The following is a 57671-nucleotide window of genomic DNA, read 5'->3' on the forward strand; positions in this document are numbered from 1 at the left end:
TACGGAGGAATGAAGCGGTTACTAGCTTAACAGGGGCCCGCCGGAAAACGAAATCGGTGTTTTCAGCCGTCCGAACGCAGCGCCCTGCGCTCCATTTCGAGCTGCATCAGCTCCCGGTTCAGTCGCTGGAACTCCTCCGGATTTGCTCCCGCATCCAGGCGCTGCAGCTGCCCCATCTTGTCTGCTTTAATCCGGGTGATCTGCAATTCGAACAGTCGGGCCAGGATGTCACGGCAGTATCGCTGCATGGCCTCGGGTGTGCTCGCCGGCAGGGGCGTTACCGCCAGCTCCGAGACCAAAGGCCGCAGCGGCTCAGGAACCTCCTGGCGGACTTGTTCCACCCAGGCCACAGGGTCACCGGAGTGGGCGAGGCCGGCAGCCCGCACGGCAGTATGGACGGCAGCATAAGCAGGCGTGGTGAAGCGCGAGGCCTCGAAACGTTCCCAGGCTCCCCCGCCCAGCACCCCTGGCTCTTGGAGGACAACTTCAAGCGCTTGGCGTTCCATACCGGCAACGGGATCCCTGGGATCGGGCCGCTGGAAGACCGGACCGCTCGACGGCGCTGCTGCCGCCGTCGAGGATTGCTCAGCCGAGCCGGCAGGACCGGGTGTGCTGCCGCCGGAAGCGGCCCGCTTGGCGGCCGCTCCAACGTAGCCGCTGACTTCTTCGATGGGCATGCCCAGCCAGCCGGCCAGGTTACGCGTGTAGCCGGGCCTCGTGGCGGAGTCCCTGATTTGTGCCACCACCGGGGCGGCCTCGCGCAGGGCAGCTACTCGACCCTCCACGGTGTCCAAGTTGTGCCGCCGCAGAGTGGCCCGGATAGCGAACTCAAAAAGCGGCTTGCGGGTGCTGATGAGTTCGCGCACCGCAGCGTCACCCTTGAGTTGGCGAAGATCACAGGGGTCAGCCCCGGAGGGCTCCACCGCGACGTACGTCTGGGCGGTGAAGCGCTGGTCTTCCTCGAAGGCCCGCAGGGCAGCCTTCTGGCCGGCGGCGTCGCCGTCGAACGTGAAGATCACCTCTCCACCGCTGCCGTCGTCCGAGAGCAGCCGCCGGGCAACCTTGATGTGTTCGGTACCGAAGGCTGTTCCGCAGGTGGCAACCGCCGTCGTGACTCCGGCAAGGTGGCAGGCCATCACGTCCGTGTACCCCTCAACCACCACCAGTTGCCGTTCCTTGGCAATGTTCCGCTTGGCGATGTCGATCCCGTAGAGGACCTGGGACTTCTTGTAGAGCGTGGTTTCCGGGGTGTTCAGGTATTTGGGGCCCTGATCGTCTTCAAAGAGTTTGCGGGCACCGAAACCGATGGTGTCGCCGGCGATGTCCCGGATGGGCCAGATCAGCCTGCCCCGGAAGCGATCGTAGATTCCCCGGTTTCCTTCGGAGAACATTCCTGTGAGCTTCAACTCGGCATCAGTGAACCCGCGGCCACGGAGATGCTTCAGCAGAGAGTCCCAGCCCTGCGGTGCGTACCCGACGCCGAAGTGTTCGGCGGCCGCCCGATCAAAGCCGCGGCCATCCAGGAAGTTGCGCCCTTCGGCTGCTCCGGGGGTGAGCAACTGGGCGCGGAAGAACTCATCGGCGATCTTGTGGGCGTCAAGCAGGCGCTGGCGCTTGCCCACTTCCTCTCTGCTGGGACCGGTGCCGCCGTCCTCGTAGCGCAGCTCGTAGCCGATCCTTGCAGCCAGTTTCTCAACGGCCTCGTGGAAGGAGCTGTGGTCCATTTTCTGGACGAAGGAGATGGCGTCACCATCTTCGCCGCAGCCAAAGCAGTGGTACCGGCCAACTTGGGGGCGAACGGTGAAGGAGGGAGAGCGCTCGTCGTGGAAGGGGCACAAGCCCTTGAAGCTGCCCAACCCGGCACCTTTGAGGGTGACATAACCGTCAACGACTTCCTTGATGTCCGTGCGCTGGCGTACTTCGTCGATATCTTCACGTTTGATCAGGCCAGCCACGTGACCATCCTAGTCGCTTGCCCAAAGAGTCCCCGCCGTTAACGGAACGCGGGAAGGGCTACCAGAGCGACGGAAGGCTGCCCACAAGCCGCTCGTACATGGCCAGCGCGGACACGTCCGTCAGCGACGCCACCTGGTCAATCACCACACGCAGCCGCGCACCGTCGTCGACGGCGTCACGCCAGTCAGCGGCGAACATCGGCTCCAGGTGACGGTCGCCGGTAGCATTCAAGACACCCACAAGCGCATGCAGCACTTCCCGCTGACGCTCATAGACCGGCTGGCGGTGGTCCGTGGAGATCACGAAGGTGGTGGCCAGGCCTTTGAGGATCGCAATTTCGGTGACGGTGTCCTCGGGGACCATCAGCTCAGCGTCGTAGCGGGTCAGATTGGCCGGTCCAAAATGGGCACGGGTTGTTTCCATGGCGCTCTGGCAGAACCGGCCGATCAACTGGCTGGTCATGTCCTTCAAGGCCGCCATGGATTTCCGGCTGCCATCAGCCTCGCGGACCCAGACCTTTGTGGCCTCCAGCCGCGCCAGGGCGGCATCAATTTCAGCGGGATCGTTGTGCGGCAAGTACCACTGCTTGGTGTAGCCCACCACCCGTGCACGATGATCCGGGTTTTCCATCCATTTGAGCTGGAAATGGCCGGCCACGATCGCATCTTCGACGTCGTGCACGGAGTACGAGATATCGTCGGCAAGGTCCATCACTTGGGCCTCGATGCACGAACGGTTGCCCGGAGCGCCTTCCCGGAGCCATTCGAACACCGGAAGATCGTCTTCGTACGCGCCGAACTTACTGGTGCGGTGGCCGTGGATGACCGGGGCGTCGACGGCGGACCACGGGTATTTGGATGCGGCGTCCAGGCTGGCGCGGGTCAGGTTGAGTCCTGCCGGCCTGCCGTCCTCGGAGAGCACTTTGGGTTCGAGCCTGGTCAGCAGCCGCAGGGTCTGGGCGTTACCTTCAAAGCCACCGATGGTGTGCGCTACTTCGTTCAGCGCGGACTCGCCGTTGTGGCCGAAGGGCGGGTGACCCAGATCGTGGCTCAGGCATGCAGTGTCCACCACGTCAGGATCGCAACCCAGTGAACGCCCCAGTTCGCGGCCCACTTGGGCTACTTCCAGGCTGTGCGTGAGCCGGGTGCGGACAAAGTCGTCCGTGTCCGGGGCAACTACCTGCGTTTTGGCACCGAGCCGTCGCAGCGCTGAGGAGTGCAGGACCCTGGCACGGTCCCGTTCAAAATCCGAGCGATAGTTGCTCTTGCGCGGCTCTTCGACCCACCGTGCGGAATCTGCCTCGGCGTAACCGGGGATGGCCAGCACAAAATCGTGAGCTGTCCCGTCGTGGCCAAGTATCGCTTCGGTTCCCATGGGTATCTGCCTCCTTCAAGCGCCGGGGTGTGGAGCTTCTTGAGTCAGTCTTACACGTGTGAGGCTAGCCGCCCGAAACGTCCAGCTCCGCAGCGGAGATATCCGCGCTCTGTTCAGCGTTCAGCTGACGGCTCACCAGCCAGTCTTTGGGCAAGGCAGGCTTCTTGGGCGAACCGGCGCGACCGCGGGGACCCTCGGAATCCACTCCCGGGTACGGCGAGTCCATGTCCAGTTCATCAAGGTATTCGCGCAGCACCTCGAGGGTGGGGACGGTGGCCAGCTTGGCGCGAAGCTCCCCGCCCACCACATAGCCTTTGAAGTACCAGGCCATGTGCTTGCGGATTTCGCGGAGCGCTTTGTATTCGTCGTTCCCGAAGGTTTCCACCATAAGCTCCGCGTGCCGGTACACGCCCTCAGCCACTTCGCGCAGTCCCGGGCGGTGCCGCTGGTCGCTGCCCTCGAAGGCAGCCTGCAGATCGCCGAACAACCAGGGCCGGCCCTGGCAACCACGGCCCACTACTACGCCGTCCACGCCGGTCTCCCGGACCATGCGGACTGCGTCCTCTGCAGACCAGATGTCACCGTTCCCCAACACCGGAATGTCCGGAAGCGCCTCACGGAGGCGTGCGATGGCGGACCAGTCGGCCTGGCCGGAATAGAACTGGGCAGCGGTCCGGCCGTGAAGGGCGACGGCGGCCACTCCGGCGTCGCGGGCGATGCGACCGGCGTCGAGGTACGTCAGGTGGTCCTCGTCGATGCCCTTGCGCATCTTGATGGTCAGGGGAATATCGCCCTTGGACGCTTCCTTGACGGCGGTCTGGACAATCGATGTGAAGAGATCAATCTTCCAGGGCAGGGCAGAGCCGCCACCGCGCCGGGTGACTTTGGGCACGGGGCAGCCGAAGTTCAGGTCGATGTGGTCCGCGCGGTCTTCGTCAACGAGCATCCGAACCGCCGCACCGACCGTCACGGGATCCACACCGTACAGCTGCACGGAACGGACTTTCTCATCCTCATCATGCGAGATGATGCGCAAGGATTCAGGCGTGCGTTCCACCAAGGCGCGCGACGTCACCATCTCGGCCACGTACATGCCGCCGCCGTATTCACGGCACAGCCGGCGGAAGGCCGAGTTGGTGATGCCCGCCATCGGGGCAAGGATTACCGGGGTGTCCACGGTGATTCCACCGAGCTTCAACGGCGGGAGCTCGAGCTTTGGTGCGGGGGGCGTTGCTACAACAGTCACCTATCCATTGTTGCAAATCCGGGCAAATCGGCGGACAACCGGGCTACCCCTACGGTGGCCTTGGCGAATATGGGTGTCCCACGGGGTTTTAAACGCAGGACCCCACGCGGCCCGCGGATGACGGGCGGCGTGGGATCCTGGCAGGTACAAACTGTGACTAGTCGCTGACGATCAGGGTGTCCGCACCCCGCACTTGGGCCTTCCCGGATTCCAGCAGCGGCTCCAGAACAGCGCGCAGCGCTGTCATGGACTCATCAACTTCCAGCAACACCGGATGCTGGTAGGCAATGAGCGCCAAGAGATCACGCACTGCAAAAGCTGCATCCTCGTCGGACAGTGCGGGATCATGCCCCAGGAAAACATCCGAGGGCTCGTCGGAGTTTCCTTGGGCGTAGCTGATGGCGAACGCCTGGATTTTGCCCTTACGGCTCGCCGGCACACCCTGGCCGAAAGCGCTGGCCTTGGGCGCACGTAAGACGATCGCGCCATGGGCGCCCGTCAAATCATGCAGGAACAGGCGCTGCACCGTGGCGATGCTGAGCTCCCCCGGGCTGTCCCAGTGATGCACGTGCGTGTAGTATTTACCCACCACATCGCTAAGCTCCACCGAACCCGTAGCCAGGTCCTCAACACGCTCGGAAGCGGCCTCCTCGGACCCGTCGCCGAACCGCGGCAATGGCAGAGGCTCAGGTTTGACCACGACTAACTGTGAACGCTGGATGGGCGCGAGTCCCGCTGCCGCAGCAAATGCCGCGCCGGCGGTATCCGGCTCCACTTTGCTGCGCAGCTTGGAAACGCCCGACGGCGAGTTCCCGGCTTCGCGGCGAAGCATGGTCAGCAAGGTGGCACCGACACCTTCACGGCGGTGGTCCTTGGCAACCTCGATGTACGCCCAGAGTCGTTCCGGGTGCAGGGATGCTTCATGGACCACACCGGCGGCAACGGGAATCCGCACGCCGTCCACCACGTCCTCGGCCACGATGCAGCGGCGCCAGGGCTGGTTGCTGGAAGGCGCCAGTGCTGCACGGAACTGCTCAGCGGGAAGGGTTTCCGGCCCACCCCAGATTTCCAGGAGGGCGAGGTCGTCGCCCTCTTTCCATTCGCGGTACTCCAAAGCCACGGCTAGGCGCCGATCAGGCGTGCTGCCAGGTAGGCCTCAACCTTGTCCAGGGACACACGTTCCTGGCTCATGGTGTCGCGCTCGCGAATGGTGACGGCCTGGTCTTCCAAGGTGTCGAAGTCCACGGTGATGCAGAATGGGGTGCCGATCTCGTCCTGGCGACGGTAGCGGCGGCCGATAGCGCCGGCGTCGTCGAAGTCGATATTCCAGTTCTTGCGCAGCTGGGCGCCCAGAGCCTTCGCCTTCGGGGACAGGTCCTCGTTGCGGCTCAAAGGCAGGACTGCGGCCTTGACCGGTGCCAGGCGAGGGTCCAGCTTCAGCACTGTGCGGACATCGACGCCGCCCTTGGCGTTGGGTGCCTCGTCCTCGGTGTAGGCGTCGATCAGGAAGGCCATGAAGGAGCGGGTCAAGCCAGCGGCGGGCTCGATCACGTACGGCGTGTAGCGCTCGTTGGTGGCCTGGTTGAAGTAGCTCAGGTCCGTTCCGGAGGCCTTGGCATGGGTGGAGAGGTCGAAGTCCGTGCGGTTGGCAATGCCCTCGAGCTCGCCCCACTCGGAGCCTTGGAAACCGAAGCGGTATTCGATGTCCGTGGTGCCCTTTGAGTAGTGGCTGAGCTTCTCCAGCGGGTGCTCAAAGAATCGGAGGTTGTCTTCACGAATACCCAGGTCCGTGTACCAGGACATGCGCTCCTTCATCCAGTACTGGTGCCACTCTTCATCCGTACCGGGCTCGACGAAGAATTCCATCTCCATCTGCTCGAATTCGCGGGTACGGAAGATGAAGTTACCCGGTGTGATTTCGTTACGGAACGACTTGCCGATCTGGCCGATACCGAAAGGCGGCTTCTTCCGCGATGTGGTGAGCACGTTGTTGAAGTTCACAAAAATGCCCTGGGCAGTCTCCGGGCGGAGGTAGTGCATGCCTTCCTCGCTGGCCACCGGACCGAGGAATGTCTTCAGAAGACCCGAGAATTCCTGGGGCTCAGTCCACTGGCCGCGGGTGCCACAATTTGCGCAGACAATGTCCGCCAAGCCGTTTTCTGCCGGGCGACCCTTCTTTTCCTCGTACTCTTCTTCGAGGTGGTCTGCACGGTAGCGCTTGTGGCAGGAAAGGCACTCCACCAAGGGGTCCGAAAAGACCTCCACGTGGCCGGAGGCTTCCCATACCTGGCGGGGAAGGATCACGGAGGAGTCCAGGCCCACAACGTCCTCGCGGCCGCGAACCATGCTCTGCCACCACTGGCGCTTGATGTTTTCCTTCAGCTCGGCACCGAGGGGACCGTAATCCCACGCCGAACGGGAGCCACCATAGATTTCACCGGCCTGGAAGACAAAGCCCCTCCGCTTGGAGAGGGAAATGACCTGGTCAAGGACGGATTTTGCTGCCATGGGTAACTCCATTTTGTTCTACAGGGCCGCTGGGTGCGGTCCGCGGTGGTTTGCCCCGGAATCCGGACGAGGTTGTCCGGCGGGGTGCTGGGGAAAGTTTGTTGATTCCTACCCTACCGGCCTTTGGAGGAGGCTCTTCGTGCGAAAGCGCCCTTGGGCCACGGCAAAGTGGCCACAATGATCGCAGCGAGCGTCAGAACCGTACCCAACACCGTGGGCAAGGCGACCACCGCGCCGGGACTGGGGATCACGACGTCGAGCACCAACGACCCCACCAACTGTCCGGCAATCATGCCTAAACCGGTGATCAGGACTCCAAGACTGCGGACCAGCAGCGCCGCCAAGCCGATGAAAAGGCAGCCCATGGGCCCGCCAAGGTAGTACCACCACTCGCCGGGCAGCGGATTTCCCGGCCCTGCCACAGTCAGCTTGATGATCCAGGCGATCCATAGAATTACCGACCCTGCAATGAAGTTGACCAGCGTGGCCGCGATGGGCGTCCCGTAGTGAACTGTGGCGGTTCCGTTCATGGCCTGCTGGAAGCTCATGAAGAAACCGGCGGCCAGCGGCAGGAGGACCGGCAGCACCAGCGAGGCGATGTCGGCGTCACCGCCGAACCGTGGTGAGACAGCCCAGGCGACTGCGGCAACGGTCAGGACACTGCCCAGGACCCTGACTCCCGTGATGGCGCGTTTTCCTCCCGGGCCGATGCCCATCCGGTCCACGAGCAAGCCGCTGAGCGTCTGGCCCGTCACTGCCGCAACTGTAAACAACGCGACACCGAGCAGGGCCACCGTGAATGACTGGGCAAAGACGAACAACGCGCCGATTGCACCGGCCATGACATAGAACCTGGGAAAGCTGCGGTTCCGCACAGCGGGAATAATGCGCTGCAGCCCGGCCCTGCCCCTGGGGGTGGCGAGGGAGATCGCGCTGATGAGCAACAGGCCTGTGGTAAAGCTCACCACGGCCGCGGCGATGCCGTCGTCCAGTTTGGCGCCGAGGGCCCCGTTGATCCTCCCTTGGAGCGGGATGACAAGGCCCGTCGCTACTGCAACGGGAAGGCCTATGACCAGCGGAAGGGCGGGACGGGGAGATGGCTGCGGCACCGTCACCACACTACTTCAGGCATCATTGCTGTATGAGCAACCCCGAAATTGAAGAGATCCCGATCCGCGACGACATGATCCGGCTTGGCCAGTTGCTGAAGCTCGCAAACTTGGTGGAGGACGGCGTTGAAGCCACGGAGCTCATCAAGAACGGCCTGGTCAAAGTCAACAATGAGATCGATGACCGCCGCGGCCGCCAGCTCCACGTGGGCGATACCGTGACGGTCAACGGCCAAACGGTCCGGATCACCGCCGCCTAGCGCCCGGAGTTTTCGTACAGCTAATGCCCTTTAGAGCAGCTCTAGAGGGCATTATCTGTACAAAAACTCAATCAGTCAGGACTTTGTGGGTGAGGAATTCGCCCACGTGGCCGATCTCCTGCTGGTTGATGCCGTGCCACATCCCCGTGTAAAGCACCTTGGTGAGGTCAACGTGCTTACGCACCCAGCCCATGGTGTATTCGATCTTGTCCTGGGTGATGACGGGGTCCTGCTGGTCACGGCCCCAGAACATCGGCAGGGAACCGTCCAGTTCCTCGTCGCGGAACGCTGCGTCAGCGCCGGCGTCGATCACAAAGCCTGAAAGCCCGACGACGGCAGCGAAGTCCGCGGGCCGGTAGCGGAGCATGGTGGTGGCCATCGCCATGCCCATGGAGAAGCCCAGCAACGTCACGGACGAGTGATTCACCTTCACAGTATCCAGCCATTCAAGCGCATACTCGGCAGCTTTCTTTACCGCTTCCAACGAATAGTCGATGGACGCTGTAAGCGGGAACCAGGTGAAGCCCGGGCCCATGGGCATCGGTGCGCGAAGGGCGGCTACTACAAAGCCGTCGGGCAACAGACCGGCCAGGCTGAAGAGGTCGTCCTCGTTGGAGCCGTAGCCGTGCAACAGGACCAGGAGCGGCTTGCCTGCACGCTCGGCTTCGTCATGGGACCACAGGACAACGGGAGCGGGAAAGATGGGTGCTTCAGTCATGGATCCATTCTTGCAGTTACCGACAAGTAACAACCTACGGTGGCGTAGGGTCCGCGTCACGGGGCAGGATATGAGCGTGAGTGAGAACAATCCTTTATTGAAGCCGGGCGAGCCCGTTCAAAAGCACCCGTGGACCCGTTACGTGGCACTGGGTGACTCCTTCACGGAGGGCATCGGCGACCCCGAGCCCCGCAACCCCGGCGGTCACCGTGGCTGGGCGGATCGTGTTGCCGAGGAGCTGGGCCGCAGCCAGGAAGACTTCGCGTACGCCAACCTCGCCATCCGCGGCAGGCTGCTGCAGCAGATCATCGATCAACAAGTGGGCCCCTGCCTGGAACTTCAGCCTGACCTCGTGTCCATTTCGGCGGGCGGCAACGACCTCATCCGCCCCGGCGGCGATCCCGATCTGCTGGCTGAAAAGCTTGATGCCGCCGTCGCGGAGCTGAGCTCCGGCGGCGCCACCGTGGTGCTCTTCAATGGTCCGGACACAGCAGCATCAGTGTTGGGGCGTATCCGCGGCAAGGTGGCCATCTACAACGAGAACCTCCGCACGGTAGCGGCACGCCACGACGCCATCATCGCGGACATGTGGTCCTTGCGTCAGCTGGCAGATCCTCAGATGTGGGATGCGGACCGTCTCCATTTCTCGCCGCTGGGTCACCACACCATCGCCATGATGGTCCTGGAGGCACTGAACGTCCATCACACGCTTGAGCCACTGATGCCGAAGTCCCTCCCTCCGCGCACCTGGCGCGAGGCCCGCTCCTCCGACCTCGTCTGGGCTCGTGAGTACTTTGTCCCCTGGGTGATCCGGCGACTTCGACACCAATCCTCCGGCGACGGCATCACGCCAAAGCGTCCGACGCCGGGTCCCGTCTTCGGTTCTACCGGCACCTTGTTGCCTCGCCGCTGACGTGACGGCGGAGACCATTCGGAGTATCCGACTGCGGCGGCAGCAGTTGCGGGCTCCCCACGCCGGGAGTCCCGGAGACGTGGTCCGCAACCTCCTGGCCGTGCAGTCGCAGGAGTTCCCCTATGCAAGGTGGTCGCTTGCGCAGAGAAGCTCCACCCAAGCTTCATCGATGGTCACGGCGTCAGAGGTTGAGGAGGCCGTAGCCGACGGAACCATCCTGAGGACCCATATCCTCCGGCCCACGTGGCACTTTGTCCACCGGGAAGACCTTGGCTGGTTGATGGGCTTGTCCGCAGACCGCCTCCACCAGGGCAACAAAGGCATGTACCGCCAGACAGGAATCGATGAGGACTCTGCTGCCAAGAGTGGCCAGGTCCTGGCTGGCGCGGTGGCAGATGGAGCCCACAAGACGCGTGAGGAACTGGCCGACGTCCTGGGACGGGCCGGCTTTCCCAGCAAGGGACTGGGCTTCATCTACCACCTCATGCATGCCGAAATCAGCGGCGTCCTGGTCAGTGGGTCCCCCGCCCGTTCCGCAGGCGGAGCCCTGAAACAGACGTACGCCCTGTTCGAGGAACGCGTTTCCGAGCCATTTCGCACGCCGCTGAACGCCGAAGATCGGGATCAGGCCCTTGGCCGGTTGACGCTCCGATACTTCACCAGCCGGGGACCCGCCACGGTCAAGGACTGTGCCGTGTGGTCCGGGCTGACCATGAAGGATGTGAAGCGGGGCATCCAGGTGGCGGGTGACATGTCTCCCGGAAGCCTGGGCACCGCGCAATGCGATGGACTCAACTTTTATCTGGCTACGGAGTCCGTAGAGGCCCTCACCAGCGGGTCCGCCCTTTCGCCGGCCAACGAATCCGGGCTCCCCCGCGTGGACTTCATCCAGTGCTACGACGAGTACGTGATGGGCTACTCACAGTCCAGGCACTTCCTTGGCGGCACGGCGCCGTACTTCTCCGAGGACAACGGACCCATGCACGTGGTCCTGTTGGACGGAATGATGGCCGGCTGGTGGCGGCACGGATTCTCCGGCGGAGCCTGCGAACTGGACGTCCGAATGAACCGACCCGCCACTGGGGAGGAGCAGGAGGCATTACAAGCCGAGGTAGATCGTTACGGTGCGTTCCTGGGCATGGAGACCAAGCTGGTGTGAAGAAGGAACCGGCGGCAGGACTGGTCCCAGCTGGCGGGACTGGTCTCAGCCGGCAGGACTGGTCCCAGCCGGCAGGACTAAGCTGGGATGAGACCTAGGAGGCCTGCACCGTGAACAATCTGATCTTCTGGATCATCGTCTGCTCGTGGCTGATTCCACTCGGGATCCGCATGTACAACCGCTCCCGGGCGCGTCGGATCCAGAACGGGAACTTCCGCGGCCCAGGGTATCGGGAACAGCCTTACCAGCAGCAGAATTATCCGGGTCCGAGCTACCCTGCACCGAATTACCCTGCACCGAATTACCCGGGTCCCGGCTACCCTGTACAGAATCACCCAGGCTACCCATTCGAGCCGGCCGCCATCAGCCCCTCGGACTCCACACCGCAGCCCGGGCCGTCGTCGGGCCCTTCATCATCCTCCCCGTTTCCCCCGGGGGGCACTTCAGGGCCTCAGGGTTACCGCGCGCGCAAGCTGGCCGAGCTGGACGCGAAGTTCAGCAACGGCGAGATCGCCATGGAGGATTACATGAGGCAGCGCGGCGACATCATGAACGGCTAAAGCTGCAAGGTTTAGGCGAAGAACGATTCGCGGAGTTGTGCCGAGAGTTGGCCGATTTCGGTGAGGAACCCATCGTGGCCGATCGGCGCCTCAATGAGGTGGACCGGGACATCTCCGGGCAGGGCCGCGGCAAGTTCCCGCGACTGTGCCGGGAAGTAGAGCCTGTCGCTGTCCACCGCAGCCACGAAGAACTCAGCCGTGGTGCTGGACAACGCCTGTTCCAACGAGCCGCGGCTCCTGGTGACGTCGTGGGACATCAGGGCTTCGGTGATGGCGATGTAGCTGTTGGCATCAAAACGGCGGACCAGCTTGTGCCCCTGGTGGTCCAAGTAGCTTTCCACCTGGTAGCGGCCGCGCTCCCCCAACACCGCAGCAGCCAGCGGCGTCTCCTGGTGCTGGGCTTCCCGGCCAAAGCGGAAGTCCAACTCCAACGCTGAGCGGTAGGTGATGTGGGCGATGCGTCGGGCCAGCGCCAAACCGTGTTCAGGGGCAGCCCCGCCATAGTAGTCGCCGTTATTGAAATTCGGGTCCTGCCGGATAGCGAGCGTCTGGGCCTGTGCGAAGGCAATCTGCTCGGCCGTGCTGTAGGCGCCCACGGAGATCACCGCGCAGCGCTTGACCCTGCCGGGAAACGTCACAGCCCATTCGAGTGCTCGGGCGCCGCCCATCGAACCGCCCAACACGGCGTGCCAGGCATCGATTCCCAAGGCATCGGCCAGGCGCGCCTCAGCCTCTGTACTGTCGCGCAGGGTGACCAACGGGAAGCGTGAGCCCCAAGGACGACCGTCCGGCGCTTCTGATGACGGGCCGGTGCTGCCGTAACAGCCGCCCACAATGTTGATGGAAATGACGAAGAACTTGTTGGTGTCGATGGTGGCACCCGGTCCAACGAGTTGCTCCCACCACCCTTCCTCGTCAGTGGCTCCACGGGTTACGTGGGTACTGCCCGTGAGCGCGTGCTGGATGAGCACCGCATTGGAGGCGTCGGCGTTCAGCTGCCCCCAGGTCTCGTACGCGAGGACAACGTCGGGGAGGAAGCCGCCGGCCTCAAGTTCCAGCGGCCCGATGCCGGCGTACTTGACGGTTCCGTCTTCTTCTCCGGATTTTGGAAGGGCTGTAGCAGTAATGGTCATTCCTTTGACACCTTAACCTCGCGCTTGCCCGTCGCCTTGCGTGCGAACAGGCCAGGTCCTCACCCGGGGCACCCCACCGCGGAGGAGGGTTGCCGGCCAGCAAGCCGGGGCTGTGTGCTGGCACTCATGACCTAATACGAAGAGTCTAGGAAATGCAGGGCGGTTCTGGCGAAGAATGTGACAACAGTGTGACGGTTTTGGGCCTCTGCGTTCACGAACGAGCACCCGGCACTGCCGCCCGGCGAATATTCGACGGCGCGGGCGGCAGTCGGGCTGTGGCGTTGAGCCCGCGGCGCTAGGCGCCCTTGGCGGCCCGGAATCCGGCTTCGAGGTCGGCGATGATGTCATCCACGTGCTCAATGCCTACGGACAACCGCACCAAACCAGGGTTCACCCCGGCAATGAGCTGCTGCTCCACCGTCAGCTGACTGTGCGTAGTCGAGGCCGGGTGGATGACCAGCGAGCGGACATCACCAATGTTGGCAACGTGCGAGTGCAGCTCCAATCCGTCCACGAAACGTTTGCCGGCTTCGACACCGCCCTTGATGGTAAAGGCCACAATGGCGCCTGTGCCCTTGGGACCGTACTTCCGGCCCCGGTCATACCACGGGCTGGACGGCAGGCCCGCGTAGGCGACCGATTCGACGTCGTCGTGGCCTTCCAACCACTCAGCCACCTTGGTGGCGTTGGCGACGTGGCGTTCCACGCGCAGGCTCAAGGTCTCCAGGCCCTGAGCAATGAGGAAGGCGTTGAACGGGGAAACGGCCGAGCCGAGGTCGCGCAGCAATTGGACGCGGGCCTTGAGGATGTAGGAGAGGTTGGCGCCCAACGCACCGTCCTTCCCAAGATCCCGTGCGTAGACCAATCCGTTGTAGCTGGGGTCCGGGGTGTTGAAGCCGGGGAAGCGCTCCGGGTCCTTGCCGAAGTCGAAGTTGCCGGAATCCACGATCACACCGGCGATTGCGGATCCGTGACCGCCCAGGTACTTGGTTGCGGAGTGGACCACGATGTCCGCGCCCCACTCGATGGGGCGGATCAGGTACGGCGTGGACAGGGTGTTGTCGACGATCAGGGGCACACCGGCCTCGTGTGCGGTTCGGGCAATGCCCTCGATGTCCAGCACGTCTTGGCGCGGGTTGGACACAACCTCACCGAAGAACAGCTTGGTGTTCGGTTGGACGGCGTCTCGCCACTGGTCCAGGTTGTCCGGGTCTTCGACGAAGGTGACTGAAATGCCGAACTTCTTCAGCGTGTGCGCCAGCAGGTTGTACGTGCCGCCGTAAAGGCTTGGGCTGGCTACGATGTGGTCGCCGACCTCGGCGATATTGAGGATGGCGAACGTCTCCGCAGCCTGTCCGGAGCTGAGCAGGAGTGCGCCCAGGCCGCCTTCAAGGCTTGCGACGCGCTGCTCCACAGCATCCTGGGTGGGGTTACCGATCCGGGTGTAGATGGGAGCGAGTTCGGCCAAGGCAAAGCGGTTGGCCGCACTCTCGGCGCTGGGGAAGACGAAGGACGTGGTCTGGTAGATCGGCAGCGACCTCGCTCCGGTCGCGGAGTCGGGCTCCTGCCCGGCGTGGATCTGGCGGGTTTCGAAAGACCATCCTTGGGACATGGAGTTCTCCTGTTCGTGACGCATGGTTTTCGCAGGCAAGGTGCTGCGGTGTGAGCTGGGGCCAGTCTAGGAACTGTCCGGGGCCTAAGACAGCTTTGTGACGCCGCTGGAATCTATCGGTCTTTTTGCGTCCCTCAATGAAGCACCTGATCAGGGCTTTAGGCACATCCCACCTTAGTTAGGCTTGACTTAGCTGAGAGCCCGATCACAAAGTGCCAAGATGAAGCCATGCGCATGGATCACGTCTCTTACGCTTGTGAACGAGATGGCCTTTTGGCCACTACCGAACGAATTTCCGCAGCATTGGGAGTGGACGCTGTCCGGGGCGGAGTGCACCCGCGCTTCGGCACCCGGAACATGATCATTCCCCTGGCGGATAACAAGTACCTGGAAGTTGTAGAGGTCCTGGACCACCCTGCTTCCGACAAAGCACCCTTTGGTCAAGCCGTCCGTGCCCGCTCTGCGGCCGGTGGTGGTTGGATGGGCTGGTGCGTCGCCGTTGACGACCTTGCCCCATTCGAAGACCGCCTTGGCCGCTCCGCTGTTCCGGGCAACCGCAAGTTCCCTGACGGCCGCGAATTGGTGTGGCAGCAGATCGGCATCCTCGGCCTGATTGCCGATCCTCAGGTGCCGTACCTACTCAAGTGGGAGGGCGACCCCTCACTGCACCCGTCCAAGATCTACGAGAGCGACGTCAAGATGTCCAGCCTCACCATTGCGGGCTCGGCTGAACGCGTCACGGAATGGTTGGGCGAGCCAGTGGAAAAGCCGCTCGAGGATGTTGCGGTCCAGTGGATGGCACCGCACGGTACTCCCGGCATCCTGGCTGTCACTTTCGAAACCGCCTCCGGAGCCGTCACGATCTGACAGTTCCATCCATCCGGGCTGGTCCCGGCCCCGGTCAAACCTGGCCGGGGTCAACCATGTCCGGGCTAAACTTCGGCCGCCATCAGCGGGTGCCAACGACGTCACCCACCGATGGCGGCCGAACACTTTTAACCTGCCGCTAACCCAGGCCGATTGCCTTGCCGAACAGGCTGAAGCCAACAAAGGCCACGGTGTTCAGCAACGCGTGGGCAATCACCAGGGGCATTACCCGCTTGGTCTTGGTGTAGATCCATGCGAACACCAATCCCATGACCACGTTTCCTATGAACGGGCCGAAGCCCTGGTAAAGGTGGTAGCTTCCCCGCAGGACGGCACTGACCACGATGGCCACGGGCACGCTCCACCCGAATTTACCGAAACGGTCCAAGAGATACCCCACCACGATCACTTCTTCCACGATCCCGTGGCGAGTGGCTGAGAGGATCAGCACCGGCACCGTCCACCAGTAAGGATCCAGCCCGCTCGGCACAATCGCAGTGGTGATTCCCAAGGCCCGGCCGGCAGCGTACAGGCCCAGCGAGGGAATCCCAATTGCAGCGGCCAGCCCAACGCCCTGGAGAAGGTCCTTGCCAGGCCGGGCAAAATTGAAGCCTAGCCGGGCGAACCCCGAGCCGCCCCCGCCATCCCTAACGCCGGGCGCGGGCGTGGACAGGAAGTAGAACACCAAGACAACGGGCACCAAGGCGAACGCGATGTCCAGAAGTTGGTACGTGAGGTCGAAGTATTCGCGCGTGTTTTGTGACGTGTTCAAGGTGGAGGTGGCGTCGGCCAAGGGTGCCCGGGTCATCTTGTCCAGCAACTGCACAACGGAGTAGACGGCTGACTGGCCCAGGGACAGGCCCAGCACAATAAGTACTTCGGCGCGCAGCCGCCGGCGTGAAGCAAGGATCATGTACCCACCCTATGCTTGGTGGGATGGGTGCCCCTGAAAGAATCTTCATGATCCGGCACGGACAGTCTGCCGCGAATGCCGACACGTCCATCTACAACCGTGTTCCGGACTACCGGATCCCGCTGACGGAGCGCGGTGTGGAGCAGGCACGGATAGCCGGGGAAGACCTTCGCCGGAAGCTCGACGGGCAACAGGTCTGTGTGTACGTCTCCCCCTACTTGCGCGCCTACCAGACCCTCGAAGCCCTGAACCTCGGTTCGCTGGTCGAGCGGGTGATCGAAGAACCCAGGCTTCGCGAACAGGACTGGGCAAACTTCCAGATTGCCGGGGAGATTGAGGACCAAAAAGAACTGCGCAACCTCTACGGCCACTTCTTCTATCGGTTCCGGGAGGGTGAGTCCGGCTCGGATGTCTACGACAGGGTCTCATCCTTTATGGAGACGCTCTACCGGCACTGGCAAAAGCCCACGTACGCACCGAACACGCTCATGGTCACGCACGGGCTGACCATGCGCCTGTTCTGCATGCGCTGGTTCCACTGGACGGTGGAGTACTTCGAATCGCTCAACAACCCGGAGAATGCCGAGCTTCGCACCCTGATCAAGAACGACGACGACCAGTACAGCCTGGATATACCGTTCAGCCAGTGGGTACCCAGGGAGGTGGACGACTCGGTTCTTCACGCACCACGGATGCGTTTCTAGCGTTTCCTGCTCAACCGGCCAAGGCTTAACCAGCGGGCGCGACGATGACTTCCGTTCCTTTGGCTTCGAACGCGGCCTTGTGTTCTGCGCTGATACCGGAGTCCGTAATGAGGTGCCTGAAGTCGTAGCCAGCCATGGCGGCGAAGGAGCGACGACCCACTTTTGAGGAGTCGGCCACCACGTAGGACTCGGTGGCACGGCGTGCCATCACTGTGTTCACCATGGCTTCGCCTTCGTCGGTGATGGTGGGGCCAAGGTCCGGGTCCACGCCGTTGACGCCGATGAACGCAATGTCCAGGGCAACTTTTTGCATAATGACGTCCGTGTAGGGGCCCACCAGCTCGTAGGAGCGGGGGTTGAGGATGCCACCGGTGACCATGATCTTGATGTTAGGCCGGACCGCAAGCTGCGAGGCGATGTTGATCGCGTTGGTCACCACGGTAAGGGTGGGCCGGTTTGAGGGAGCGTTAAGGTCCTCACGGGTGGACAGGAGCTGAGCCAACGCGGTGTTGGTGGTGCCGCCGCTAAGGCCAATCACCGCACCCGGGCGGATCAACGCTGAAGCGGCCAGCGCGATCTCCTGCTTTGCCTCAGCGTGGTCGTCACGGTTGTAACGGCCCGGCAGGTCGTAGGCAACGGACCCGGTAGTGGCACCACCGCGGGTGCGGCTCAGCAACCGCTGCTTGGCCAGGCTGTCAAGATCCCTGCGGGCTGTGGCAGGCGATACGCCCAAGCGTGTCACGATGTCCTCGACTTCCACATGGCCGGACTCGGCCAGGAGGTCGAGTATGGCAGTGAGCCGATCGGTGCGGGTCATGACAAGCCTTTCGCGGGTTCCGGCTATTTCGCTTTAGCGAACAGCGTCAGCATACGTGCGGACTCCAGCACAAGGGCATCACGACCGGCCTTGATGTATTTCCGGGAATCCACCACTGCAGGGTTGGCATCGAGGTACTCACGGACGGCGCGGGTAAAGAACCCGTTCAAATGTGTGGATATGTTGATCTTAGTCATACCCGCGCGGATAGCGGCTATGAGCATGTCATCCGTCACACCGGAGGAGCCATGGAGGACCAGTGGTTTTCCCACCGCAGTCTTCAGCCGGGTGATGAGATGGAGGTCCAGGGCGGCACTGCGCTCAGTCATGGCGTGCGAGGAGCCGACAGCAACGGCGAGCGCGTCCACGCCGGTTGCCTCAACGAATGCGTGGGCCTCGGCGGGATCCGTTCGGACACCGGGAGCGTGTGCGCCGTCCTTGCCACCCACTTTTCCAAGCTCTGCTTCAACGTATACGCCGCGCTGGTGAGCGTACTCGGCCACCCGTTGCGTGACCTCCACGTTCCACTCGTAGGGCAGATGCGCGCCGTCGTACATGACAGAGCCGAAACCAAGGTCCACGGCTGCAAGGGCGAGGTCTTCGGATTCTGCGTGGTCCAGGTGGAGGGCGACGGGCACTGCTGCGGATCGGGCGACTGCCAGGGCTGCCGAGGCAATGGGCTCAAGTCCGCCGTGGTACTTGGCGCAATTCTCGGAAATCTGCAGAATCAGCGGCACACCGGCAGCTTCCGCCCCTGCTACCAGGCCTTCGGCAGTTTCGATGTGGATGATGTTGAACGCGCCTTGGCCTATGCCCGTGGCGGCGGCCCTGTCCATGAGTTCCCGCGTGTTGACCAGGGTCACCGGGTCTCCTTCCATGTCACGATCAATTGGTCCTGAAGTTCCTGGTATCGCGGCGAGATTTCCCCGGCGGCAGGCATGAGCACGGCTGCAGCGGACCAGGCGGTGGCCCGGCGAAGAATCTCGCGGGGCTCGTTGATGCCTTCGGCAAGTGCGACGGCGGCAGCCGCCACACCGGCGTCGCCCGCCCCTGTGGGGTTGCCGCTGAGAGCTTTGGGCAGGCGGGCGCTCCAGTAGCCGCCCGGGGCGGCGTGGTCGAAAGCGAGCATCCCGTCCGCGCCTGCGCTGACGAGGACGGTGCGGGCTCCCATATCGATCAGCGCGAGGGCGGCTGCTTCAAGGCTGGGCTCCCCCGTCGCCTCGGCCAGCTCATGATGGTTGGGCTTGAGGATATCGGCGCCGGCTTTGGCTGCGGCGATGATACCGGGACCGGAGGTGTCGATGATGGCCGGGATGCCGGCGTCGTGGGCAAGGCGCACCAACTCCGGGTAGAAGTCAGCGGGAGCACCCGGCGGCAGGCTTCCCGAACCGACCAGTACCGACGCCGGCAGGTTTCGGTTTCCGCTCACGGCCTCAACTATCGCGATCCGGAGTGAGCGCCAATCGTCAGGCAGGAGTGCTTGGCCCTCTTCGTTGAAGATGGACGTTTCCCCTGCGACAGTGTCCACCAGGGCAATGCTGCGGCGCGTTTCAGCGGCTACTCCCACCAGGGTATGCGGCACACCGCTGGTCCACAGTTCGGCTGCGAGGGTCTGCCCTGCAGCCCCACCGGTGGGGGCAATGGCGAGGACCGGATAGCCGAGCTGGTGAGTGACGCGGGCTACGTTGATTCCCTTGCCGCCGGCACGACTCAGGGGTGTAGGAACGCGGTGGCTTGAACCTTCGGTGATCCCGTGGACGGTGTACGTCATGTCTATGGCCGGATTGGGAGTGACGGTAATAATACGATTCACATTGGCGCGCTTCATGGTGATTCCTCCAGGAGTGCCCGGGCGTTCAGCGCCGCCCCGAGCAAGCCGGCGTCCTGCCCCAGCTGGGCTCGGATGAGCTGTGGCCTGCGCTGGAAGTCGAGGATCCCGTCCACCCGTTTGCGGAGGGGTTCAAGCAGATCGTCGCCGGCTTCAGCAAGTCCTCCCCCAATCACCACGGCTTCCGTTCCGATGATGTTTACGCATTGGCAGACAGTGAAGGCAAGGGCATCAACGGCATCGGCCCAAACCCGGGCAGCAATCGCATCTCCTGCGCTTGCCCTGAGCAGTACGCCGCGTGCGCCGTTCACCCTGTTTCCCGAGGCACGATGGTAACGCTTGGCAATAGCCCCGGCAGAGCCCACTGCTTCGAGGATGGTAGAGCCTGGGCCTCCAGGGCCGGCGTCGGGGTCCGGAACCTGGGCGTGGCCGAGTTCACCGGCGAAGCCACCGGCGGTGACTGCTTTGCCGCCCGAGAAGACCGCGGCGGCGATGCCGGTACCCACCACCATCACCACAACGTCGTTGAACTCTTTGGACCCGCCAAAGCTGTGTTCCACGGCCGCAGCGGAACGGACATCGTGATCGAACGCAACGGGGATGCCAAGCCGCTTCTCAGCTTCTGCCGTGAACGGGAAGTTACGCCATCCGAGGTTGGCGGAGTAGATGCCCACTCCGGCTACGGAGTCCACTATTCCTGGGACGATAATTCCCGCCGCTTTGGCGGGGGCTTCCGGGAACTCCGAGGCCAGCTCGGCTTTAAGCTCAGCGAGTCTGTCCAGCACCGCTTCGCCGGGTCGGGCGGGGTCCAAAGGCGTTGGGACGCGGCGCATGCCCAGGACGATTCCCCGGGCGTCCACCAAACCGGCTTTGATGTCCGTCCCGCCGACGTCGAAGGAAAGGACCGGCGATCGTGCGGCTCCAAGAACCATGACCGGATGCCTAGGCGGAGGCGTCGAGAATAACGGAGCGCGTCAGGTTGCGGGGCAGGTCCGGATTCAGGCCTCGAACACGCGCGCGCTCCAGGGTTACCTTGTGGACGCGTGCCAGCTCAGCCAAGGGGTGCTTCTCAGTGTGGATGTAGAGGGCGCCGGTCACGGCCATGTCGTTCTCCAGGCCTTCGGGCTGGGTTCCGAACAACCAGGTGACCCGGCCAGGAGCTGCGATGGAGATGGGGCCGTGGCGGTACTCCATGGCCGGGTAGGACTCGGTCCAACCCTGCACGGCTTCGCGCATTTTCAAGCCGGCTTCGTGAGCCAGCCCCACCGTCCAGCCGGTGCCAAGGAAGGTGAATTGCTCGGCATCCAGGAGCTCCTGGGAAACGGGCGCAGTCACTGCATCACGGGCATCATCGATTGCCTGCTGCACATCAATACCGAGGCTGGTCAGCATGTACACCAGCGCCGTGGTGGCGAAACGGGTCTGCACCACCGAGCGCTCATCCGCGTATGGGAGGCCGATCACGGCGTCTGCCAGTTCGACGATCGGCGAGGAGGTGTCACCAATGATCGCGACCGTGGGGACGATCCCCTTCAACTCAGCCAGAATCTCCAGCACCTCAGTGGTGGTACCTGACCGCGTGATGGCCACAACGGCGTCGTACTGCCGATCGGCGCTGTTGCTGTTCAGGAAGGCCTCGGACGCGGCAAACGCATCGGTGACGCCCTTGCCGGCGGATTCGCGGGCAGCCGCATAACTCTGGGCCATGAACCATGACGTGCCACAGCCGATGACGGCGATACGCTTGCCGTCCGCCGGAAGCAGCTGTTCAGTGCGGGACTGCTCCACAGCACGTTGCCAAACCTCGGGTTGGGATACGAGCTCTTCTTCCATGAAGGCACCCAGTGTGTTCTCGCTCATCGTGTGTTCCGCTCCCGCTCAGCTAATGACGTTTTCTGATCTATAGAAACACTAAACGATCATTTTCGATCTCACAAGGATCATTCGGGTGATGAGACTCTTCACTATCTGCGCGCAATGGGCAGTGAGTCCGAGACCAAAAAAGAAGGGGCGGCGTTCCCACCGGAACACCGCCCCTCCCTTTGCCCTCAGACTGCCTGCACCCCGGCCCGCCACACCGAATGCGTCAACGGGATCCCGGGACGGTAAGCCAAGTGGGTGGCCGACGGAGCCCTCAACAGGTGCAGGTCCGCGCGATGTCCTACCGCGAGCGAACCCACCGCCCGTTCGCCGTCGACGTCGTTCCCGGACTCCCTGCCCAACGCCAAAGCGCCGCCGTACGTCGCCGCGCGGACGGCTTCGTGGACGCTCAAATGCATCTGAAGAACTGCGGTGGTCACGCAGAAAGCCATGGAACTCGTGTACGAGGTGCCCGGGTTGCAGTTGGCTGCCAGCGCAATCTGCACCCCGGCGTCGATCAGTTCACGGCCAGGAGCCAAGGGCTGACGGGTGGAAAGGTCACAAGCGGGAAGACACGTCGCCACGGTACCGCGCGTGCCCGTTCCGGCGGTTGCATTCCAGCCGGCCCACGTATCTGCGAGCGCCTGAACATCCTTGTCCGAGAGATAGTTCACGTGGTCCACGCTCGCGGCCCCGAACTCAACAGCCAGTGCCACCCCAGGTCCTTCCCCAAGCTGGTTACCGTGAACCCTCAGCCCCAAACCGGCATTGCGGGCAGCAGTGAGGACCCGGCGTGACTGATCCTCCGTGAACGCACCCCGCTCGCAGAACACATCAGCCCAGCGGACATGGGGCAGGACGGCGTCCAGCATGGGACCGCACACCAAGTCCGTGTACTCCTCGGGATCGGAGCCTTTCGGGACCAAGTGCGCGCCCAAGAAGGTGACCTCGTCCACTTCGGCTGCTGCGATGCGGGCGCTGCGGGCCTCGTTCTCCACGTCCAGCCCGTAGCCGGTCTTGCTCTCCAGATACGTAGTTCCTTGTGAGACCGCCTCGGCCACTCGATCCCGCACCAGTCGGGTAAGTTCGTCGTCGCTGACACTGCGCGTGGCGCCTGTGGTGATGGCGATTCCGCCGGCGCTGTAGCTTTCGCCGGCCATTCGGGCCTCGAACTCGGCGGTGCGGTCCCCTGCGAAAACGAGATGCGAGTGCGAATCCACCCAACCGGGCAGGACGGCGCGGCCGTCGGCGTCGATCCTTTCATCAGCTGACGGGGCGTCCTTGCTGGACCCCATCCACGCGATGCGCTCGCCTTCGAAGACGATCGCAGCGTCTTTGAGGACCCGATGTTCCAGGTCCTGGGTCATCAGTTCGCCGATGTTGGTAATCAGGGTGCTGGTCGGGTTGGTTACGCTCATGACCCTATTGTTCAGCGCCGGATGGACCAGCGCACGGCTGCCAACTGCTCTGCTGTCCGGGATTCCGGACTGTCGTCCCCCACCTCGCCGAGAATCAGTGAGGCCGCCAGTCCGGCAATGGCGGAAGACGTTTGGAAACCGTAGCCCCCTTGACCGGCGAGCCAGAAGAAGCCTGGCGCTTCGGCGTCGAAACCCACCACAGGGATTCCGTCCGCAGCTTCTGTCCGCAGGCCCGTCCAGGCTCGGTCCACGAAGCGGATTCCCAAGGTGGTCACAGTATTGAGCTTGCTGATCAGCTTCTCCACATCGCCGGGGTAGGGCTTGGCGTCCTCGGCTCCGCTGGGCACCGTTTCGGAAGGCGAAATCAACACTTGATGACCCTCGGCGCGGAAGTAGAACGTGTCGTCTGCGGCACAGACCATGGGGGTTTCGGGCGTCAACGGGTTCTCAACGTTCACGATCGCGGCGGTCCGTCGGTACGGTTGCAGTCCAAGCTTCTCCACGCCACTGATAACGGCCAGCTCGTCCGCCCAGGCACCTGCCGCGTTAACCACGACGCCGGACTGGAAGCTTTCGGTGCCCGCGCCCAGCAGCCAGCCACTCCCCAGCCGTTGGGCCGAGTGAACTTTGGCTCCGGTGACGATGTCCACGCCTGCAGCTTCCGCCGTCCGGCGGTGCTCCTTGAGCAACAGCGGGGCATTGCAGCCGAAGGAGCCGTTATCCAGTCCTGCAGCGGCGAACGCTTCCGGGTGAAGGGCCGGGCAGAGACGCATGGCTTCGTCATGGGAGATGGGGTGCATGTTGCCGCTTGCCTCGGCGCGCACGGTTTCTTCATCACCCACCAGCATGAAACCCCTTGGCGTGAGGATCGGAGTGGTTGCCTCCGCATCCCGGGCTGACAGCATTTCAAGGGTGCGGATGGTCAGCTCCTGGACCACGCCCGGACCGTAGCTGGGGATCAGCTGCCGGGCCGACCTTGAGGAAGTGTGGAAAGCAAGGGATTGCTCCGCCTCAACAAGGGCCACAGTGCACTTGCCTGCAAGCGCCGCAGCCAAGGAGAGCCCTCCAATGCCGCCGCCAACGATTACCACGTCATAATTCGAAGCCATGGGACCATCCTGACAGACCGGGCGCTCTCTCACATCCCGCGCCCTTGGGAGCGACGCTCGCTCACATCCCGCCTCGGAAACCCGCGGGACGTGAGAGAGCGTCCGGCGCAAACCCGCGGGACGTGAGAGAGCGTGGTTAGGCGACCGCGGCGCGACTCTTGACGAACGCCTGAACGCACGCTTCGACGTCGTCCGCGCTGTGTGCGGCGGAGAGCTGCACGCGGATCCGGGCTGCGCCCCTGGGCACCACAGGGAAGCTGAAGGCCGTGACGAAGACGCCGTTGTTGAGCATCTCGTCAGCCACCTTGGCAGCGACCACGGCGTCACCAAACATGACCGGGATGATGGCATGCTCGCCCTCGAGGAGTTCGAAGCCTTCTTCGCTCATGCGGCGGCGGAACAGTGCTGCGTTCTCAAAAAGACGTGTGCGGAGTTCGCCGGATTCCTGCACGAGTTCGATCGCCTTGATCGTGGCTGCAACGATGGCCGGGGCCAGGGAGTTGGAGAACAGGTAGGGCCTGGCCTTCTGGCGGAGCATCGCAACGATCTCGCCGCGGCCGGAAACGTAGCCACCCGAGGCGCCGCCAAGTGCCTTGCCGAACGTGCCGGTGTAGATGTCAACGCGCTCGGAAACGCCGGCGTGCTCAGGCGTACCGGCGCCGGTGGGGCCCATGAAGCCGACGGCATGGGAGTCATCCACCATGACCAGGGCATCGTGCTTCTCGGCGAGGTCGCAGATAGCTTCCAGCGGGGCCAGGTACCCGTCCATGGAAAACACGCCATCGGTGACGATGATCTTACGGCGGGACCCTTCGGCCTCTACCAGTTTGGCCTCGAGATCGGCCATGTCCTGGTTTGCGTAGCGGAAGCGCTTGGCCTTGCTGAGACGAATGCCATCGATGATGGAGGCGTGGTTCAAGGAGTCCGAAATGATGGCGTCTTCGGGACCGAACAGGGACTCGAAGACGCCGCCGTTGGCATCGAAGCAGCTGGAGAAGAGGATGGTGTCCTCGGTGCCCAGGAACGTGGAGACCCGGGTTTCAAGTTCCAAGTGCAGGTCCTGGGTACCGCAAATGAAGCGCACGGAGGCCATGCCGAAGCCGCGCTCGTCCATGGCGGACTTGGCGGCGGCAATGATCTCCGGGTGGTCTGCCAAACCCAGGTAGTTGTTGGCGCAGAAGTTCAGGACCTTGTTGGCAGGCTGCCCGAGTTGGCCCGCTGCGATGTGGCTGGCCTGCGGGGAGTCGATGTGCCGTTCGGTCTTGAAGAGTCCGGCGCTGCGGATCTCCTCCAATTCGCCCTGCAGTTGGTCTTTGATGGCTGAATACATGGGTGCTCCTAAAGTCGTGTGTGGGTCCGGGTGCCGCGTGGGTCTGGTTAGAGTTCAGTCCAGTCGAGGACAACTTTGCCGCCGGTCCCGTTGCGGGCGATCTCGAAGCCCTTCTCCCAGTCCTTTGCGGATAGCTTGTCGGTGACCACCGCGGAGATGCTGCGGTGTAGCACGGGGTTGGAGGACAGCATGGCACTCATGGCGTACCAGGTCTCGAACATTTCGCGGCCGTAGATGCCCTTGAGCGTGAGCATGTGCGTGACCACCTTGCCCCAGTCAATATCGATGGACTGGCTGGGAAGGCCGAGCATGGCAATGCGGCCGCCGTGGTTCATGTTGTCGATCATCTCAGGCAGTGCCGTGGGGTGTCCCGACATTTCCAGTCCGATGTCGAAGCCTTCGCGCATGCCCAGTTCCTGCTGCGCCTCACGAACACGCATCTTTGAGACGTCGACGGCGAGGTCAACACCCATCTGCCGGGCCAGTTCAAGGCGCGGAGCCGAGACGTCCGTGATCGCGATCTTGCGGGCACCGGCATGACGGGCGACGGCGATGGCCATCAGTCCGATGGGTCCGGCACCTGTAATGAGCACATCTTCGCCGACCAAGGGGAAGCTCAGTGCGGTGTGGACGGCGTTGCCGAAGGGATCGAAAATGGCGCCGAGTTCCGGGGTGACGGAGTCATCGTGGTGGACCCAGACGTTGGTTTCCGGGATCACGACGTATTCAGCAAAGGCACCGTCGCGCTGTACTCCCACAGAAACGGTGTGGATGCACATCTGGCGGCGTCCGGCGCGGCAGTTGCGGCAGATTCCGCATACCACGTGGCCTTCGCCGGAGACCCGGTCCCCTACCTTGACGTCGCGGACGTCCTCGCCGATTTCCACCACTTCGCCGTAGAACTCGTGCCCTGCGATGAGCGGCGCTTCGATGATCCCCTGGGCCCAGGCGTCCCAGCTTTGGATGTGGAGGTCGGTACCGCAAATGCCGGTGGTCATCACACGGATCTTGACGTCGTCAGGGCCCGATTCGGGCTCGGGACGGTCGACGAGTTCGAACCCTGCGTGGGGTCCGGATTTGTAGAGAGCCTTCATGGGATTCCTCACTGGCTGGGGCTGCTTCGCTGCTGCTGAGTCCATTAGAGCGCCGCCAACGATTTAGCACAACTAGATTCTTCTCAATCAACGATTTAGGATTTGCTAATGGAAATCCATCAGTTGCAGATGCTCCGTGAACTCGGCGACCTTGGCAGCGTCAAGGCGGTGGCCGAGACCTTGATGGTGACCCCCTCGGCCGTTTCCCAACAACTCGCCCTGCTGCAAAAGTCCGTGGATGTGCCGCTGACACGCAAGGAGGGCCGGGCTTTGGTATTGACCGACGCCGGCCGCGTGCTCGCCGAGGCAGGTGCCGCCGTCGTCAATGCCATGGCAGATGCCCGGGCCGCAATCGGCGCGTACCACGACGCGCCCGACGCGCCCGTGAGCGTCAGCGCCTTTCACAGCGCAGGCCAGGCCCTGTTCGCCCCGCTGGCTGCGTTGGCGGCACTCCTGGCGTCCGACGGCGGAAAGTCGCCTCGTCTGCGTCTCTCCGATGAGGATGTTGCCCAGGAGGATTTCCCGGGGTTGGCGGCCCGGTATGACCTGGTTCTGGCACACCGTATGGACAACAGCCCGCCCTGGCCGGAGGACAAGGTAGCGGTGATTCCTCTCGCCGACGAGCCTTTGGACATTGCGCTCCCGGGGGATCATCCGCTGGCAACCCGGCGCCAGCTGGAGCCCTACGACGTTGTGGATGAGCCTTGGGTGACCAGCCGGGACGGCTACTCCCCCGCAGACGTCCTTGCCGCCGTCGTAGCCGTGAGTGGGCGGCCGGCCGACGTCCTGCACCGCATCAACGACTACTCCACCGTTGCGGCGCTGGTTTCTGCCGGTGGTGCGATCGGGCTGCTGCCGCGCTTCACGGCGCGCCGGGTGCTGGACGCCGGGGTGGTCCTGCGTCCTCTGTCAGGTGTGAATTCGGTGCGCAAGATCGACATCCTCGCCCGACCCGAAACGCTCAAGCGGAAATCGGTCATGACGGTTTGCGAGTCACTTCAAACCGTCATGACCGAGCTTGTGGAGCTATCCGGGCCCCGCTGACCCGCACTTAGCCCGCATTTAGCCCGCATTTAGCCCTAATTTAGCCCGCAGTCCGGTCCGTCGCGGACCAGGGCGGGCTGGCCGGCGTCGAAGTACTCCACAAGCTCGACCGGGAGCTCTGGTACCTCGCGCGCCGAGCCGTCGCCCCGCAGGGATTCGGCGGCAAGAATCCCCGCCACCACAGCCTGTCGCGCTGCGATCGGGCTTGTCCGGGTCTGGCCGCCGTCGGACGCAAAGCGGAGGAATTCCTCGATCAAAACCGGGTCTGCACCCCCGTGGCCACCTTCGCCGTCCTTGATGGTGATGACATCATCCGGCGCGGCAAAGCCGGATGTCCGGCTGGTCCACAAGTTGATGGTTTCGCCCGGCCCGTCGCCGAGATTCTCGATCCGCCCTTTGGTCCCGATGACGGTGTAGTTGCGCCAGTAGTCCGGAGTGAAGTGGCACTGCTGGTAGGAAGCCAGGACGCCATTGTCCAGCACCATGTTCATCATGGAGATGTCCTCCACGTCGATCACCTCCGCCAGGTCCCTCTGCTCGGTGGGCGGCCAGTTGTCCAAGGAGAACCAGTCCCCCATGCGCTTGCCGGCGTTATTGCCGCGGTTGCCGACGTCGCCGTAGACCGCAAGATCGCCGACGGCGGCAACCCGCTTTGTGTAGCCGCCGGCAAGCCAGTGGATCACGTCGATGTCATGGGCACCTTTCTGAAGCAGCAGCGAGGTGACGTTTGCCCGCTGGGCATGCCAGTCCTTGAAGTAGTAATCGCCCCCGTGGCCCACGAAGTGCCGGCACCAGATCGCCTTGACCTCTCCAATCCTGCCGTCTTCGATGAGTTGGCGCATCTGTACTACAACCGGCATGTGCCGCATGTTGTGGCCCACGTACAGGCGGGTGCCGGTTTCGTAGGCCGTCGCCAGGATCCGGTCCGCGGCCTCCACTGTGATGTCCAGCGGCTTCTCACAGAAGGTGGGGATGCCTGCCCTAAGCGTTCGGACGGCGACGGCGGCGTGCTGGTTATCGGGGGTCAGGACCAGGACGGCGTCGATTCCGCTGGTCAGGAGCTCTTCAAGGTCCCCCGTGACACGGGCCGTGGGGATCCGTTCCGCGGCATCTGCCCGGCCACGTTCGCTGAGGTCACAGACGATGGTGACCTGTGAGCCCTGGCCAGGCTTGTGGGCATGCTTCCACAGCCCTGAACGCAGGCCGAAACCCACTATGCCGACCTTCAAATCCTTTTCCATGGTGTGCAATTTCCTTCTGCTGTTCTTAGTAAAGTCTGGTTGCGGCACTGCGGTGCGGCGCCGATTCGCGGACGAACAAGTGCCAGGGGAAGTCCAGGACGCCGGGCGCCTCCGGCTCTGTTTGTCCCGATGCCCGGTGAAGGAGCAGCCGGGCGAGTTTGTCGAAGAAGTCAACGGGACCAACGGTGCTCAGCGACGGTGACATCCGTTCCCCCTCAACGGTGTTACCCACACCGATGATGTCCACGTCCGCACCTACCGCCAGGCCAAGGCGTTGTGCGGCGTTGATGGCGCTGACCGCCGCGTAATCCGTGGTGGCGTAGATGGCAGTGGGCCGGTCACGCAAACTGAGTAGCCGGGTTGCGGCTGCGTAAGCCCCCGCGCTGGTGCCATCGAACAAGCCAACATAGGCCTCGCGTTTCTGGATTTGCGCATCCTCCAACGCCTCGGCATACGCCCGGTACCTGGTGCCGCCCGACGTTCCCGCAACTGATGCGGGGGTCAGGCAAGCAACCTTCCGGTGGCCGTGGAGCAGGTGCTCCACGGCCAGACGGCATCCGGGTCCGGCGATGGAACGGATGACGTCAAAGCCTTCCGGTTGCACCTCTTCATCAAAGACCACCAGTGTGGTTCCGTGCTCCGCGAGCTTGCGCAAGGCATCCCTCTGGTCAGGACGGACCGCGTCCACGAACACGGCATCGGCGTTGTGCGTACCGAGTACCTTGACCCAATCGGCGTCGCCCAGGATCATCGGCGTAATTCCCAAGGGGGCTGCAGCCTTCTGCACCGCCTCGATGACGGACAACGACCAAGGATCGGACAGCATGGTCAGCGACAGGATCACTGTGTTGGTCCGGCCGGTCCGGATAGCCCGGGCTGCCTGGTTGGGGCGGTAGCCAAGCTGCTCCGCAGCTGCCTTGACCTTTTCCGCCGTCGAATCCGACACTCCTGGTCCGCCATCGCCCCGGCGGCCCGACAAGACATAGGAAACCGTGGCTGTGGAGACGCCCGCCATTTCGGCCACCATACGGATGGTGGGCCTAACTCCGGTGTTGCTCGCTTTTGCCATGGTTCCCCCTGCTGTGTTCGTTGTCCATGCGCGTTGGTTCGATGTTGGTTTGAGGCTAGCTCCTGAATACGGGCACGTTCGGGTCCAACGCGGCCTGGTACTCATCGCGCATCTTGTCGCCGCCTTCGCTCTTCCAGCGCTTGACCGCATCCTTGAGTTCGTCGATCTTGGCGCGACCGGTGATGATGTCCACCACCTTGTCGCGCAGCTGCTTGGTGATCTTGGCGCCTACCTTGGCGTTGGTGTCCGAGTAGGAACCGTTGGTGGGGTTGCGCCACGCGAACTCGAGCAGCTTTTCTTCCTGCTGGCTGACGTACCGTGTGTCGTCGTCGAAGCCCGGGTTGAAAATGACGTTCTCCGGGCTGGACATGATGTTCAACGCCGAAACCAGGCCGGGCGCATTGGTGGCTCCCGTTTCGGTGCGGGCCGGGTTGCCCGAGGCGTCGATGGTGTAGTCCTGACCCAGCTCGCCGAAGTTCTTCTGCATGTATTCCACCGTGCCAAAGGGCGCGGACAGATAGTTGATCAGCGCCAGCAGTTCGCGGATTTTGCCCTCTTCGGCCTTTTTGAACGGGGTGAAGCCCACTGTTCCGTAACCCATGTCGTACACAGGTTTGACCTTGCCGTCGGCGCTGAAGGGGATCAATAAGTCGAACTGAGCGTCCTTGTTCAGGGCGCGATAGCTCCGGATATCGTGTGGACCCACCACAACCTGGGCCGCCACGCTGCCATTGGCTACGCGGGAACGGATGTCAGTTGCTTTGGAGTCGGGGTAAAAGACACCCGCCGCGAACATCTTTGCCGTGAACTCCACTCCGGCCAGGTATTCGTCGGTCTCGTACAGGTGCGTGAGGGTGCGGTCCTTATTGACAGCCCAGCTGTTCGGGGCACCGAACCAGCCGGTAACCATGTGGAGGGCGTTGATGTAGGCGGGTTCCAGCGCGTACTTCTGGTCGCCCGGGCGGGTGAGCTCCTTGGCCTTCTCCAGGAATTCATCTGCACTGCTCGCCTCGAAGCCGCCCACTTTGGCCCATATATCCTGGTTCCCAAGGTACACCTGGCCGAACGGCGTACTCGGGATGGGCGCACCCCAGATCTTGCCGTTCACGACGGCGGTCTTCCAGGAATCCGGCTTGAGTGCGGCCAGGTTGGGGTACTCAAGGACGGCGTCACCGGAGAGATACGGCGTCAGGTCCTGGAACTTGGCTTCCAGCATCGGCCCGACGTTGGGGATGCCCTGGTTCGGCGGAACCCACATCATGTCCGGGAGATCGTTACTGGCAAGGACGGTGGCGAACTTGGCCGGGTAGCCGTCTCCGATGTCTTCGGCAATCTGGAGCTCCAGGTCGCCACCGAGCTTCGCGTTGAGCCGCTGCCAGAAGGGGTTGTCCTTCAAGCCTGGGCTCATGGTCTCGAAGGTTTCGGTCAGGCCGGTCACCTTGCCCTTGAGCGGCGGTGTCTTGACGGACTGAACGGAAGTGGGCAGCTTGAAGTAGCCCGCTTGGAGGCCCTTGGCGTTACCAGCAATGTCCGGGGTAACGCCGGTGAATTCCTTGTAGGTGGGCAACTTCACCGAAGCGGAGGCAGCGGCGCCTCCGTTGCTCGTGGCTCCGCCTCCACCGCAGGCGGACAATCCTGCAGCGGTCACGGCCAGGCCTGCGAGGCCAAGGAAACCGCGGCGGCTGAATCCAGCCTGAGAGGTAGTGCTCGTCATGGCATAACCCTTTCTGCTTACTTGCATCATTTCTGAGGATTTCGAGTGCTTGGTCTTTTGAAAGCTGCGCTATCCCTTGACGGCGCCGGTGATCACACCCTTGGCAAAGTGCTTTTGGAGGAATGGGTAGACCATCAGGATGGGGACGAGCGCCACCACGACCACTGCCATTTGGATGGACTGCGGTGGCGGAGTGGTAGTGATTCCCAGCTGGTCGGCTGCGCCACTGCCTTGGACCACGAAGTTGCGGAGCAGCAACTGGATGGGCCATTTACTGTGGTCGTTGATATAGAGCAAGGCGTTAAAGAACGAGTTCCAGAAGCCGACCGCGTAGAACAGTCCGACGACGGCGATCACGGCTTTGGACAGCGGCATCACGATGCGCCACAGGATTTGCCAGTCGTTGGCGCCGTCGATCCTGGCGCTTTCGATCAGTTCGCCGGGGATGTTCATGAAGAACGAGCGCATGACCACGAAGTTGAAAGCTCCAAAGATTCCCGGGAGGATCAGCGACCACAGGGAGTCGAGCAGTCCAAGTTGGCGGATCATCAGGAACGACGGGATCAGTCCCGGCGCAAACAGGAGCGTAAACAGGACTGCGAGGATCACCGGCCGGCCAAACAAGACCGTGCGGCTGGTGGCGTAGGCCATGGTGATGGTCACGAACAGCGCCAGGATGGTGCCCACGGCAGTGATCAGCATGCTCACACCAAGAGACTGCAGCACCATGGGGCCTTTGAAGATGGTGGCGTAGGCCTCCAGCGTGGGACGTTCGGGCCAGAGAACGAAACCGCCGGCCTTCACGAGTTGTTCAGTGTCAGCCAAGGACGTCGAGACCACCAGCAGGATGGGTGTGAGGATGGACAGGCTGAACACGATCAGTACTACTGCCTTGATCGTTTGATACAGGGCGGAAGGCTTTTCCTTCCAGACCGGGCGCTTGGGGTTGTAGGTCAGCTCGCGGGATTTCCTAGTGAAAAGTGTTGTTGCCATGGGGTTCTCCTTGTGCAGCGGCGCGGGGGTCAGCGTGGCTTTCAGCGCACTTGTTTTGCGAAGATTCCGTCTTCGCCGAAGCGGTGGGCAAGTTTGTTGGCGCCGTAGATCAGCAGCGCGCTCACCACGCCCTTGGCGAGGCCGGCCGCTGCGCCCGAGCTCCAGCCGCCTCCCACTACGCCGGTGTAGTAGGTGAAGGTATCCAGCACTTCAGCAGCTCCGGCGCCTACTGCGTCGCGTTGCAAGATGAACTGCTCGAAACCGACCGAGAGAATATCCCCGATGCGCAGGATCAAGAGGAGCACGATCACAGGCCTCAACCCGGGGAGGGTGATGTGCCACATCCGGCGCCAGCGTCCGGCACCGTCCGCCGCCGCAGCTTCATAGAGCGACGCGTCAATGCTGGCCAGGGCTGCCAGGAAGATGATCATTGCCCAGCCCGCGTCTTTCCAGATCATCTGGATGACCACCATGACGGGGAAGGTTTCCGGGTTGGTCATGAAGGGAATGGGATCCATTCCCCAGTCACGCAGAAGGTTATTGACGAAGCCTGCCCCGCCCAGCATCTGCTGGAAGAACGCGATGACCAGTACCCAGGACAGGAAGTGCGGCAGGTAGGCGATGCTTTGGAAGATCCGCCGGACCCGGGTGCTGATCAGTGAGTCCACAATCAGGGCCAGCACCAGCGGCACGGGGAACAGGAAAACCAACTGCCAGGCGGCCAGGTACAGCGTGTTCCAGAACGCGTGGATGAAGTCCGGGTTGCCGAACAGGTCCACGAAGTTCTGCCAGCCGACCCAGAGGCTGTCTCCGATGCCGAGGTAGGGCTGGTAATCCTGGAACGCGATGACGTTGCCGAGGATGGGGATGTAAAAGAACAGCAGCAGAAAGGCGATACCCGGGAGCATCATGAGCAGCATCTGCTTGTCGCGACGCAGGCGGGAGCGGAAACTCTGTTGCTGGATCTTGTTCCTCTTCCGCTTTTTCAGGCCGGCTCCGGAGGCGTTTCCACCTGGCGGGCCCGGGACTCGGCGAGCTTCGGGCAATGCCGGAGCCTGTTCCGTCGTCGAGTTCATGTTGTCTCCTCAAGTGCTGAGCCTGAACCAGTAATGTGATTCGGGCCACGCTCGTTAACCGTTTAACAAACCATAAGTGACGTCCATCTCCATTGCAAGATGTTGATCGAAACTGAGCGTAGAAATCACTTTTCATCACTCACGGGTCGGCCAACTGGTACGCCCGGGACGCCGCGCCCCCTCCGCCGTGCGCATCCATAAGGACGGGGGCGCACGGCGGAAAAGGGTGCGCCACAGGAGTACGACGGGTGCGCACGGCGGAAAAGGGTGCGCCACAGGGGTACGACGGGGGCGCACGGCGGAAACGGGCGCCTGGGGCGCAACCGGGCGCGCTGGTGGTGCCTTTGAGAAACGGGTGCCTGGGGCGACAAGGAGTGCGTTGGGGGTGCCTTCGAGAAACGGCTGGCCCCGGGGAAAGGGCGAGCCGCACGTGGCGCCGCCTGAGTTCCACTCTCCCCGCACCCGTTCCCGCCGGTCGACCCCGTAAGGGCGGGCGCGCAGGGCGGAAAAGGGTGCGCCACAGGAGTACGACGGGTGCGCACGGCGGAAAAGGGTGCGCCACAGGGGTACGACGGGGGCGCACGGCGGAAAAGGGTGCGCCACAGGAGTACGACGGGTGCGCACGGCGGAAAAGGGTGCGCCACAGGAGCACGACGGGTGCGCACGGCGGAAAGGGCACCGCAACCGCTACAACCTCCGTGTGCGGAGTTCCAACACGCCGGAACCAGCCAGCGGCAGCCACGGCTTCAGGAGAGTAGCGGTCTAAACTACGGAAGCTCCAATTACTTAGGGCCGTGACCGCGTTTCAGTCCGTGGCCTTTGACTCCGCCAAAAGTTCGCCAGCCACAATCTTTGTCGCGGCCACGTTGTCGCCGTCCTTGGTGCCGCTGATTCTAACCGTGTCGCCGGCTTTGAGGTCTGCGACCGTGGCGGTTGGCAGCGAAGGCTTACCCCGGCCGTTCCTAAGCTGGGAAAGGTCGGCCGGAATCTTGGTGATCCGCGTCTCGGCGTTGATCAGATAGCGTTGCCTGAAGCCATCCTCGCTCGTCACAGTTGCTTCTGATGCGGTGACCGATTCGATGGTTCCTGACTGCGTGACAACCGTGCGGTAGGTCCCGTCCTGCTGCTTCACGACGTGCTCGCCATGGATAGCCTGCCCGCGCCCCTCGTTGATTTTGGCTTTCGCCGGAGCGGACGGACCGGGAGTAGCAGAAGAGCTCGACGGCGCTGGGCCGGGTTGGGTGCCCGCCCACACAGCGACCGCCCCGCCGCTGGTCAGTGCGACGGCGATCCCGCCGGCGATGAGGCCTTTCCGCAGGCCTGGTCTGAAAGTGGCCATGCATCCATTGTGCGCCCGTCGTTAAGAAAAAGTAGCTCGCAGTTGTGGTTGTTCTGAGCTCTCAAAACAACCACAACTGCAAGCTACTTGGGCATCAAACTGCGGGACTTAGCCCTCGACGCCGAGCTTCTCCAGGATGAGTTCGCGGACTCGTCCTGCGTCTGCCTGGCCACGGGTGGCCTTCATGACCCCACCGACAATTGCTCCAATGGCTTGGACCTTGCCGCCGCGGATCTTCTCAGCGACATCCGGCTGTGCTGCCAGTGCTGCGTCGATGGCTTCCAGGAGGGGACCGTCGTCGGACACAACTGCGAGGCCGCGCTTCTCGACGATCTCAGCCGGGGTGCCTTCGCCGGCGAGGACGCCGTCCAGGACCTGGGTGGCCATCTTGTTGTTGATCTTGCCGTCTTCAACCAGCTTGTTCAGCTCGACGATGACCTGCGGCGTGACACCGAGCTCGGAAGGATCGACGTCGGCAACCTTGGCGCGGCCCACGATCTCGCCCATCCACCACTTACGGGCAACGTCCGCGGACGCACCGGCCGCGATGGTTTCCTCGATGGAGTCCATGACGCCTGCGTTCACGACGTCGCGGAATTCCAGATCCGAGTAGCCCCAAGCTTCCTTGAGGCGCTTGCGGCGCTCGGCCGGCGGCTCGGGAAGGGTGGCGCGGAGTTCCTCAACCCACTCACGGGAGGCGACGACGGGCACCAGGTCCGGCTCCGGGAAGTAGCGGTAATCGTCGGCATCGGACTTGGGCCGGCCCGACGTCGTCGAACGCGTGTCCTCGTGCCAGTGCCGTGTCTCCTGGATCACCGGCTCGCCGGAATCCAAGACGGCGGCGTGGCGCTGGATCTCGTAACGGACGGCGTGCTCGACGGCGCGCAGCGAGTTCACGTTCTTGGTCTCCGAACGGATGCCGAACCGTTCCCGGCCGTGCGGACGCAAGGAAACGTTGGCGTCGCAACGGACGTTGCCGCGCTCCATCTTGGCGTCGGAAACGCCAAGGTTCTTCACGATCTCGCGGACTGCCGCGACGTACGCCTTGGCCAACTCAGGCGCACGGCTGCCGGCGCCCTCGATCGGCTTGGTGACGATTTCGACCAGCGGCACACCGGAACGGTTGTAGTCCACCAGCGAGTAGTCGGCACCCTGGATACGGCCCGCTGCGCCACCCATGTGGGTCAGCTTGCCGGCGTCCTCTTCCATGTGGGCGCGTTCGATCTCCACGCGGAAGACCGTGCCGTCCTCCAGCTCGATATCGAGGTAGCCGTCATATGCGATCGGTTCGTCGTACTGCGAGGTCTGGAAGTTCTTGGGGGTGTCCGGGTAGAAATAGTTTTTCCGGGCGAAGCGGCAGGACTCGGCGATCTTGCAGTTCAAGGCAAGGCCGATCTTGATGGAGGACTCCACCGCAGTCTTGTTCACCACCGGCAGGACGCCGGGCATGCCCAAGTCAACTTCGTTGACGTTGGTGTTCGGCTCGTCACCGAAAACATTCGGGGCAGAGGAGAACATCTTGGTCTTGGTGTTGAGCTCAACGTGGACCTCGAACCCCAGGACGGGATCGTACTTCTCCATGGCCTCTTCGAAGCTCAGGGTTGCATCGACGGACATTAGTTGGAACCTCCGGCGGTGTTGGAAACGGTGCCAAGAACGGGAGCCTGGGCAAGCATCGGGCCGCCCCACTTCTCTTCAAGGATGGATTCGAGGACAGCGCCCACGCGGTACAGGCGGGCATCCTGGCGGGCAGGAGCCAGCAGCTGGATGCCAACGGGCAGGCCGTCTTCGTCAGCAAGGCCACCGGGCAGGGACAGCCCCGGGATGCCGGCAAGGTTGGCGGGGATGGTTGCGACGTCGTTCAGGTACATCGCCAGTGGATCGTCCAGCTTCTCCCCCAGCTTGAACGCCGTGGTGGGCGCCGTGGGCGAGATCAGGACATCAGCCTTCGCGAAAGCGGCGTCGAAGTCACGCTGGATCAGCGTACGAACCTTCTGGGCGGAGCCATAGTAGGCGTCGTAGTAGCCGGCGCTCAAAGCGTAGGTACCGAGGATGATGCGGCGCTTTACTTCGTCGCCGAAGCCGGCGGCACGGGTAGCACCCATGACACGTTCGATGGTCATGGGGCCATCCTTGGGCAGGACGCGCATTCCGAAGCGGACGCCGTCGAACTTGGCCAGGTTGCTGGACACCTCGGACGGCATGATCAGGTAGTACGCACCCAGGGCGTACTTCAGGTTAGGGCAGGAAACCTCGACGATTTCCGCACCGGCATCCTTCAGCAGCTGAAGAGATTCGTTGAAACGGTTCTCGACGCCTGCCTGGTAACCCTCGCCGTGGAGTTCCTTGACGATACCGATCTTCATGCCGGCAACGTTGCCCACGCGGGCGGCAGCAACAAGGTCATTGAACGGGTCCGTCAGCGATGTGGAATCAAAGGGGTCGTGACCGCCGATGACTTCCTGCAACAGCGCCGAGTCCAGGACCGTGCGGGAAACAGGTCCGATCTGGTCCAGCGACGACGCCATGGCGATGGCACCGTAACGGGAAACAGCACCGTACGTCGGCTTCACGCCAACGGTGCCAGTGACGGCACCCGGCTGGCGGATCGAGCCACCGGTATCGGTGCCCAATGCCAGCGGCGCTTCGAAAGCGGCGACGGCGGCAGCGGAGCCACCGCCCGAACCGCCAGGAATCCGGTCCAGGTCCCACGGGTTGCGGGTGGGGCCATAAGCAGAGTGCTCAGTGGAGGAACCCATGGCGAATTCATCCAGGTTGGTCTTACCCAGGATGGGCATCTTTGCCGCGCGCAGCCTCTTCACCACGGTGGCGTCGTAGGGGCTGTGCCATCCCTCAAGGATCTTCGAACCCGCCGTCGTAGGCTGGCCGATGGTAACGATGAGGTCCTTCACCGCGATCGGCACACCAGCGAGGGCATGCAGCTCTTCAGCAGCGGAACCACCGGCCGCACGGGCAGCATCAACCTCGGCTGCAACAGCCAAAGCCTCTTCGCTGTTCACGTGCAGGAACGCATTAACCTGACCATCAACAAGGGCAATGCGGTCAAGGTGGGCCTGCGTCACCTCCACGGCGGTAACCTCGCGGGCGGCCAGCTTCGCAGCGAGATCGGCAGCGGAGTGGCGGATGAGTTCGTTCTTCAGCTCAGTCATAGTGTTTAGTCCTCATCCAGGATTGCCGGGACCTTGAAACGGTTCTCGTAAGCATCCGGAGCGCCGGACAACGCCTGCTCAGCCGTAAAGGTGTGGCCCACAACGTCCTCGCGGAACACATTGGTCAACGGAATCGGGTGCGACGTCGCCGGGACGTCCTCCCCCGCAGCTTCACTCACGCTCTTCACCGAATCCACAATGACAGCAAGCTCAACAGCCATCCTGTCCAGTTCTTCGGCACTCATTTCAATGTGAGCCAGACGCGCAAGATGCGCGACGTCGTCACGGTTGATCGCAGCCATGGATCTCCCCTGCAAAGTTCAAATGGTTTTCCGAACCAGTCTACTTGGCTTGTGTGTGCCGGTCAGACGCTACGCCCGGGAGCCATCCTCCGCGCTTTCGCAATTTGTCCCGCCAATAAACCCAAAAAGACAGCCGAGCGGACCATTCGCGCTCTGCTGTCTCGTTGGATTCGGGGGCGGTCAGCCGATGCCGATTGCTCCGGTCAGGACTCCCACGGCCAGCATGACAACCGAGATGACTGCCGTACGCCAGAGGACCTTCTTGTGGTGGTCGCCCAGGTCTACTTTGGCGAGGGAAACCAGCAGGAGGATGGCGGGCACCAGGGGGCTCTGCAGGTGGAACGGCTGCCCGGTGATGGACGCGCGGGCCATATCCACTGCGTCGACTCCGTAGAACGCTGCGGTTTCGGAAAGGACGGGCAGGACCCCGAAGTAGAAGGCATCGTTACTCATGAAGAACGTCATCGGGATGCTGAGCAGGCCTGTGATGACTGCCATGAACGGGCCCATTTCGGCAGGAATGATCTGGACCAGCCACTCGGACATTGCCTTGACCATGCCCGTGCCGTTGAGGACACCGGTGAGGACTGCGGCGGCCATGACCATGCTGACCACAGCGACGATGGACGGTGCGTGGGCGATCAGCTGCGCGCCTTGGTCCTTGACCTTGGGGAAGTTGACCAGCAGGGCGATCGCGGAGCCCACCATGAAGACGAACGGCAGCGGAACGATGTTGGCCACCAGGACCACCATGACTGCCACGGTCAGTCCAAGGTTGAACCAGAACAGCTTGGGTCGCAGAGTGGAACGGTTAGGGTCCAAGGCGGTGTCTGCCATGGCGGTGTCGTGCTCGTCCACCAGGGTGGCCGGGTCCTCAAGAACCGCGACGCCGGAACCTCCGCCGGTGCCGGGCTTGCCTACGGTGCGGCCAAAGCCGAAGCCGCCCTTACCTGAGCCCGAATGTGCGGCGACCGAACCGCCGCGGCCGCTGCCGCCGTCGAACGCTCCAGAAGGATCGGCGACGTCGCCCCAGATCTCGGGGGCGGTGGTGCGCAGACGGTTCCGCTCCTGAAGGCCCAGCAACCAAGCGAAGATCATGACCACGATGAGGCCTACGATCAGTGACGGGACCATGGGGACGAAAACGTCATTGATGTCAAGCTTCAAAGCGGTGGCTGCACGGGCGGTGGGGCCGCCCCACGGAAGGATGTTCATGGTGCCGTTGGCGAGGCCTGCCACGCAGGTGAGGACCACTGGGCTCATCTTGAGCCGCAGGTAGACCGGAAGCATGGCGGCCGTGGTGAGGATGAAGGTGGTGGATCCGTCGCCGTCCAAGGAGACCGCCGCCGCCAGGATGGCGGTGCCCAGGACAACCTTGGCGGGGTCGTTACCGAGCTTGCGCAGGATGAACTTCACCAGGGGGTCGAACAGTCCGACGTCGATCATCAAACCGAAGTAAATGATGGCGAACATCAGGAGCGCGGCCGTTGACGTCATGGACTTCATCGAGTCCATCACCATGTCTCCGATGCCGAGGCCCGCCCCGGCGAAGAGGCCGAACACGGTGGGGACGATGATCAGCGCCAGGACCGGCGTCAATTTTTTGGTCATGATCAGGACCATGAATACCGCAATCATTGCGAATCCAAGCAAAACCAGCACGGCCGGCTCCTTACTACTGTGAATGGCAACACGTCGATGTGATGCGCACTACAGACAATATGGTGGTGTCCGTCACGGGCAGGGGTTTCCGGGAATTGTTGGGAATACTGCTCGTTGCGAACGTTTTGCGCATTGTGCTCAGTGTTTCAATGGATCAGGAGGAAAGGAGCAAAGGTGCCGCGCAACAGCCGGGTCAGCATGCGTTTCTCCACCCAAACCCTTCTGCTCCAGCTGGGGGTGGTCCTGCTGGTAGTCCTGCTCAGCGGCACAGTCCACGCTTGGCTGGTGTATGAACGAATCGGCACCGAGGCCGAAAACCAGGCGCTCACGCTTGCCAGGACGGTCGCCGCGGATCCCGATATCCGGTCCGGCGTCCAAGCCATCAGCAAAGAGGAAGGGACGCCTCCCCCGGATGTCCTCGCCGGCGGAACCCTTCAAGCTGCGGCTGAAGCCGTACGAAAACGGACGGGAGCCTTGTTCGTCGTCATCACCGACGAAACGGGACTCAGACTTGCCCACCCGGAGACGGCACGGCTGGGTGAACGCGTCAGCACCGACCCCTCCGTGGCACTGGGCGGGCAGGAAATCACCACCCGCAACACGGGCACGCTGGGGCCCTCGGCCGGGGCGAAGGTTCCGGTGTACGCGCCAGAGAGCCTTGGCGGGATTGTGGGCGAGGTCAGCGTCGGCTATTCCGTTGAGTCGTTGAGTAACAGCCTTACCCGCGACATTATCCCTATTGCACTCACAGCTGGAGGCTCGTTGCTTGCCGGTGTGCTTGCCTCTTTCCTGCTCCGGCGCAGGCTGCAGCGGCTCACGCTCGGCTTGGAACCGGAAGAAATCAGCACGTTGGTCCACGACCAGGTTGCCGTGCTCCAAGGTGTGGACGACGGCGTGATCGGCATTGCCGCAGATGGACGTATCTCCGTATTCAACGCCGCCGCTGCACGACTCCTGGACATCCCTGATGCCACCGGCCAGGACTGGGCATCTGCATCCGTCCCCGAACAGCTCAAAAAACTCACCCGGCCGGCAGCCCGCGACGCCGAAGCCGTGGAAATCGTGGCTGGAGGGCGGGTCTTGGTCGCCAGCGCGCGCAAGGCCTGGCACCGCCAGGAGGATCTCGGCTGGGTTGTCATGCTGCGTGACCGCACGGAATTGCAGCAACTCACCCGACAACTCGACGCCGTAGGGACCATGTCCACGGCTCTCCGTGCACAGCGCCACGAATTCGCCAACCAACTGCACACCATTGCCGGTTTCATGAGCATCGGCCAGCACGATGCCGCCAAAGAGTATCTGGCCCGGATTTCGGCCACTGGCCCGCTGAAGTTCCCGGTGGAGCAGGCCGAACTGCTCCAAGACACATATCTTCAGGCGTTCGTTGGAGCAAAGGGCGTAGAGGCTTCGGAACGGGGCGTGGCTCTCCGCATCGGACCCGAAACTTTGGTTCGTGGACACGTGACCGATCCACAGGACGTCACCACAGTGCTCGGCAACCTGATCGATAACGCCGTGAGTGCCGCCGTCGCCGGCTCCTCAGCGGACCGTTGGGTGGAGATTGAGCTGCTGGACGACATCACCGGAAACGGAGGGACACTGCACATCCTGGTGGGCGATTCCGGCGACGGGTTGGGGAGCCTGGAACCTGAAGAGGTCTTCGCCGAAGGATTTACGACGTCGGAACAACCGGTACGCTCGGGGGCTGGACAAGGTTTGGGGCTGGCGCTGGTGCGGCAGCTTGCACGGCGACGTGGCGGCGATGTGCGCGTCCTGGAACGCGGCAGTCAAGGCGGTCCGGGCGCCGTGTTCATGGCGACCATCCCGGGCGTCATGGACTCTGCGGACCCTACAGGAACAGGCGCCGACTCAACGGTCAGGGAGGACAGCAATGGCTGAGGACTTGCGGGTATTGATCGTGGATGACGATTTCCACGTGGCAAGACTCCATGCAGCGTATGTGGATTCCGTGGCCGGTTTCATGGCCTTGGCTCCGGCGGGATCCGTAGCGCAAGCACTTCAGGCTATCCACAGCCTGCGTCCCGATCTGGTGCTGCTGGACGTGTACTTGCCGGACGGGTCCGGATTGGACCTGTTGGGTCAGCTGGACGTCGATGCCATCATGCTCACGGCTGCCTCGGACGCGCAATCCATCAAAGTGGCGCTACGGCGCGGCGCCTTGGGATACATGCTCAAACCGTTTACCGCCGAGTCACTTTCCCAACAGCTCCGGTCCTACGCGCGGTATCGGCGGATCCTGGCACAGCAGACTGCCGTTGACCAGACCACCATAGAACGTGCCAAGCGGTCCCTGATTCCCGGCGACGTCACGCCGTCAGCCAAGCCCCGCTCGGCAACCGAAGCCGCGGTCCTGGAATCCCTGCTGCCGGGCGAGCAGTACTCCGCCGCTGAGGTGGCGGAACGGGTTGGCGTTTCCCGGGCGACAGCGCAAAGGTACCTGTCTTCGCTCGCGGACGATGGCGCCGTCGAGATCCAACTGCGCTACGGAAGCACCGGCCGCCCGGAACACCGCTATGGCGTCCCCGGCTGACCCAAGCAGGCTACGCGGACTTCTGCGCTACGAGCTCGATCTCCACCAGCATCTCGGGATCGAGGAACGGCAGGACGTGAACCAGTGCGAGCGTGGGGCGGATCTCACCGAACACCTCACCGTGCGCACGGCCGGCATCTTCCCACTTGCTGATATCCGTCAGGTACAGCTTGGACTGAACGACGTCCTCGTAGGAGAACCCGGCGTCTTCGAGGACAGCGCCGAGCTTCTCAAGGATGTACTTGGTCTGCGAGTAGAAGTCATCGCCCACTATCGCCTGTTTACCATCAACAAGTCCGGAGGCAGCCGTGGCAGAAATGAAAAGTGTGTTGTCCACCTGGACTGCCCTGGAGTAACCCAGCGTCTGCTCCCAGACCGAACCCGTACCGAATGTCTTGCGCATGCCGCGCCTTTCCTGTCGCTTCCCGCGGTCCGGTGACCGCGTTTACGAAGGAAACTTTATGACTGCGGGAGGTCCAGCCGGTAAACGAACAGCTTTATGTCGGTGCCGGGAACGAACCAGTCGCGATGTGGTGCACGGTCAAAACCTGTGCGTGCATACAGGGCATTGGCGCTTTCCCATGTAGCCCCGGTGGTCAGGGACACGGCATTGATTCCGTCCATGGCCTTTGCTTGGTCGACGACGGCCTGCACCAACGCGCGTCCGGCACCGGAGCGCTGGACTGCCGGATCCACCACGAGGGTACGGAGTTCCAGTTCGTCGTCGAGGCCGATGTCGGAAAAGCCGCCACCTGCCGGTGCCGCCGTTACGGAGCCGATGACTTCGCCATTGCGCTCTGCCACCAGGATCTCTGCATGCTCTGCACGTCCGGCCACGTCCTGGAGCTTTTGCAGGTACGGGTGGTCGGCGTCGCCGTAGTACCCCGCAGTGACGTAGGAGTCCTGCGTTATCCGGGCAACGGCGTCGTAGTCTTCGGGCAGGGCGGGACGGACGGTAATCGGCGAAAGCACCTACCAATGGTAGTCGGGCGGGAGGCCCGAACCGCGCCGGAATGGCCTTTCCGTGATGGAGCTATCAGTCACGCCCGGAACGAACGACGCCGGATGGTTGACTCGCGCTGGTTTTCTCCCGCTCCGCTGGGCCGCCTTTTGTGTTGCCTCCCGTGGCGTCGAATTGAGCCGCGTTGCGTGCCGTGACCCACGGTTTCGTGCTGTTGCGGGGACATGTCGGACTTCTGGCGAAGGCCTTTGGGCACGTGTTTGAGTTGCCACACACCGGCCGAAACTTTCTTGACCCCGAGGAGAAACCATGACCCCGCCAGACCGCCAACTGCACCTCAACGCTTTCCTCATGAGCACCGGGCATCACGAAGCATCATGGCGTCTTCCTGAAAGCGACCCCCTTGCCCCTACCAAAGTGGAGCACTACCAGCATCTCGCCCGTACAGCAGAACGAGGAAAGCTGGACTCAATCTTCTTCGCGGACTCCCCCGTCCTGTTCGGGGAGGTAGGCCGGCGTCCGGCCGGGAAGTTGGAGCCAACAGTCCTGCTCACGGCCCTCGCCGCAGCGACCCAAAAGATTGGCTTGATCGCCACCGCGTCCACCACCTATAACGATCCTTTCAACCTTGCCCGCCGTTTTGCCTCCGTTGACTGGGTCAGCGGAGGACGTGCAGGCTGGAATGTTGTCACGACGGCCGGACCCGACGCTGCCCGGAACTTCGGCGTGGATGACCAGCCGGCACACGCAGTCCGATATGAACGAGCTGCTGAATTCATTGAGGTGGCCCAAAAATTGTGGGACAGCTGGGAAGACGATGCCATCCTGGCGGACAAAGCCGACGGCGTCTGGGGCGACGACACCAAAATCCGTACCATCGACCACGAGGGGAAGCACTTCCGCGTCCGTGGACCGCTCAACGTTCCCCGGTCCCCGCAAGGACACCCGTTGATTGTGCAGGCCGGGTCCTCGGAAAACGGCAAGAACCTGGCAGCACAGTACGCAGAAGCCGTCTTTACGGCGCACCAAACGCTCGCCGACGCCCAAGCCTTCTATTCGGACCTGAAGGCACGCACTGCAGCGGCCGGACGGGATCCGGAGGGCATCAAAATCCTGCCGGGAATCGTCCCGGTGATCGGCTCCACCGAGGCTGAAGCCTTCAAACTGGAGCGTGAACTCGATGAACTGATCAAGCCCGAGTATGCGCGGGAGCAGCTGGCCAAGACTCTCCGCTTGTCCCCTGAGGACCTTCCGCTGGACCGTCAACTTCCGGCTGACCTGCCCTCCGAGGACGAGATCGAGGGAGCCAAAAGCCGGTACACGCTGATCGTGGAGCTGGCCAGGCGCGAGCAGCTTACTGTCCGGCAGCTGATTGGACGGTTGGGTGGCGGACGCGGTCACCGGACCTTCTCAGGCACACCGGAACAGGTGGCCGATGCCATTCACGACTGGTTCTACGCAGGCGCGGCCGACGGCTTCAATATCATGCCACCCGTCCTCCCTTCGGGTCTGGAGATATTTGTAGACCATGTGGTGCCCATCCTGCAGCGGCGTGGGCTCTTCCGAACCGAATACACGGCCTCCACGCTACGGGGACACTACGGGCTCGTACGTCCGGAGAACCGCTACGCCGGGAATGCCCCGCAGGAACTCACCTCCATCGGCTCTGCCTTCTGAGCCGGTCCGGGTTTTCCGCCTTTGAGCCGATCAGGGTTTTCTGCCTTTTGAACCGGTCAGGGTTCCGGCGGCCTACCGCTTGGGCCAGCTCCACAAGGGACCTTCGAGCGGTCCCAGGCCCTTGATCCTGGTCTCGCCAAGGTCCTTGTAGAGCTCATGTTCATGGGCGGCTCCGCTTTCGCGAAGTGCCTTGAGCAGGGCCTCGGAGTGGGTCACCACAATCATCTGGCTGTTGGCACTGGCCTGGACAATCAGTCCGGCCAGTGCCGGCATCAGGTCAACGTGGAGGCTGGTCTCGGGTTCGTTCAAGACCATGAGCTCCGGGGGACGCGGCGTCAACATCGCCGCGGTGAGCAGCAGGAAGCGCAGCGTCCCGTCCGAGAGTTCGGCGGCCTTCATGGGTCTGAGCATGCCCGGCTGCCGCAACTCCACACTGAACCGGCCGTCGCTGACGGCGATCTCCAATCGGCTTCCGGGAAAGGCATGATCGACGGCGGCATCCAACTGCCGCTCGAAGCCCACCTCCAGCAGCGTCTGGAGTGCGGCTGCAAGGTCCTTACCACTATGGTGCAGAACGGGGGTGCGTGTTCCGAGCTGTGCCTGACGCGCTGGAGCCTCGGCATCGGTGCGGAAATGATCGTAGAACCGCCATGAACGAACCGAGTCACGAACCTGCAGGACTTCCGGCGCACGGTCTTGGTCCGATACCTCTGTCAGCATGCTCTGGAAAGCGTCCAGCCGCCGGGACAGTTCCGTCCACTCACTGTCCGGTCCGCGCAGCCTGGCGAGGCTCCCCTTGCGGTCCACCAGCAGGGAACCAGGCCGTGCAACAGGGCCGGAGAAAATCTGCTCGCGCTTGATCTCAGGATCCAGGCTGAATGCCGAAGGGCGGGACCGGCCGGTTTCCTGATCAAAGCCGGCGCCGCTGGACGCCGGCATACCAAGGTCCACCAAGTACCCGAAGTCGTCACTGGAGTAGCCCAGTTTCAGGTTTACGGACTCCCGACGGACTGTTCCCTGCACAGGTACTTCACCACGGCGCATGGCCTCGCTGATGGACTCCGGGCCAGCCCATAGCGTGGAGGCCAACCCGCCATCCCTGGCCAGGGAACCCACCACGTTCCCCGAGTCACCTCCGGCGCATTCGGCCAGGAGCCTCAGGGCCCGGTATAGGGAAGACTTCCCGCTGCCGTTGGCCCCGGTCACGATGTCCAGGCCATGCAACCCGACGGCGAGATCCCGGATGGACCGGTAGTTGGCGATTGCGAGGGTCTTGATCATAGGCTGATAGTCATTGGCTGCTGGTCACTGGCTGCTGGCTACTGGTCACTGGCTACTGGTCACAAGGGAAATTTGCCGGACAGTTCAAAGGCCCCCGCACACATCCACGCTGCCAAACGGTCCTCCGTGCTTGGACCGCCATCGAGAGGGCTCTCCAGCCGTGGCCGACGTACCCAACACCCTGCTTCTTCCGCAATCAGCGCGCCTGCAGCGAAGTCGTGCTCGTTCAGGCCCCGCTCCCCGTAGGCGTCAAAGGTTCCGTCTGCCACCAGGCAGAGGTCCAACGCAGCCGATCCGAGGCGTCGGACGTCGGCAAATCCGTCCATGAGCCCGGCGAGTCCTTCGGATTGGCTGGCCCGGGTTGCAGGATCGTAGCTGAAGCCGGTGGCCAGGATAAGGCCGGTGCGCCCTGCGACCGGGCCTGCCAGGCGAGTTGCCTCTCCCCCGGCTTCCATCCACGCACCTTGACCGCGGGCCGCCGAGTAGATGCGCCCCAACGCCGGCGCGTGAACAACGCCGGCCTGCCAGACGCCGTCGGAGTCCGCTACCGCAACGGAGGTGGCGTAGTAGACGATGTTGCGGATGAAGTTGGTGGTCCCGTCCAGGGGATCGATGGACCAGCGGTATCCCGAGGGCTGTTGGGGCCGGGTGGTGCCGTGCTCCTCCCCCGTGATGGTGTCGCGGGGCCGTTCGGCAAGGATCGCTTCACGGACAGCGTTCTCAGCCGTGACGTCAAAAGCCGTGACCCAGTCGCCGGCCTCACCCTTGTTGCTGGTGTCCAGGCCGTCGCCGCCAGTCCCTGTGGCAGAGCGCTGGGCGAGGACGGCAGCGCCCGCGGCCGCTGCACGTTTGGCTACAGCAAGCAGCTCTTTGGCATCGGTCATTCGGAGGCCGCTTCCACTGCTGTTTCATCCACCACTGCTGTTTCATCCACTACGGTTGCTTCATCCGTTGCCGCTTTGGACTCTGTCCCGGTCTCTGCCGGGCCGTTGGCCAAGAGCTCGCGGAAGCCGTCCTCGTCCAGCACTGGTACGCCGAGTTGCTCGGCTTTGTCCAGCTTGGTTCCGGCGCTTTCACCGGCCACCAGGTAACTGGTGTTCTTGGAAACGGATCCGGAGGCCTTGCCGCCGCGGATGATGATGGCTTCTTTGGCTTCGTCGCGGCTGAAGTTGGGCAGTGTGCCCGTGACTACGACCGTGAGGCCTTCAAGGGTCCGCGGCACGGAGGTGTCCCGTTCGTCCTCCATCCGCACGCCTGCAGCAGCCCAGCTGTCCACGATCTCGTTGTGCCAGTCCACGGCGAACCATTCCTTGAGCGCCACGGCAATGGTGGGGCCTACGCCATCAACGTGGGCCATTTGCTCTTCCGTGGCGTTGCGGATGGCGTCCATGGTGCCGAACGCAGTGGCAAGAGCACGTGAAGCTGTGGGCCCGACGTGTCGGATGGAGAGCGCCACCAGCACGCGCCACAGGGGCTGCTTCTTGGCTTTCTCCAGCTCCACGAAGAGTTTTTCCGTGGTCGCCGTCGGCTTGGACGGAGACTTGGCCGTTCCCTTGGTGAAGAAGTACGGGACAAGCTCATACTCGCCGGTTCCCACCCCTTTGGACCGCTTTTCCCTCCGGATCTTGACGTCCGCCAGGTCCTCGCGCGTCAAGCTGAACAGGCCGGCCTCACTGGTGAGGGGCGGCGTCTCAGGTTCTGCCGGCTGAGTGAGGGCAATGGCTGCCTCCCACCCGAGGGCTTCGATATCAAACGCGCCGCGGCCCGCCAGGTGGAACACGCGCTCCCGAAGCTGCGACGGGCAGGACTTGGCGTTGGGGCAACGAATGTCCACATCGCCTTCCTTGGACGGAGCCAACGGCGTTCCACATGACGGGCATTCAGTGGGCATCACGAATTCACGGACCGGCGGATCCTGCTTGTCCCGAAGGGCCAGCACCGGACCAACGATCTCAGGAATGACGTCGCCGGCTTTACGGAGAATCACGATGTCACCGATCATGACGCCCTTGGCTTTGACTACGTCCTGGTTGTGAAGGGTGGCCATTCCCACGGTGGAACCGGCAACTTTCACCGGCTCCATCAGGCCGAAGGGAGTCACACGCCCTGTCCGGCCCACGTTGACTGCAATGTCCAGGAGCTTGGTGTGGACTTCTTCGGGCGGGTACTTGTAAGCAGCAGCCCATCTGGGGACCCGGGAAGTGTAACCAAGCGCCCGCTGGGTAGCAAAGTCATCGATCTTGACCACGATGCCATCGATTTCGTGCAGGAGCTTATGGCGTCGCTCACCGTAGTCGGCAATGTACTTCAGGACGTCCTCAAACGTATCCAGGACCTTGAGGTAGGGGCTGACGGGGAGCCCCCACTCGTCAAGGAGTTTGTAGGTTTCCGACTGGCTTTTCGCCTCCAGTCCTTCACGGGCGCCGATGCCGTGGACGAACATGCTCAGCGGACGCTTGGCAGTTTCCGCAGGGTCCTTTTGGCGGAGTGAACCAGCGGCGGCGTTGCGGGGGTTGGCAAGCGGCGCTTTTCCAGCCGCCACCAGCGTTTCATTGAACTCGACGAACGCCTTGGAGGGGATGAACACCTCGCCGCGGATTTCCACTTCCGACGGGTAACCCGAACCGGTGAGCTGCCGTGGAATCTCCTTGATGGTGAGCACGTTGTGAGTGATGTCTTCACCCGTGGTGCCATCGCCCCTGGTGGCGGCACGGACCAGTTTCCCGTCCCGGTACAGCAGATTGACGGCAAGGCCGTCAATCTTCAGTTCAGTCAGCCAGGCGATGGGCGGAACGGAATCCCCAAGCTTGGCCACTGACGCTTCAGCCTTGCGGACCCAGGCTTCGAGCTCATCCAGGGAGAAGACGTCATCGAGGCTGTACATCCGCTGCAGATGCTCCACAGCCGCGAAAGCGGACGAGACCTCGCCCCCGACTTCCTGGGTGGGCGAATCGTTGGACACCAGCTCCGGGTGCAGTGCTTCCAGTTCCTCCAGCCGACGGTAGAGTTCATCGAACTCGGCGTCGGAAACCGTTGGCGAGTCTTCCTGGTAGTAGGCATAGCGGTACTTGCGGACGAGGTCCGCTAATTGCTCGTACTCATCCCGAAGGGACTCCGACGGCGGAGTCCCTTCCTCTGCGACGATGGCCGCAGCGGCTTCCTGGGTTGTGGTGTCGACCGGATCCGGATTCTCTGGTGTGCTCACAGGTCTATCTTGCCGTAACCCACGGACATTAAAGAGTTGCTAGTGGGACGAGGGCCGGTTCTTGCTCCACAACGCGAACGCCAGCCCGCCCAGGCCAACAACCAGGACGGCACCCAGGAGGCCGAACAAGCCCAAGAAGTTGGGTCCTGAAAAGGAGCTTGAGGCCATGGCGGCCGCCGCCGTCTCCCTGCCCTCGTCAACGGGCGTGTTCCAGTTGGAGGTTTTACTCGGGCTTGCGCTTGTAGCGCCGGGGCTCGTGGTCGGAGAGGCCGACGGCATTACCGACGGTTTTTCCGATCCTGAGGCGGTCTCCGCGGTTGCTGTAGCTTCGGACGGGTTCGACGCCGCGCTGCCCGCCGTCGGTGCCACGGGTGCCACGGTGACGAACTGGGTCACCGCAGGCTGCTGTGGCACCTGAACGGGTGGCTGCGGAACCTGAACCGGCTGTGGTGCTTGAACAGGCGGTGCTGGCGCGGGTGTCGCATGTAGGTAGCCTCCTAGCTACGGTTTTCAGGCGGCATGGCGATCTGGAGCTTGCGTACCTTTCCACGTCCCACGATGTATCCGCGGCCCGGGATGAAGTCCTTGCTGATCCTGCCCAAGGAGGTATTGAGGAGGCTGTCGCCTTCCACGTCCCCGGGGTTAAGCAACAGCCCGCGGCGGCCGGACTTGAACGGTTGGGCAAGGGACCATGCCTGGGACCAAGTGGAGGTCTCGGACTCGCCAACCACCCACTGATCGGCCTTGATCGCGGCGGTGACCAAGCGTCCCACTCCTGATTCAGCCAGGGTGTCAGTGAACTCTGTCAGGCCTTCGATGAAGATGGCCATGGTGCCGGGGTTATCCGAGGCTTTGTCGATCAGGTCATCCACCACATCCGAAACTTCATCCGGCCCCACCAGTGACCTGCTCCAGATGTTCAGTGATGCCACAGCGGAGCGGCGGGAGCCGATGTAGATCAAGTCCGTACGCGGGTTGGAACGTCGCAGGGCGTATGCCAAAGTCACCAAGGCGACAGTGCGTCCCGCCCCTGGAGGGCCGGCCAGCAGGAGTGATCCCTTGGCGGCAATGGCCGCCGAGCCCAACGTCTCGTCGTCGACGCCTATCACGGGGTTGTCCGGAGCGCCGGTGGGCAGGATATCCAGGTCCACCAGCTCCGGGAGCCGCTGAATCTGCGGTGCCTGCTCGAGTCCCTGGCGAAGCATCGCTTGGCTGAGTTTGGCAACTTCCCGGGCCTGGAGCGCAAGGTTCGAGTTCCCTCCCAGCACCGCAAGCTGAACTTCGAGCCCGTCCAGGAGACCACGCCCGGGAGGCGAAGCGGCATTGAGGACATCCTTGGGGACGTCCAGGGTCATGTAGTCGTCTTCGGAACTCAGCCTCAGGACCAACCGCTTCTGGATGGAGGCAAGGAGCGACGCCGGCACGGAGTTCGTGCGGTCACCGCTGACTACCAAGTGGATGCCCAAAGGACGTCCGTCGGTGGCCAACGTCAGGAAGATGTCCCACAGCGCAGACAAGTTGCTGTACTCGTAGGACTCACGGAAGGAAGACATGCCGTCCACCAGGATGAAGATGCGCTTCTCTTCCGGACGGTTGGCCAACTGCCGGTATTCGACGATGGTGGAGGCCCGGACCTCTGCAAACCGTGCTGCCCGGTCATCCGCCACTTCCTTGAGCCAGCGCAGCAGTCGACCGACACGCTCTACGTCGTCGCCGTTGATGATTTCGCCAACGTGCGGAAGACCGTCAAGCATCTTCAGGCCCGAGGAACCACAGTCAATGCCGTAAACATGCACCGGGCCACCACGCGGCGTGACAGCCGCGGCGATGGCAATCCCCCGCAGCGCCGCCGACTTACCGGATCCGCCCGTACCGTAGACGGCCATGTTGCCGTCCTTGTCCGGCTCGTAGAACACCGTGGGCTGGTCTTGGTGGGCGGGATCGTCCGCCACACCCAGCAGGAGGCGTTCATCGGTCCGCGGGTTGGGAAGCTTGGAGAAGTCGTAGGTTGTGGCGAGCTCGTTGAGCCATGGCTTCCGGGGAGGCTGGATGGACAGCACGTCAGCTGCGCGGATGATGTTTCCTGTCATCCTGGCAATATCGTTGGGCCCGGCGGGTTCTTCTTCCACCTGCGAGACCAGGGGCGGTTCCCACGTTGGGCCTGATCCGAACGCCATCTCCACGATGTCGATCCGGGGACGTTGCGGTTTTTCCGTCGTCCAACCGCCGGCGTATCCGGTCTGGAAGCCTTGGATACGGCCGGGACCGGTCTTGGCGGCACCACGCCCGGGAATGGACGGATCAAAGTAGGCGGCGGTCGGAACACCCAGAATGTCGGTTGCGTCCACTTCGTCAGCCATGCGCAAGGCAACACGGAGGTTGGTGTTGGCCCTGAGGTTGTCTTTGATGACGCCTGCAGGACGTTGCGTCGCCAGGATCAGGTGCAGGCCCAAGGAACGGCCACGGGCGGCAACGTCCACCACACCATCAACGAACTCTGGAACTTCGGTTGCCAGCGCCGCGAATTCGTCCACGATGATGATGAGGTAAGGGGGTGCCTCGGGATCGGCTTCGCGCTGAAGGGCAAGGAGGTCCTTGGCTTTCTTACGGTTCAGGAGTCTTTCGCGGTAGTGGAGCTCAGCGCGAAGCGACGTCAGCGCACGTCGGACCAGGTGCGGGGACAAGTCGGTCACCAGTCCGACCGTGTGCGGCAAATGCAGGCAGTCGGCAAAGGCAGCACCGCCCTTGTAATCGACGAACAGGAAGCTGACGCGGTCCGGGCTGTACGCAGCCGCCATGCCCATGACCCACGACTGGAGGAACTCGGATTTGCCGGCACCTGTAGTTCCACCGACCAGTGCGTGCGGGCCTTCATTCTTGAGGTCGAGGTAGAACGGCTCCACACCTTTGGAACCAACCAGCGCGCGGAGGCTGCCGTTGTCCTTCCGGTTGGGCACGGCCGTAGCGTGGACGGAGTTGTTCTCCTGCCAACGCTCGGCCACGGCCTGTGGGTTGTCCATGAGTTCCTTGCCGATCAAGGTGGCGTAGGAGACGGCGCGCGGGAGGTCGGAGTCGTCGTCGAGCGGGTTTCCCACGTCCACCAGCGGCGACATCATGCGCGCCAGCTGCGTAGCGAGGTCCGCGTCGAGGCTTTCGCAGCTCACGGGGTACGTGTGGCGACCCAAGCGGACCTGGCCGGTGGTGGTGCCGTGATCGCCATCCACCGAGAGGAAGTCGCGGCAAGCCGCCGGGAGGGACTGCACGTTGGCGGCCACCCACATGATGTGCACGCCGTAGTCGGGGCCTCGTTCCACCAACCGGGTGAGGCGGCCCCGGTCCACGGGGGCGTCGTCCTCAACGATCACCAAGACGGCCGGAACCACGGGCCCGGGAACTTCTTCGTGCTCGTTCTTGAGTCCGGGACGAGGATGCGGCCCCGGCTCCTTGGCCATGGATTCACGTTCTTCCACGAGGTTTTCGAGTCGGGATAACAAGGCAGCACCTGCACCGGGGCCGGCTGCAAGGTGATCACCGGAGATGGGGCTGTGGCCGGAACCAACGTGCGGGAGCCACTGCAACCAGTCCCAGCGCTCACGGGAACGTGCCGACGTCAGGGCCGTGAGGACAACCTCGGCCGGAGAATGGAGGCCTACCAATTGGAGGACCATGCCACGGGCTACGTCGTCCACCACACTGCGGTCACCGGCCACGCCAAAGGCGCCTGAGGTCCGCAGTTGAGACACGATCGGTACGCCTTCAATGACACGGACCTGCTGCAGGCATTCCTGGATTTCGCGCATGTATTGCGGTTCGGTTTCGTTGGCCCCGGGCTCGTCGAACTGGATGCGCGAGGGTGCGGAACCCAATCCGAAGCGAACCCCCAGGAAGTGCTGATGCTCCGGACGGTGGGTCCAGAGAAGGGGTCCCAGTTTGTAGATCGCGTCCACGGTGTCGCTGACGGACGGCGCTTCCTGGAGCCTGACGGCGCGCTCAATGTTCTGCTGCTTGTCGATGTCCTCACGGAAGGCCAGCATTGCTGCCTTGAACTGTTTATGGCCTTCCTTGGCCTGCCGCTTGCTCTGCATTTTGTGGTCCACATAGTGGCCCACAATGAACAGCGGCATCATCGCCATGAAAATCACGGAGAGCAGGTTCTGCGTGAAGGCGAAGAGGACGCCGCCCATCAGGAGCGGCGCGATCAGCATGATGTAGGGGAAGGGCTGGTGTTCCGGGCGTTTGGGACCGGCCGGCGGCACTCGCTTGGGCGACTCGAACCTGGGCAGCACGCGCGGCGAGCGGTTGAAATCCACCAACGGCGAGGACGGAGCGCCCGAGTGGTTGCGGGACAGGGCAACGACGCCCACGGACGTATCGCCCAAGGTAACGGTGTCAGAGGATTCCAGTGTTGCCCGGGTTACCGGCAGTCCGTCCATGAGCAGGCCGTTGGCGGAGTTCGTGTCCACGATTTCCACCGTTTCGCCCACAGTAATCCGGGCATGGCGCTTGGACGTCAGCGGGTCCGACAAACGGATGTCGGCGTCCCGGTCCCGGCCGATGTAGCTGGTGCCGAATGGCAGTGAAAATTCGCGTCCGACGTCGGGCCCTGACATCACGCGCAACGTCGCCGCTGCCGGTCCCCTGCCATTGCCGTTGGCGTGGCCGTCCGATGCGAACTGCTCGCTGACCTGCGCCAGCGAGACCTTGGACCCCGGCCGCAGCCCGGACTCCAGCAGGTTGTCGGTGGGCCGCAGGACGTGTCCTGAAAGCCCGCCGCCAACGAATGCCTCGTCCACGCTGATGGACAGGTTCGACGGCGGTTCGGTCCCCTTTCGTGCGGGGTCGGCAGCCCAAAGTTCGGTGGCAATGTCAGCCACGGTGGCACGACCGTCCACCGTTACGGCGAGGTCCTTTGCTTCCGCAGGGTCGCGCCGCAAGGTCAGGCGGAACTTCATCCTTCGTCGACTCCACTCATTTTTTCAAGGAGATGCAGGTCAGCCGGGGTCACCAGATGTGACGTCACGGCGTGTTCCACCAAGCGCGCCCGGCGGTTGGTGGCAAGTTTTCCAACCCCGCCGCGAAGGCCCACTACGCCTACGCGATCCAGTTTGTCGCAGACGTTATCCAGCTTGCGGTTGAAACGGGTCAACGCCCAGCCCAGGCGCTTGGCGGCCTCGGCAGATGAGGGAATGGCGCTGAAGCCTGTGCCATCGCGTCGCAACATGGGCTCGGCCAAGGCAACGATGAGCGCCTTTTGCGAGTCGGTGAAGACCACAGGTCCGATGGTGGTGTCCCCCGCCTGGTCCTCGTCGCGTGCTTCGTGCCGGAACGACGGCGTCTTCAAGTGAACAGCGAACTCGTAGGTGGTAGGTCCGGCAGTGAAGATCACGTTGGTGTGGCTGAATACCAGCGGGATCCTCGCCCCGGGCGCCAGCCACGCCTGCATGCCGCCGGAGCCGTCAGCGATGGTGGCGGACAGCATGCTTCCGACGTTGCTCAGCCACCACATGCCGTCGTAGCGGGCGATCTGCAGGAAGCGTCGGTGCAGGTAAGGGTTGTCGTCCACCTCCAAGTCACCTTCGCGTCCAATATCGAAGATGTCCTCGTCGGATGGTTCGTACCATTCCCCACAGAAATCTATTGCTAGATCCCCCATGATCTGTGCCTCCTCAGTCGGCGGTAAGTAAGTCTCATGAACCCGATGACTAATCGACGCAAACGATGGAATCCGGACCACCGGGTGATGCGGAACCGTCGGTACGGACAATGATCACCTGGACGCAGGTGGGCGATTCGAAAGCCCAGACAACGGTGTTCTCTTCATAGGTGTTTTTGTATTCGCCCTCGGTCTTGGCGTCTTTATACCGCCACTTGAACATGTCGCCCGTCTGGGGCTGAGGGTTCTTCCATCGGAGTTCGAGAGATTTCCCATCCTTCGCGTCGCGCACTCCGGAAAGTCCTTCGACGTCCGGGACGCTGCCGTCGCTCAACGCATCGGCGGGCGGCTTGCTGGCAGCTTCCGTAGGTGCCACCTTGGGCTGCGCTTGAGCCCCCAGCACCACGCCAACCACGATGGCGACTACCAGCACCGCTGCGCCCGTGGCGGCAAGCCAAAGATTTCGTTTGCTGTGATCTAGGGGAGGAGCGTCCGTCTCAGTCTCCGGTGCAGCACCCGCGGAAGTGTTGGAGCGGCTGACTGTTGCGCCGAGATCGTCCTGTGGACGGGAAGCCTGCCAGCCGCGAAGGACGGTGGACTCCGCAGTCTCAGACTCAGGGGCACTGTTTTGGCTGCCCGGCGCTGTGTACGAACCAGGCGCCGTGTATCCCGACGCCGGAGCGTGAAACCGGGGCGGGGCCGATGGCCCGGTGTGGGACGGGACAGTTTGCGGAGGGCCGGCGGGCCGTTGGCCGGTGGGCGGCAGTTTCGGCTGTTGAGGGGCACCGGGAACGGTTGACGGGAAAGTCCGTGCCGGGAAGGTGGGCGCTGACCCTGTAGTGGCGGTTCCCGAGGCGTCGGGATCGATCGAGGCGATGCTCCGGACACGGGTTTCTTCGAAGTTGTCATCCGGATGCTGATCGTCACCGTGCCCGGGCTCCTCCAGCACCTCAAAAGGCGTCACGGACAGGTTCAGTTCAGCCTGGATCCGCTGGAGTGCCAGCGCGAAAGCGTGCGCTGAGGAATAGCGGGATTCCGGTGACTTGGCCATGGATGTGGCCAGGACGAGTTCCAGTGACTCAGGAACGTCGGCACGGCCCAGCCTGGGCAGTGGTGAGTTGGTGATGCGGGAGATCAATTCACGTTGCGAGTTGTCCTGTCCAGGAAGGACAAACGGCGAACGACCCGCCAAGAGCGTGTACAGGGTTGCGCCCAAGGCCCAAATATCCACGGGAACACCGTCCACGGCGCCCCCGCGGAACTGTTCAGGCGGAGACCACGGGATGGACATTCCGGCGTCATCCTCGGTATCGGCACCGATGGTGCCGGAGATGCCGAAGTCCGTCAGGGCGGGCCGGTTGTAATCGGTCACCAGGATATTGGCGGGTTTAATGTCCCGGTGCACAATGCCGGCCCGGTGCGCGGTCTCGACGGCGGAGGCCACCTGGATTCCGACGGCCAGAACCTCATCAACGCTGAAGCGCTGGCGACGATAACGGACGTCAAGGCTCGGCCTGGAGCAGTACTCCATGGCGAGGTACGAGTGCCCATTCTCGGTGATCTCGGCTTCGAAGATCGTCACGATGTAAGGGTGTGATGACAACTGCGCCATGAGGTTCGCTTCGGACTCGAAACGGCGGCGTGCCCCTTCGGTCTTCAGATCGGACAGCAGCACCTTGACCGCTACTTTTCGGCGTGGCCTGTCCTGCTCATAAAGGTAGACATCCGAGAAGCCACCAGAGCCGAGCAGGCTGATGTACTTGAAACCCGGGATGGGTGGAGGCGGCGCAGGGGGCCTCTTGGAACTCAAAGAATCTCCTCGAAACGCAATGAAATGTTGTCACCGAGTTCGGCGATGTCGCCGTCCAACAGGATAGCCATCTCGTTTTGGGCAAGCCGGCGCGGTGCCTGGCCCTCCCGGATGAGCACAGTTCCGTTGGTTGCCTTCAGGTCGCACAACATGACGTGCCAACCCTCAAGCCGGACCTCTACGTGGGAGCGGGAAATGTCTCCTCCGGCGCTGTCCACTTGAACAAGGCGGGGCATGGTGCCGCCTTGTACACGGGAAACCGACGGCTGCCGGCCGATGATGAGCGACTGGTCAAGATCAATCAGCTCTCCTGTGGACAGCCGCATCCTGCCCAGCCGTGGACGTGGGACTTGGACCGCGTCACCGGAAACGGCAACCCCGCATACGGAACACTGCGGGTACGTGGGCGGGTTGGCGTGGCCTTGGGAGCACATG

The 57671-nt window shown here is 63.0% G+C and carries 50 protein-coding genes and 1 riboswitch (1 of these 51 only partly in view); of the genes, 11 read left to right on the forward strand and 39 right to left on the reverse strand.

Annotated features, from left to right (window positions below):
- Nucleotides 1-62 precede the first annotated feature (62 nt).
- From dnaG to ACLRGI_RS10445, 6 genes are all read right to left on the reverse strand, one after another.
- A complete protein-coding gene (gene dnaG, locus ACLRGI_RS10420) occupies nt 63-1955 on the reverse strand; it encodes a DNA primase (protein WP_419201586.1) in 1893 nt (630 codons plus the stop codon).
- 58 nt (nt 1956-2013) lie between these two features.
- Nucleotides 2014-3330 (reverse strand): deoxyguanosinetriphosphate triphosphohydrolase, encoded by a 1317-nt coding sequence (locus ACLRGI_RS10425; RefSeq protein ID WP_419201587.1) that lies wholly within the window; start codon nt 3328-3330, stop codon nt 2014-2016.
- Between the two features lie 64 nt (nt 3331-3394).
- A complete protein-coding gene (gene dusB / locus ACLRGI_RS10430; RefSeq protein WP_419201588.1) occupies nt 3395-4576 on the reverse strand; it encodes a tRNA dihydrouridine synthase DusB in 1182 nt (393 codons plus the stop codon).
- 157 nt (nt 4577-4733) lie between these two features.
- Nucleotides 4734-5696: a GNAT family N-acetyltransferase gene (locus ACLRGI_RS10435; RefSeq protein ID WP_419201589.1), complete on the reverse strand. Its 963-nt coding sequence runs from the start codon at nt 5694-5696 to the stop codon at nt 4734-4736.
- A gap of 2 nt (nt 5697-5698) precedes the next feature.
- Nucleotides 5699-7084: a glycine--tRNA ligase gene (locus ACLRGI_RS10440; RefSeq protein ID WP_419201590.1), complete on the reverse strand. Its 1386-nt coding sequence runs from the start codon at nt 7082-7084 to the stop codon at nt 5699-5701.
- A gap of 113 nt (nt 7085-7197) precedes the next feature.
- A complete protein-coding gene (locus ACLRGI_RS10445) occupies nt 7198-8202 on the reverse strand; it encodes a DMT family transporter (protein ID WP_419201591.1) in 1005 nt (334 codons plus the stop codon).
- A 23-nt stretch (nt 8203-8225) separates the two neighbouring features.
- Between ACLRGI_RS10445 and ACLRGI_RS10450 the strand changes: the two genes are divergently transcribed.
- Nucleotides 8226-8453 (forward strand): RNA-binding S4 domain-containing protein, encoded by a 228-nt coding sequence (locus tag ACLRGI_RS10450; RefSeq protein ID WP_062067368.1) that lies wholly within the window; start codon nt 8226-8228, stop codon nt 8451-8453.
- A gap of 67 nt (nt 8454-8520) precedes the next feature.
- Here ACLRGI_RS10450 and ACLRGI_RS10455 read toward each other — a convergent pair whose 3' ends face one another.
- A complete protein-coding gene (locus ACLRGI_RS10455; RefSeq protein ID WP_419201592.1) occupies nt 8521-9171 on the reverse strand; it encodes an alpha/beta hydrolase in 651 nt (216 codons plus the stop codon).
- 70 nt (nt 9172-9241) lie between these two features.
- On the opposite strand from ACLRGI_RS10455, the gene ACLRGI_RS10460 reads away from it, so the two are divergent.
- From ACLRGI_RS10460 to ACLRGI_RS10470, 3 genes are all read left to right on the forward strand, one after another.
- Complete coding sequence (locus tag ACLRGI_RS10460) at nt 9242-10084, forward strand: SGNH/GDSL hydrolase family protein (RefSeq protein WP_419201593.1); 843 nt, start codon at nt 9242-9244, stop codon at nt 10082-10084.
- 1 nt (nt 10085) lies between these two features.
- Nucleotides 10086-11243 (forward strand): winged helix DNA-binding domain-containing protein, encoded by a 1158-nt coding sequence (locus ACLRGI_RS10465; RefSeq protein ID WP_419201594.1) that lies wholly within the window; start codon nt 10086-10088, stop codon nt 11241-11243.
- A 110-nt stretch (nt 11244-11353) separates the two neighbouring features.
- Complete coding sequence (locus ACLRGI_RS10470; RefSeq protein ID WP_419201595.1) at nt 11354-11803, forward strand: hypothetical protein; 450 nt, start codon at nt 11354-11356, stop codon at nt 11801-11803.
- An 11-nt stretch (nt 11804-11814) separates the two neighbouring features.
- Here the strand turns inward: ACLRGI_RS10470 and metX are convergent, their stop codons facing one another.
- Together metX and ACLRGI_RS10480 are read right to left on the reverse strand one after the other, a co-directional pair.
- Complete coding sequence (gene metX / locus ACLRGI_RS10475) at nt 11815-12936, reverse strand: homoserine O-acetyltransferase MetX (RefSeq protein WP_419201596.1); 1122 nt, start codon at nt 12934-12936, stop codon at nt 11815-11817.
- A 15-nt stretch (nt 12937-12951) separates the two neighbouring features.
- Nucleotides 12952-13068, reverse strand: a riboswitch (SAM riboswitch).
- A 163-nt stretch (nt 13069-13231) separates the two neighbouring features.
- The gene (locus ACLRGI_RS10480; RefSeq protein WP_419201597.1) at nt 13232-14572 is read right to left on the reverse strand and encodes a bifunctional o-acetylhomoserine/o-acetylserine sulfhydrylase; all 1341 of its coding nucleotides are present in this window, start codon (nt 14570-14572) and stop codon (nt 13232-13234) included.
- Nucleotides 14573-14776: 204 nt separating this feature from the next.
- On the opposite strand from ACLRGI_RS10480, the gene ACLRGI_RS10485 reads away from it, so the two are divergent.
- Nucleotides 14777-15415: a VOC family protein gene (locus ACLRGI_RS10485; protein ID WP_419201598.1), complete on the forward strand. Its 639-nt coding sequence runs from the start codon at nt 14777-14779 to the stop codon at nt 15413-15415.
- A 139-nt stretch (nt 15416-15554) separates the two neighbouring features.
- On the opposite strand, the gene ACLRGI_RS10490 is transcribed toward ACLRGI_RS10485, so the two are convergent.
- Nucleotides 15555-16328 carry a CPBP family intramembrane glutamic endopeptidase gene (locus tag ACLRGI_RS10490; protein ID WP_419201599.1) on the reverse strand — a complete coding sequence of 258 codons (774 nt, stop codon included), beginning with the start codon at nt 16326-16328 and terminating at the stop codon, nt 15555-15557.
- Between the two features lie 23 nt (nt 16329-16351).
- Here ACLRGI_RS10490 and ACLRGI_RS10495 point away from each other — a divergent pair, with 23 nt between their 5' ends.
- A complete protein-coding gene (locus tag ACLRGI_RS10495) occupies nt 16352-17032 on the forward strand; it encodes a histidine phosphatase family protein (RefSeq protein WP_419201600.1) in 681 nt (226 codons plus the stop codon).
- Between the two features lie 25 nt (nt 17033-17057).
- Here the strand turns inward: ACLRGI_RS10495 and ACLRGI_RS10500 are convergent, their stop codons facing one another.
- The 9 genes from ACLRGI_RS10500 to tdh all read right to left on the reverse strand — a co-directional run bounded on the left by ACLRGI_RS10500 (nt 17058) and on the right by tdh (nt 26488).
- Nucleotides 17058-17849 carry a DeoR/GlpR family DNA-binding transcription regulator gene (locus ACLRGI_RS10500; protein WP_419201601.1) on the reverse strand — a complete coding sequence of 264 codons (792 nt, stop codon included), beginning with the start codon at nt 17847-17849 and terminating at the stop codon, nt 17058-17060.
- A gap of 23 nt (nt 17850-17872) precedes the next feature.
- Nucleotides 17873-18727, reverse strand: a complete 855-nt coding sequence (locus ACLRGI_RS10505) for a class II fructose-bisphosphate aldolase (protein WP_419201602.1) — start codon at nt 18725-18727, stop codon at nt 17873-17875.
- Nucleotides 18709-19677 carry a 1-phosphofructokinase family hexose kinase gene (locus ACLRGI_RS10510; RefSeq protein WP_419201603.1) on the reverse strand — a complete coding sequence of 323 codons (969 nt, stop codon included), beginning with the start codon at nt 19675-19677 and terminating at the stop codon, nt 18709-18711. The genes ACLRGI_RS10505 and ACLRGI_RS10510 overlap by 19 nt, the downstream gene beginning before the upstream one ends.
- A complete protein-coding gene (locus tag ACLRGI_RS10515; RefSeq protein WP_419201604.1) occupies nt 19674-20609 on the reverse strand; it encodes an ROK family protein in 936 nt (311 codons plus the stop codon). Before ACLRGI_RS10515 ends, ACLRGI_RS10510 begins: the two co-directional genes overlap by 4 nt.
- Nucleotides 20610-20619: 10 nt before the next feature.
- On the reverse strand, nt 20620-21537 hold the full coding sequence (locus tag ACLRGI_RS10520; protein WP_419201605.1) for an SIS domain-containing protein: 918 nt from the start codon (nt 21535-21537) through the stop codon (nt 20620-20622).
- A gap of 188 nt (nt 21538-21725) precedes the next feature.
- Nucleotides 21726-22955 carry an imidazolonepropionase gene (gene hutI / locus ACLRGI_RS10525; RefSeq protein WP_419201606.1) on the reverse strand — a complete coding sequence of 410 codons (1230 nt, stop codon included), beginning with the start codon at nt 22953-22955 and terminating at the stop codon, nt 21726-21728.
- 11 nt (nt 22956-22966) lie between these two features.
- A complete protein-coding gene (locus ACLRGI_RS10530; RefSeq protein WP_419201607.1) occupies nt 22967-24064 on the reverse strand; it encodes an NAD(P)/FAD-dependent oxidoreductase in 1098 nt (365 codons plus the stop codon).
- Nucleotides 24065-24200: 136 nt separating this feature from the next.
- A complete protein-coding gene (locus ACLRGI_RS10535; RefSeq protein ID WP_419201608.1) occupies nt 24201-25394 on the reverse strand; it encodes a glycine C-acetyltransferase in 1194 nt (397 codons plus the stop codon).
- A gap of 47 nt (nt 25395-25441) precedes the next feature.
- Entirely contained in the window at nt 25442-26488 is a 1047-nt protein-coding gene (gene tdh / locus ACLRGI_RS10540; RefSeq protein ID WP_419201609.1) for an L-threonine 3-dehydrogenase, read from the reverse strand.
- A gap of 108 nt (nt 26489-26596) precedes the next feature.
- Between tdh and ACLRGI_RS10545 the strand changes: the two genes are divergently transcribed.
- Complete coding sequence (locus ACLRGI_RS10545) at nt 26597-27532, forward strand: LysR family transcriptional regulator (protein ID WP_419201610.1); 936 nt, start codon at nt 26597-26599, stop codon at nt 27530-27532.
- Between the two features lie 35 nt (nt 27533-27567).
- On the opposite strand, the gene ACLRGI_RS10550 is transcribed toward ACLRGI_RS10545, so the two are convergent.
- The 10 genes from ACLRGI_RS10550 to ACLRGI_RS10595 form a co-directional block, all read right to left on the reverse strand.
- Nucleotides 27568-28782: a Gfo/Idh/MocA family protein gene (locus ACLRGI_RS10550; protein WP_419201611.1), complete on the reverse strand. Its 1215-nt coding sequence runs from the start codon at nt 28780-28782 to the stop codon at nt 27568-27570.
- Between the two features lie 16 nt (nt 28783-28798).
- Nucleotides 28799-29842: a LacI family DNA-binding transcriptional regulator gene (locus ACLRGI_RS10555; RefSeq protein ID WP_419201612.1), complete on the reverse strand. Its 1044-nt coding sequence runs from the start codon at nt 29840-29842 to the stop codon at nt 28799-28801.
- 55 nt (nt 29843-29897) lie between these two features.
- Nucleotides 29898-31556 (reverse strand): type 2 periplasmic-binding domain-containing protein, encoded by a 1659-nt coding sequence (locus ACLRGI_RS10560; protein ID WP_419201613.1) that lies wholly within the window; start codon nt 31554-31556, stop codon nt 29898-29900.
- A 69-nt stretch (nt 31557-31625) separates the two neighbouring features.
- Entirely contained in the window at nt 31626-32549 is a 924-nt protein-coding gene (locus ACLRGI_RS10565) for a carbohydrate ABC transporter permease (protein ID WP_419201614.1), read from the reverse strand.
- A gap of 41 nt (nt 32550-32590) precedes the next feature.
- Nucleotides 32591-33625 carry an ABC transporter permease gene (locus ACLRGI_RS10570; RefSeq protein WP_419201615.1) on the reverse strand — a complete coding sequence of 345 codons (1035 nt, stop codon included), beginning with the start codon at nt 33623-33625 and terminating at the stop codon, nt 32591-32593.
- A gap of 805 nt (nt 33626-34430) precedes the next feature.
- On the reverse strand, nt 34431-34964 hold the full coding sequence (locus ACLRGI_RS10575) for a DUF5666 domain-containing protein (protein WP_419201616.1): 534 nt from the start codon (nt 34962-34964) through the stop codon (nt 34431-34433).
- 108 nt (nt 34965-35072) lie between these two features.
- Entirely contained in the window at nt 35073-36581 is a 1509-nt protein-coding gene (gene gatB, locus ACLRGI_RS10580; protein WP_089594286.1) for an Asp-tRNA(Asn)/Glu-tRNA(Gln) amidotransferase subunit GatB, read from the reverse strand.
- The gene (gatA, locus tag ACLRGI_RS10585) at nt 36581-38134 is read right to left on the reverse strand and encodes an Asp-tRNA(Asn)/Glu-tRNA(Gln) amidotransferase subunit GatA (protein WP_419201617.1); all 1554 of its coding nucleotides are present in this window, start codon (nt 38132-38134) and stop codon (nt 36581-36583) included. The genes gatB and gatA overlap by 1 nt, the downstream gene beginning before the upstream one ends.
- Nucleotides 38135-38139: 5 nt before the next feature.
- Entirely contained in the window at nt 38140-38436 is a 297-nt protein-coding gene (gene gatC / locus ACLRGI_RS10590; RefSeq protein ID WP_017199363.1) for an Asp-tRNA(Asn)/Glu-tRNA(Gln) amidotransferase subunit GatC, read from the reverse strand.
- A 180-nt stretch (nt 38437-38616) separates the two neighbouring features.
- Nucleotides 38617-40098, reverse strand: a complete 1482-nt coding sequence (locus ACLRGI_RS10595) for a CitMHS family transporter (RefSeq protein ID WP_419201618.1) — start codon at nt 40096-40098, stop codon at nt 38617-38619.
- A gap of 198 nt (nt 40099-40296) precedes the next feature.
- Here ACLRGI_RS10595 and ACLRGI_RS10600 point away from each other — a divergent pair, with 198 nt between their 5' ends.
- The gene (locus ACLRGI_RS10600; RefSeq protein WP_419201783.1) at nt 40297-41997 is read left to right on the forward strand and encodes a sensor histidine kinase; all 1701 of its coding nucleotides are present in this window, start codon (nt 40297-40299) and stop codon (nt 41995-41997) included.
- The gene (locus ACLRGI_RS10605; RefSeq protein ID WP_419201619.1) at nt 41990-42649 is read left to right on the forward strand and encodes a response regulator; all 660 of its coding nucleotides are present in this window, start codon (nt 41990-41992) and stop codon (nt 42647-42649) included. The genes ACLRGI_RS10600 and ACLRGI_RS10605 overlap by 8 nt, the downstream gene beginning before the upstream one ends.
- 10 nt (nt 42650-42659) lie before the next feature.
- Here the strand turns inward: ACLRGI_RS10605 and ACLRGI_RS10610 are convergent, their stop codons facing one another.
- Nucleotides 42660-43052: a RidA family protein gene (locus ACLRGI_RS10610; protein WP_402939761.1), complete on the reverse strand. Its 393-nt coding sequence runs from the start codon at nt 43050-43052 to the stop codon at nt 42660-42662.
- Between the two features lie 56 nt (nt 43053-43108).
- Nucleotides 43109-43621 (reverse strand): GNAT family N-acetyltransferase, encoded by a 513-nt coding sequence (locus tag ACLRGI_RS10615; RefSeq protein ID WP_419201620.1) that lies wholly within the window; start codon nt 43619-43621, stop codon nt 43109-43111.
- Between the two features lie 298 nt (nt 43622-43919).
- Here ACLRGI_RS10615 and ACLRGI_RS10620 point away from each other — a divergent pair, with 298 nt between their 5' ends.
- The gene (locus ACLRGI_RS10620) at nt 43920-45287 is read left to right on the forward strand and encodes an LLM class flavin-dependent oxidoreductase (protein WP_419201621.1); all 1368 of its coding nucleotides are present in this window, start codon (nt 43920-43922) and stop codon (nt 45285-45287) included.
- 72 nt (nt 45288-45359) lie between these two features.
- On the opposite strand, the gene ACLRGI_RS10625 is transcribed toward ACLRGI_RS10620, so the two are convergent.
- Genes ACLRGI_RS10625 through ACLRGI_RS10640 form a run of 4 tightly spaced genes read right to left on the reverse strand, consistent with a single transcriptional unit; the run spans nt 45360 to nt 49941 of the window.
- Nucleotides 45360-46568: an AAA family ATPase gene (locus ACLRGI_RS10625; protein WP_419201622.1), complete on the reverse strand. Its 1209-nt coding sequence runs from the start codon at nt 46566-46568 to the stop codon at nt 45360-45362.
- A 59-nt stretch (nt 46569-46627) separates the two neighbouring features.
- Nucleotides 46628-47452: an inositol monophosphatase family protein gene (locus ACLRGI_RS10630; protein WP_419201623.1), complete on the reverse strand. Its 825-nt coding sequence runs from the start codon at nt 47450-47452 to the stop codon at nt 46628-46630.
- Complete coding sequence (gene ligA / locus ACLRGI_RS10635; protein ID WP_419201624.1) at nt 47449-49773, reverse strand: NAD-dependent DNA ligase LigA; 2325 nt, start codon at nt 49771-49773, stop codon at nt 47449-47451. The genes ACLRGI_RS10630 and ligA overlap by 4 nt, the downstream gene beginning before the upstream one ends.
- 39 nt (nt 49774-49812) lie before the next feature.
- On the reverse strand, nt 49813-49941 hold the full coding sequence (locus tag ACLRGI_RS10640) for a hypothetical protein (protein ID WP_419201625.1): 129 nt from the start codon (nt 49939-49941) through the stop codon (nt 49813-49815).
- Between ACLRGI_RS10640 and ACLRGI_RS10645 the strand changes: the two genes are divergently transcribed.
- Nucleotides 49940-50191 carry a hypothetical protein gene (locus tag ACLRGI_RS10645; RefSeq protein WP_419201626.1) on the forward strand — a complete coding sequence of 84 codons (252 nt, stop codon included), beginning with the start codon at nt 49940-49942 and terminating at the stop codon, nt 50189-50191. The genes ACLRGI_RS10640 and ACLRGI_RS10645 overlap by 2 nt on opposite strands.
- Before the next feature lie 79 nt (nt 50192-50270).
- On the opposite strand, the gene ACLRGI_RS10650 is transcribed toward ACLRGI_RS10645, so the two are convergent.
- The 4 genes in view from ACLRGI_RS10650 to ACLRGI_RS10665 are tightly spaced (at most 49 nt apart) and all read right to left on the reverse strand, a layout consistent with a single transcriptional unit that may run on beyond the window.
- A complete protein-coding gene (locus ACLRGI_RS10650; RefSeq protein WP_419201627.1) occupies nt 50271-54725 on the reverse strand; it encodes a type VII secretion EssC family protein in 4455 nt (1484 codons plus the stop codon).
- The gene (locus ACLRGI_RS10655; RefSeq protein ID WP_011774153.1) at nt 54722-55426 is read right to left on the reverse strand and encodes a hypothetical protein; all 705 of its coding nucleotides are present in this window, start codon (nt 55424-55426) and stop codon (nt 54722-54724) included. Before ACLRGI_RS10655 ends, ACLRGI_RS10650 begins: the two co-directional genes overlap by 4 nt.
- A 49-nt stretch (nt 55427-55475) precedes the next feature.
- Complete coding sequence (locus ACLRGI_RS10660) at nt 55476-57236, reverse strand: serine/threonine protein kinase (RefSeq protein ID WP_419201628.1); 1761 nt, start codon at nt 57234-57236, stop codon at nt 55476-55478.
- On the reverse strand, nt 57233-57671 hold the 3' end of the coding sequence (locus ACLRGI_RS10665) for an FHA domain-containing protein (RefSeq protein WP_419201629.1). 1472 nt of this gene lie beyond the right edge of the window; 439 of the gene's 1911 nt are visible here — the last part of the coding sequence; its start codon lies off the right edge, out of view — the gene reads right to left on this strand; the stop codon is at nt 57233-57235. The genes ACLRGI_RS10660 and ACLRGI_RS10665 overlap by 4 nt, the downstream gene beginning before the upstream one ends.

This window comes from Paenarthrobacter sp. PPS72, assembly GCF_048537125.1.
Classification (GTDB): Bacteria; Actinomycetota; Actinomycetes; order Actinomycetales; family Micrococcaceae; genus Arthrobacter; species Arthrobacter nitroguajacolicus_E.

Coding starts and splice junctions, on each gene's coding strand:
- ACLRGI_RS10425 (WP_419201587.1), bottom strand. CDS start 3,330: ATGGGAACCGAAGCGATACTTGGCCACGACGGGACAGCTCACGATTTT.
- ACLRGI_RS10440 (WP_419201590.1), bottom strand. CDS start 7,084: ATGGCAGCAAAATCCGTCCTTGACCAGGTCATTTCCCTCTCCAAGCGG.
- ACLRGI_RS10450 (WP_062067368.1), top strand. CDS start 8,226: ATGAGCAACCCCGAAATTGAAGAGATCCCGATCCGCGACGACATGATC.
- ACLRGI_RS10455 (WP_419201592.1), bottom strand. CDS start 9,171: ATGACTGAAGCACCCATCTTTCCCGCTCCCGTTGTCCTGTGGTCCCAT.
- ACLRGI_RS10460 (WP_419201593.1), top strand. CDS start 9,242: ATGAGCGTGAGTGAGAACAATCCTTTATTGAAGCCGGGCGAGCCCGTT.
- metX (WP_419201596.1), bottom strand. CDS start 12,936: ATGACCATTACTGCTACAGCCCTTCCAAAATCCGGAGAAGAAGACGGA.
- ACLRGI_RS10480 (WP_419201597.1), bottom strand. CDS start 14,572: ATGCGTCACGAACAGGAGAACTCCATGTCCCAAGGATGGTCTTTCGAA.
- ACLRGI_RS10485 (WP_419201598.1), top strand. CDS start 14,777: ATGCGCATGGATCACGTCTCTTACGCTTGTGAACGAGATGGCCTTTTG.
- ACLRGI_RS10490 (WP_419201599.1), bottom strand. CDS start 16,328: ATGATCCTTGCTTCACGCCGGCGGCTGCGCGCCGAAGTACTTATTGTG.
- ACLRGI_RS10495 (WP_419201600.1), top strand. CDS start 16,352: ATGGGTGCCCCTGAAAGAATCTTCATGATCCGGCACGGACAGTCTGCC.
- ACLRGI_RS10500 (WP_419201601.1), bottom strand. CDS start 17,849: ATGACCCGCACCGATCGGCTCACTGCCATACTCGACCTCCTGGCCGAG.
- ACLRGI_RS10505 (WP_419201602.1), bottom strand. CDS start 18,727: ATGGAAGGAGACCCGGTGACCCTGGTCAACACGCGGGAACTCATGGAC.
- ACLRGI_RS10510 (WP_419201603.1), bottom strand. CDS start 19,677: ATGAAGCGCGCCAATGTGAATCGTATTATTACCGTCACTCCCAATCCG.
- ACLRGI_RS10515 (WP_419201604.1), bottom strand. CDS start 20,609: ATGGTTCTTGGAGCCGCACGATCGCCGGTCCTTTCCTTCGACGTCGGC.
- ACLRGI_RS10520 (WP_419201605.1), bottom strand. CDS start 21,537: ATGAGCGAGAACACACTGGGTGCCTTCATGGAAGAAGAGCTCGTATCC.
- hutI (WP_419201606.1), bottom strand. CDS start 22,955: ATGAGCGTAACCAACCCGACCAGCACCCTGATTACCAACATCGGCGAA.
- ACLRGI_RS10530 (WP_419201607.1), bottom strand. CDS start 24,064: ATGGCTTCGAATTATGACGTGGTAATCGTTGGCGGCGGCATTGGAGGG.
- ACLRGI_RS10535 (WP_419201608.1), bottom strand. CDS start 25,394: ATGTATTCAGCCATCAAAGACCAACTGCAGGGCGAATTGGAGGAGATC.
- tdh (WP_419201609.1), bottom strand. CDS start 26,488: ATGAAGGCTCTCTACAAATCCGGACCCCACGCAGGGTTCGAACTCGTC.
- ACLRGI_RS10545 (WP_419201610.1), top strand. CDS start 26,597: ATGGAAATCCATCAGTTGCAGATGCTCCGTGAACTCGGCGACCTTGGC.
- ACLRGI_RS10555 (WP_419201612.1), bottom strand. CDS start 29,842: ATGGCAAAAGCGAGCAACACCGGAGTTAGGCCCACCATCCGTATGGTG.
- ACLRGI_RS10560 (WP_419201613.1), bottom strand. CDS start 31,556: ATGACGAGCACTACCTCTCAGGCTGGATTCAGCCGCCGCGGTTTCCTT.
- ACLRGI_RS10565 (WP_419201614.1), bottom strand. CDS start 32,549: ATGGCAACAACACTTTTCACTAGGAAATCCCGCGAGCTGACCTACAAC.
- ACLRGI_RS10570 (WP_419201615.1), bottom strand. CDS start 33,625: ATGAACTCGACGACGGAACAGGCTCCGGCATTGCCCGAAGCTCGCCGA.
- ACLRGI_RS10575 (WP_419201616.1), bottom strand. CDS start 34,964: ATGGCCACTTTCAGACCAGGCCTGCGGAAAGGCCTCATCGCCGGCGGG.
- gatB (WP_089594286.1), bottom strand. CDS start 36,581: ATGTCCGTCGATGCAACCCTGAGCTTCGAAGAGGCCATGGAGAAGTAC.
- gatA (WP_419201617.1), bottom strand. CDS start 38,134: ATGACTGAGCTGAAGAACGAACTCATCCGCCACTCCGCTGCCGATCTC.
- gatC (WP_017199363.1), bottom strand. CDS start 38,436: ATGGCTGCGATCAACCGTGACGACGTCGCGCATCTTGCGCGTCTGGCT.
- ACLRGI_RS10600 (WP_419201783.1), top strand. CDS start 40,297: ATGCGTTTCTCCACCCAAACCCTTCTGCTCCAGCTGGGGGTGGTCCTG.
- ACLRGI_RS10605 (WP_419201619.1), top strand. CDS start 41,990: ATGGCTGAGGACTTGCGGGTATTGATCGTGGATGACGATTTCCACGTG.
- ACLRGI_RS10610 (WP_402939761.1), bottom strand. CDS start 43,052: ATGCGCAAGACATTCGGTACGGGTTCGGTCTGGGAGCAGACGCTGGGT.
- ACLRGI_RS10620 (WP_419201621.1), top strand. CDS start 43,920: ATGACCCCGCCAGACCGCCAACTGCACCTCAACGCTTTCCTCATGAGC.
- ACLRGI_RS10625 (WP_419201622.1), bottom strand. CDS start 46,568: ATGATCAAGACCCTCGCAATCGCCAACTACCGGTCCATCCGGGATCTC.
- ACLRGI_RS10630 (WP_419201623.1), bottom strand. CDS start 47,452: ATGACCGATGCCAAAGAGCTGCTTGCTGTAGCCAAACGTGCAGCGGCC.
- ACLRGI_RS10645 (WP_419201626.1), top strand. CDS start 49,940: ATGGCGGCCGCCGCCGTCTCCCTGCCCTCGTCAACGGGCGTGTTCCAG.
- ACLRGI_RS10640 (WP_419201625.1), bottom strand. CDS start 49,941: ATGGCCTCAAGCTCCTTTTCAGGACCCAACTTCTTGGGCTTGTTCGGC.
- ACLRGI_RS10650 (WP_419201627.1), bottom strand. CDS start 54,725: ATGAAGTTCCGCCTGACCTTGCGGCGCGACCCTGCGGAAGCAAAGGAC.
- ACLRGI_RS10655 (WP_011774153.1), bottom strand. CDS start 55,426: ATGGGGGATCTAGCAATAGATTTCTGTGGGGAATGGTACGAACCATCC.